The sequence below is a fragment of the Pseudonocardia sp. DxW genome, assembly GCF_058448985.1.
In genome coordinates this window covers 1-40788 of sequence record NZ_JBZFLK010000038.1, presented here as the reverse complement: position 1 = coordinate 40788, position 40788 = coordinate 1, and the positions used below count along the sequence as shown (strand labels likewise).

41 protein-coding genes and 1 pseudogene are annotated in these 40788 nt (G+C 70.0%); 22 read left to right on the top strand and 20 right to left on the bottom strand.

Annotated elements, in window-relative coordinates:
• Positions 1-145: 145 nt before the first annotated feature.
• From ACVJO7_RS32385 to ACVJO7_RS32340, 10 genes are all read right to left on the bottom strand, one after another.
• Positions 146-829, bottom strand: a complete 684-nt coding sequence (locus ACVJO7_RS32385; RefSeq protein ID WP_491676119.1) for a DUF305 domain-containing protein — start codon at positions 827-829, stop codon at positions 146-148.
• Between the two features lie 68 nt (positions 830-897).
• The gene (locus ACVJO7_RS32380; RefSeq protein ID WP_491676118.1) at positions 898-1344 is read right to left on the bottom strand and encodes a DUF6153 family protein; all 447 of its coding nucleotides are present in this window, start codon (positions 1342-1344) and stop codon (positions 898-900) included.
• A gap of 52 nt (positions 1345-1396) precedes the next feature.
• Entirely contained in the window at positions 1397-2833 is a 1437-nt protein-coding gene (locus ACVJO7_RS32375; protein ID WP_491676117.1) for an NADH-quinone oxidoreductase subunit N, read from the bottom strand.
• A gap of 4 nt (positions 2834-2837) precedes the next feature.
• Positions 2838-4343 (bottom strand): complex I subunit 4 family protein, encoded by a 1506-nt coding sequence (locus ACVJO7_RS32370; RefSeq protein ID WP_491676116.1) that lies wholly within the window; start codon positions 4341-4343, stop codon positions 2838-2840.
• A gap of 4 nt (positions 4344-4347) precedes the next feature.
• Complete coding sequence (locus ACVJO7_RS32365) at positions 4348-6168, bottom strand: proton-conducting transporter transmembrane domain-containing protein (protein ID WP_491676115.1); 1821 nt, start codon at positions 6166-6168, stop codon at positions 4348-4350.
• 3 nt (positions 6169-6171) lie between these two features.
• Positions 6172-6477: an NADH-quinone oxidoreductase subunit NuoK gene (locus ACVJO7_RS32360; protein WP_491676114.1), complete on the bottom strand. Its 306-nt coding sequence runs from the start codon at positions 6475-6477 to the stop codon at positions 6172-6174.
• On the bottom strand, positions 6474-7034 hold the full coding sequence (locus tag ACVJO7_RS32355; protein WP_491676113.1) for an NADH-quinone oxidoreductase subunit J: 561 nt from the start codon (positions 7032-7034) through the stop codon (positions 6474-6476). The genes ACVJO7_RS32360 and ACVJO7_RS32355 overlap by 4 nt, the downstream gene beginning before the upstream one ends.
• Positions 7035-7961 (bottom strand): complex I subunit 1 family protein, encoded by a 927-nt coding sequence (locus ACVJO7_RS32350; RefSeq protein ID WP_491676112.1) that lies wholly within the window; start codon positions 7959-7961, stop codon positions 7035-7037. It lies immediately after the preceding gene.
• Complete coding sequence (locus tag ACVJO7_RS32345; protein ID WP_491676111.1) at positions 7958-9322, bottom strand: hypothetical protein; 1365 nt, start codon at positions 9320-9322, stop codon at positions 7958-7960. Before ACVJO7_RS32345 ends, ACVJO7_RS32350 begins: the two co-directional genes overlap by 4 nt.
• Positions 9313-9663 carry an NADH-quinone oxidoreductase subunit A gene (locus ACVJO7_RS32340; RefSeq protein WP_491676110.1) on the bottom strand — a complete coding sequence of 117 codons (351 nt, stop codon included), beginning with the start codon at positions 9661-9663 and terminating at the stop codon, positions 9313-9315. The genes ACVJO7_RS32345 and ACVJO7_RS32340 overlap by 10 nt, the downstream gene beginning before the upstream one ends.
• A gap of 143 nt (positions 9664-9806) precedes the next feature.
• Between ACVJO7_RS32340 and ACVJO7_RS32335 the strand changes: the two genes are divergently transcribed.
• The 5 genes from ACVJO7_RS32335 (at position 9807) to ACVJO7_RS32315 (ending at position 14153) form a co-directional block, all read left to right on the top strand.
• Positions 9807-10109, top strand: coding sequence for a hypothetical protein (locus ACVJO7_RS32335; RefSeq protein WP_491676109.1), 303 nt, complete (start codon positions 9807-9809; stop codon positions 10107-10109).
• 97 nt (positions 10110-10206) lie between these two features.
• Positions 10207-10491 (top strand): metal-sensitive transcriptional regulator, encoded by a 285-nt coding sequence (locus tag ACVJO7_RS32330; RefSeq protein WP_491676108.1) that lies wholly within the window; start codon positions 10207-10209, stop codon positions 10489-10491.
• Positions 10492-10597: 106 nt separating this feature from the next.
• A complete protein-coding gene (locus ACVJO7_RS32325; RefSeq protein WP_491676107.1) occupies positions 10598-10810 on the top strand; it encodes a heavy-metal-associated domain-containing protein in 213 nt (70 codons plus the stop codon).
• A 98-nt stretch (positions 10811-10908) separates the two neighbouring features.
• Positions 10909-11868: a DUF8832 domain-containing protein gene (locus tag ACVJO7_RS32320; RefSeq protein WP_491676106.1), complete on the top strand. Its 960-nt coding sequence runs from the start codon at positions 10909-10911 to the stop codon at positions 11866-11868.
• Positions 11868-14153: a heavy metal translocating P-type ATPase gene (locus ACVJO7_RS32315; protein ID WP_491676105.1), complete on the top strand. Its 2286-nt coding sequence runs from the start codon at positions 11868-11870 to the stop codon at positions 14151-14153. The genes ACVJO7_RS32320 and ACVJO7_RS32315 overlap by 1 nt, the downstream gene beginning before the upstream one ends.
• A gap of 763 nt (positions 14154-14916) precedes the next feature.
• Here ACVJO7_RS32315 and ACVJO7_RS32310 read toward each other — a convergent pair.
• Complete coding sequence (locus ACVJO7_RS32310; RefSeq protein WP_491676104.1) at positions 14917-16209, bottom strand: MFS transporter; 1293 nt, start codon at positions 16207-16209, stop codon at positions 14917-14919.
• Between the two features lie 309 nt (positions 16210-16518).
• Positions 16519-18462: a heavy metal translocating P-type ATPase gene (locus ACVJO7_RS32305; protein WP_491676103.1), complete on the bottom strand. Its 1944-nt coding sequence runs from the start codon at positions 18460-18462 to the stop codon at positions 16519-16521.
• A 105-nt stretch (positions 18463-18567) separates the two neighbouring features.
• On the opposite strand from ACVJO7_RS32305, the gene ACVJO7_RS32300 reads away from it, so the two are divergent.
• Together ACVJO7_RS32300 and ACVJO7_RS32295 are read left to right on the top strand one after the other, a co-directional pair.
• Entirely contained in the window at positions 18568-18912 is a 345-nt protein-coding gene (locus tag ACVJO7_RS32300) for an ArsR/SmtB family transcription factor (protein WP_491676102.1), read from the top strand.
• 212 nt (positions 18913-19124) lie between these two features.
• Complete coding sequence (locus tag ACVJO7_RS32295) at positions 19125-19592, top strand: Fur family transcriptional regulator (RefSeq protein WP_491676101.1); 468 nt, start codon at positions 19125-19127, stop codon at positions 19590-19592.
• Between the two features lie 425 nt (positions 19593-20017).
• Here the strand turns inward: ACVJO7_RS32295 and rpmF are convergent.
• Positions 20018-20165, bottom strand: a pseudogene (gene rpmF, locus ACVJO7_RS32290) (50S ribosomal protein L32); the annotation flags it as partial.
• Between the two features lie 256 nt (positions 20166-20421).
• Here rpmF and ACVJO7_RS32285 point away from each other — a divergent pair.
• The 6 genes from ACVJO7_RS32285 to ACVJO7_RS32260 all read left to right on the top strand — a co-directional run bounded on the left by ACVJO7_RS32285 (position 20422) and on the right by ACVJO7_RS32260 (position 21931).
• Positions 20422-20709 (top strand): hypothetical protein, encoded by a 288-nt coding sequence (locus ACVJO7_RS32285; protein ID WP_491676100.1) that lies wholly within the window; start codon positions 20422-20424, stop codon positions 20707-20709.
• A 34-nt stretch (positions 20710-20743) separates the two neighbouring features.
• On the top strand, positions 20744-20911 hold the full coding sequence (gene rpmG / locus ACVJO7_RS32280) for a 50S ribosomal protein L33 (protein ID WP_210027700.1): 168 nt from the start codon (positions 20744-20746) through the stop codon (positions 20909-20911).
• Positions 20911-21153, top strand: a complete 243-nt coding sequence (rpsR, locus tag ACVJO7_RS32275; RefSeq protein WP_491676099.1) for a 30S ribosomal protein S18 — start codon at positions 20911-20913, stop codon at positions 21151-21153. The genes rpmG and rpsR overlap by 1 nt, the downstream gene beginning before the upstream one ends.
• A gap of 4 nt (positions 21154-21157) precedes the next feature.
• Positions 21158-21394 (top strand): 50S ribosomal protein L28, encoded by a 237-nt coding sequence (gene rpmB, locus ACVJO7_RS32270; protein WP_491676098.1) that lies wholly within the window; start codon positions 21158-21160, stop codon positions 21392-21394.
• A complete protein-coding gene (rpsN, locus tag ACVJO7_RS32265) occupies positions 21394-21699 on the top strand; it encodes a 30S ribosomal protein S14 (protein ID WP_491676097.1) in 306 nt (101 codons plus the stop codon). Before rpmB ends, rpsN begins: the two co-directional genes overlap by 1 nt.
• Before the next feature lie 115 nt (positions 21700-21814).
• Entirely contained in the window at positions 21815-21931 is a 117-nt protein-coding gene (locus tag ACVJO7_RS32260; RefSeq protein WP_491676096.1) for a ribosomal protein bL36, read from the top strand.
• A 248-nt stretch (positions 21932-22179) separates the two neighbouring features.
• On the opposite strand, the gene ACVJO7_RS32255 is transcribed toward ACVJO7_RS32260, so the two are convergent.
• Positions 22180-24243, bottom strand: a complete 2064-nt coding sequence (locus tag ACVJO7_RS32255; RefSeq protein WP_491676095.1) for a heavy metal translocating P-type ATPase — start codon at positions 24241-24243, stop codon at positions 22180-22182.
• On the opposite strand from ACVJO7_RS32255, the gene ACVJO7_RS32250 reads away from it, so the two are divergent.
• Positions 24238-24414 (top strand): hypothetical protein, encoded by a 177-nt coding sequence (locus ACVJO7_RS32250; RefSeq protein ID WP_491676094.1) that lies wholly within the window; start codon positions 24238-24240, stop codon positions 24412-24414. The two genes, ACVJO7_RS32255 and ACVJO7_RS32250, sit on opposite strands and share 6 nt — an antisense overlap.
• Here the strand turns inward: ACVJO7_RS32250 and ACVJO7_RS32245 are convergent.
• The gene (locus tag ACVJO7_RS32245; RefSeq protein WP_491676093.1) at positions 24402-24680 is read right to left on the bottom strand and encodes a DUF1490 family protein; all 279 of its coding nucleotides are present in this window, start codon (positions 24678-24680) and stop codon (positions 24402-24404) included. The two genes, ACVJO7_RS32250 and ACVJO7_RS32245, sit on opposite strands and share 13 nt — an antisense overlap.
• 170 nt (positions 24681-24850) lie before the next feature.
• Positions 24851-25825, bottom strand: coding sequence for a metal ABC transporter solute-binding protein, Zn/Mn family (locus ACVJO7_RS32240; protein ID WP_491676092.1), 975 nt, complete (start codon positions 25823-25825; stop codon positions 24851-24853).
• A 375-nt stretch (positions 25826-26200) separates the two neighbouring features.
• Between ACVJO7_RS32240 and ACVJO7_RS32235 the strand changes: the two genes are divergently transcribed.
• The 7 genes from ACVJO7_RS32235 (at position 26201) to ACVJO7_RS32205 (ending at position 36246) form a co-directional block, all read left to right on the top strand.
• On the top strand, positions 26201-26917 hold the full coding sequence (locus tag ACVJO7_RS32235) for a response regulator transcription factor (protein WP_491676091.1): 717 nt from the start codon (positions 26201-26203) through the stop codon (positions 26915-26917).
• Positions 26914-28224, top strand: coding sequence for a HAMP domain-containing sensor histidine kinase (locus ACVJO7_RS32230; protein WP_491676090.1), 1311 nt, complete (start codon positions 26914-26916; stop codon positions 28222-28224). Before ACVJO7_RS32235 ends, ACVJO7_RS32230 begins: the two co-directional genes overlap by 4 nt.
• A gap of 182 nt (positions 28225-28406) precedes the next feature.
• Positions 28407-28799: a hypothetical protein gene (locus ACVJO7_RS32225; protein WP_491676089.1), complete on the top strand. Its 393-nt coding sequence runs from the start codon at positions 28407-28409 to the stop codon at positions 28797-28799.
• A gap of 331 nt (positions 28800-29130) precedes the next feature.
• Positions 29131-33600, top strand: coding sequence for a Pls/PosA family non-ribosomal peptide synthetase (locus ACVJO7_RS32220; RefSeq protein WP_491676088.1), 4470 nt, complete (start codon positions 29131-29133; stop codon positions 33598-33600).
• 29 nt (positions 33601-33629) lie between these two features.
• Positions 33630-34628 carry a TauD/TfdA family dioxygenase gene (locus ACVJO7_RS32215; RefSeq protein WP_491676087.1) on the top strand — a complete coding sequence of 333 codons (999 nt, stop codon included), beginning with the start codon at positions 33630-33632 and terminating at the stop codon, positions 34626-34628.
• Between the two features lie 748 nt (positions 34629-35376).
• Positions 35377-35910 (top strand): hypothetical protein, encoded by a 534-nt coding sequence (locus ACVJO7_RS32210; protein ID WP_491676086.1) that lies wholly within the window; start codon positions 35377-35379, stop codon positions 35908-35910.
• Positions 35911-35985: 75 nt separating this feature from the next.
• Positions 35986-36246 carry a hypothetical protein gene (locus ACVJO7_RS32205; protein WP_491676085.1) on the top strand — a complete coding sequence of 87 codons (261 nt, stop codon included), beginning with the start codon at positions 35986-35988 and terminating at the stop codon, positions 36244-36246.
• A 239-nt stretch (positions 36247-36485) separates the two neighbouring features.
• Here ACVJO7_RS32205 and ACVJO7_RS32200 read toward each other — a convergent pair whose 3' ends face one another.
• The 3 genes from ACVJO7_RS32200 to ACVJO7_RS32190 form a co-directional block, all read right to left on the bottom strand.
• The gene (locus ACVJO7_RS32200) at positions 36486-37052 is read right to left on the bottom strand and encodes a thioesterase, FlK family (RefSeq protein ID WP_491676084.1); all 567 of its coding nucleotides are present in this window, start codon (positions 37050-37052) and stop codon (positions 36486-36488) included.
• Positions 37053-37250: 198 nt separating this feature from the next.
• Positions 37251-37457 carry a hypothetical protein gene (locus ACVJO7_RS32195; protein ID WP_491676083.1) on the bottom strand — a complete coding sequence of 69 codons (207 nt, stop codon included), beginning with the start codon at positions 37455-37457 and terminating at the stop codon, positions 37251-37253.
• A gap of 158 nt (positions 37458-37615) precedes the next feature.
• Complete coding sequence (locus ACVJO7_RS32190) at positions 37616-38749, bottom strand: type I restriction endonuclease (protein ID WP_491676082.1); 1134 nt, start codon at positions 38747-38749, stop codon at positions 37616-37618.
• Positions 38750-39074: 325 nt separating this feature from the next.
• Between ACVJO7_RS32190 and ACVJO7_RS32185 the strand changes: the two genes are divergently transcribed.
• Positions 39075-39890: a DNA/RNA non-specific endonuclease gene (locus ACVJO7_RS32185; RefSeq protein WP_491676081.1), complete on the top strand. Its 816-nt coding sequence runs from the start codon at positions 39075-39077 to the stop codon at positions 39888-39890.
• A 551-nt stretch (positions 39891-40441) separates the two neighbouring features.
• Here ACVJO7_RS32185 and ACVJO7_RS32180 read toward each other — a convergent pair.
• Positions 40442-40788: integrase core domain-containing protein (locus ACVJO7_RS32180; RefSeq protein ID WP_491676080.1), on the bottom strand; the 347-nt coding region annotated here is incomplete at its 5' end.

Sequence of the window (40788 nt, the reverse complement as noted above, 5' to 3'; positions counted from 1 at the left end):
GCCGACTCGCGCTCTTCGCCATCGGACAGCCTCCTTCGTCGATACGGGCGGGGGGTATGTTACGGACTACCGTACATACCCCCCGCCCGTATCGGCAGGGGTGAGAGCGACCTTTCGGTGCCGGCTCACCCTGACCGGGGGCCCGTCAGCCGAGGAGCTCGCGCATCTCGGTCATCTCGGATTCCTGGGCGTCGACGATCTGCTGGGCCAGTGCCTTCGCCTCGGGGTTGGTCCCGTTGGCGAGTTCGGTCTGGGCCATCTGCACCGCACCCTCGTGGTGGGCGATCATCATCTCGAGGAACATGCGGTCGAAGTCGGCGCCGTTGGCCTGCTCGAGCCGGCCCATCTGCTCGGGGGTCATCATCCCGGCCATGCCGCCCTGATCCATGCCGCCCTGTCCCATGCCGCCTTGGCCCATACCGTTCTGGTCGGGGCCGTGGCCCATCGACTCGTGGTCCATCCCGGGCATGGCGCCGGATGCGGGTGCGCCCCAGGCGGTGAGGAAGGCCTGCATCTTGGCGATCTCCGGGCCTTGGGCCTGCTCGATCTCGGTGGCGAGGCGGCGGACGTCGTCGCTGCCGGCGCGGTCGGTGGCCAGCGTCGACATCTCCACGGCCTGCTGGTGGTGCGGGATCATGCCCTGGGCGAAGGCGATGTCGGCCTGGTTGTGCTCGGCCGAGATCGCCGCGCTGGGAGCGGCGGCGGCGCTGGTGGTGGGTGCCGGGTTCGCGGGTGCGGCGCTGCCGGCGGGGTCCCCACCGCCGCAGGCGGACAGGACGAGGGCAGCAGTCAGTGTCGTGGCCGCGGCGGCCACGTTGTTGATCTTCATGTGTGGTTCTGGCTCTCCGTGTCGGTGTGATCGGGCCGGATCCGGCGCTCTGTCGCGCCGGGGGCCGATCAGGTCCGCATCACGCAGAGCTGGGCGAGTCTTCGGGGGACGGGCGGTGGCCGCTGGGCCGGCATGCCGTGGGCCAGCTGCCGGGCCGGGGTGACCGAGGCCGGGAGCGTCAGGCGCCCGAGGAACAGCCACGCCGCGAGCAGAGCGAGCCCGGCGGCGGCCAGCACCGCCAGGCACAGGTGCAGCAGGTGGGCGTCGTGCTCGCCGTGGTCGGCCGGCATCGGGCCGTGGTCGGCCGCGGCCGACACCGGAGCAGACGGCGGCGTGGAGGCCGCGTCGGCTCGGAGGTCGGTGTGTCCGACTACGGACGTAGCGACCGCAACCTGATGCCCGGTGTCCGTTGCGGGGGCGGCAGCCGGGGCGACGAGCGCGTGCATCCCGACGAGCCCGAGCAGGACAGGCAGGACCAGCAGCACCAGCTGCAGTCCGTGTTGCCTGTTGCCCATGTCGGCCACGGTACCGGCGTGGCTGCGCGGCCCGTGCAGCCGTGCGTGCCGTTCATGTCGGTGTCCCGACCACGGCCAGGACCGCACCTGCGCCCACGCCGAGCAGCAACGACAGCGTGGCGGTGCCGAGCGCGGTCCACCGCGCCCACGGGCGCGACCGGCTCCCCGATCCGGCGTGGTCCACGGCGCCGGCATGGTCGTTGTCGGGGGTGGTGAAGGCGGCTGCGATGACGCGCAGGTAGTAGAACAGCGAGGCGACGGTGTTGAGCACGGCGAGCACGACCAGCCAGGCCAGGCCACCGTCGACGGCTGCGGTGAACACGACGAGCTTGCCGAACAACACCGCGGTCGGCGGGGTGCCGACCAGCCCGAGCAGCGCGACGACGAGTGCGATCGCGAGCAACGGGTCGCGGCGCGCCAGCCCGCGGTGCCCGTCGATGCTGCGCTGGGCGGTGGCGGCGACCACGGCGAAGGCGGCGATGTTGGTGACGGCGTAGCCGGCGAGGTAGAACAGCAGCGCAGGCTGGGCCAGCGGTGCGCGGCCGGCGACGGCGACGGCCATCAGCAGGTAACCGACCTGGGACACGGTCGAGTAGCCGAGCAGGCGCAGCACCGAGGTCTGGGCGAAGGCGGCGAGGTTGGCCAGTGTCATGCTCGCCGCGGCGAGGATCGCGACCAGCAGCGGCCAGTCCACGACGTCGGCGGGGATGGCGGAGTCCAGGAGCCGGTAGGTGGCGACCAGGGCACCGATCTTCGGCAGCGTGGTGATCACGGCGGCGACCGCGGGCGGGGTGCCGTCGGCGACGTCGGGCACCCAGAAGTGGGCCGGGACCGCGCCGGCCTTGAACGCCAGACCGGCGAGCACGGCGACGAGCCCGACCGCTGCGGCGCCGCCCGGTCCCCGGGTGATCCCCTCGGCGACGCCCGCGTAGCCGGTTGCCCCGGCCACGCCGAACAGCAGGGTCACTCCGGCCAGGGTGGTGACTCCGGCGAGCGCGCCGGCGAGGTAGTACTTCAGCGCCGCCTCGGTCGCGGCGCCCTGCTTCGCCCAGCCGGCCAGGGCATACAGCGGGACGCTGGCGAGCAGGAACGCCGCGAACAGCAGGATCAGGTCGGCTGCCCCGCCGAGCAGCATCGAGCCCAGCGCGCCGAGCTGGACGAGCACCACGAACTCGGTCTCGCGGCGGTGCCCGGCGACGGTGTCGCCGCACAGCGCGATCAGGGCCAGTGTCGTGACGAGCACGATCGCCCGGGTCGTGTGCGTGGCGGTGTCGAGGACGTAGGTGCCGAACACCATCTCGGGCGGCCGGGTCGCGGCGACGGCGGTGGCCGCCAACCCGACCGCGGCGGCGAGTGCTGCCAGTAGCCGGATGGTCCACTGGCGCCGGCGTGGGGTCCAGGCGCCGAGCAGCAGCCCGGCGACCGCGCCGAGCAGCAGCGCGATCTCGGGGATCAGGGCGGTCGGGTCACTGCGGACCATCATGTCCATGTGCTCACCGGGCGACCAGGTCGTTGACGGTACGAGCGGCCGGCTCGATCACGTCGAGCAGCACCCGGGGCAGCAGGCCGAGGACGGTGGCGAGCACCAGCAGGGACCCGATCGCGAGCAGTTCCCCCGGCCCGAGGTCGGCGAACGGGCGCGGTGTGCCCGGCCCGTCCGGCACGCGGACCTCGCCGGGCAGCATCCGCCCCATGGCGAGAAGGAACAGTGCCGCGGTGAGCAGGATCCCGATCACCGCGACGACTGTCGCGACCGGGACGGCGCCCAGGGCTCCGGCGAAGATCTGGAACTCGGCGATGAACCCGGAGAACCCGGGCAGGCCGAGTGAGGCGAACGCGGCGACGGCGAACAGCCCGGCGAAGCGCGGTGTGCGGGTCGCGAGCCCGCCGTAGGCGGCCATGTCGTAGGTGTGGCCGCGCTCGTGCAGCGACCCGGCCAGCAGGAACAGCGCCGCGGTGATCAACCCGTGGCTGACCATCTGGTAGGTCGCGCCCGCGGTGGCCAGGGTGCGGGCCTGCTCGCTGCTGCCGGCGACCAGCCCGGCCGCGCCGAGCCCGAGCAGGACGTAGCCCATGTGGTTGACCGAGGTGTAGGCGATCATGCGTTTGAGGTCGGTCTGGGCGAGTGCGACCAGCGCGCCCCAGAGCACCGAGACCACCCCGAGGACCACGGCGACCAGGGCGAACTGGCGCCAGCTCGCGGGCAGCAGGGGCATCGCGATCCGGACGAAGCCGTAGGTGCCCATCTTCAGCAGGATCCCGGCCAGGATCGCCGACCCGGCCGCGGGCGCCTCGGTGTGCGCGGGCGGCAGCCAGGTGTGGAACGGAAACAGCGGAGTCTTGACCGCCAGCCCGATCCCGATCACCAGCAGGGTCAGCCCGGCGTACCCGCCGCCGCCGGCGAGCGGGTTCTGCGCGGCCAGGGCCGGGATGTCGAAGGTGACCTGCGGTCCGGCCAACGCGAGCAGGATGAACCCGAGCAGCAGCGCGAGTGACCCCAGGAAGGTGTAGAGAAAGAACGTCAACGCCGCCCGCCGCGCCGGCGCGCCGGTGCCCCACCCGGCGATCACGAAGTACATGAACACGATCGACAGGTCGAAGAACAGGAAGAACAGGATCAGGTCGAGCGCGACGAACAGGCCCGCACTGACCGCCTGCAACGCCAGGAACAGCAGCACGAAGCCCTTCGGGCGGGCGATGCCGCGCAGCGTGTAGACCGCCGTCGCAGTGAACAGCACCGCGGTCAGCGCCAGCAACGGCAGCGACAGGCCGTCGACGCCGAGGTGATACGAGATCCCGGCGCTGGGAACCCACGCGAGCCGATCCACCGAGCCGTAGCCGGTGGCGGGCAGGCCGGCCCAGACCACGGCGACGAGCCCGAGCTGCACCAGGCCGGTCGCGACCCAGGCACCGGCGAACACCCGTGTGCCGGCCCGGGCCGGCACCACCGACAGCGCGACCGCGACCAGGGCGGGCAGGAACACGATCAGCGACAGCAACGGGTCACCCCACAACGAGGACGAGGACGGCCAGGGCGGCGAGCAGGGCGAATCCCACCGATGCCTGCGCGTAGTACTGGTGCAGCTGCCCGGTCTGCGGGCGCCGGGCGGCCCGGCCGAGCGCGCGGGCGCCGTCGGCGATCCCGGCCACGGCGCGGTCGACGCCGCGTTCGCCGTGCGCGGTGACCAGCGTGGCCAGCCGGGCGGTGGCGCGGGCCGCGCCGGCGGGGATGCGGGCGAGCCCGTGGTCGTCGACCCGGGCCAGCGCCCCGGCCAGGACCAGTACCGGCCGGGCGAGACCGCGCTGGGCGAGCTCCTCCAGGTCGAGCCAGCGCACCAACAGCCCCGGGGCGAGGACCCGCTCGGCATAGCGTCGGGCCACCAGGACACCGATGGCGGCGAGTACGGCGGAGAGCACGAGCTCCCAGGCCTGCGGGGCCGGCTGCGGGCGCAGCGGTGCCGGCCCCAGCGCCAGCAGCCCGGCGGCCGCGGCGGCGACGGCGAGCACGACGGTCGTCGCCACGGCCGGGCGGGGCAGGCGGGTCGGTCCGGTGTCGGTGACCGGACGGGCGGTGGGGCGCCAGACCAACCACAGCGCACGTCCGGCGTAGAACGCCGCGGTCCACCCGGCGACCAGCCCGGTCCCATACAACACCGGCGAGATCGCCGGTGCCGCGGCCAGCACGGCGTCCTTCCCGACCCACAACCCGAACGGCGCCAGCCCGGCCAGCGCGAGCGCCCCGACGCTGAACGCGGCGCCGAGGACCCGATGCCGGCGCGCGGCGCCCCGCAGGCCACCGGTGAGGCTACGGCTGCCGAGTGTGGCCAGCCACAGGCCGGCGACCAGGAACAGCAGGCTCTTCGCCGCGGCGTGCGCCACGGTCTGCAGCGCCCCGGCCTGCGTCGCGGCGATCCCGGCGGCCAGCACGATGAACCCGATCTGCGAGCAGGTGGACGCAGCGAGCAGCTGCTTGAGGTCGTCCTGCACCGCGGCGACCAGGCCCAGCACCAGCGCTGTGGCCACACCCACCCACGCCACGAGTGGCGCCGCCCAGCCGGTCGCGTCCAGCGCCGGGGCGGTGCGCAGCAGCAGGTAGCCACCGGCGGCGACCATCGTCGCCGAGTGCAGCAACGCCGAGGTCGGGCTCGGTCCGTGCATCGCCCCGGACAGCCAGGAGCTGAACGGTAGCTGCGCGGACTTCCCGAGCGCGGCCAGCACGACGCCCGCGACCGCGAGGTGCAGCCAGCCGCCGTCCAGGCCCGGAAGATCGGCGAGTGCCATCGTGCCCGCCCCACCGGCCAGTACCGCGCCCGCGGCGACATACAGCCCCAGGTCGGCGGCGCGGGTGGTCAGGAAGGCGACCGTTCCGGCGCGGGTGGCCGTCCGGTCACCGAGCCGGTAGCCGATCAGCGCCCAGCTCATCGCGCCCATGACCTCCCAGGCCATCAACAGCACGGGCAGCGTCGTCGCGGTGACGGTGGCCAGCATCGCCCCCGCGAAGATCAGCATCAGGCCGTGGAACCGGCCGGTCCGCAGGTCCGGCTCGGCCGCAGCGACAACGAGCGCGGCGAGCAACACCGCAGCGACCAGCACGACCAGCACCGCCGACAACCCGTCCACCGCGAACCCGGCCCGCACACCGGCCAGCAACGCCACCTCTGATGCCGGGCGGGTGACCGCGGTGGCCGCGGCGACGGCGAGCGTGGCTGCGGCGGTTGTGACACCGGTCGCGGTCGCGCCGCGGGCCGGGCGCGCCACGAGCAGCACCGCCCCGACCACGGTCGGCAGGCCGACGAGCAGGGCGAGCAGCACGGCACCGGGCACCGCTCAGCCCTCCAGCTCGGCGGCCGAATCGGTCATGTCGACCCGCTTGGCCCGGTAGATCGCGGTGACCACGGCAAACCCCATCGCCATCTCGATCGCCATCGCCGTCACCACCGCCACCACGATCACCTGACCATCAGAGGCGGCCGGGGCGAGGAAATACCAGAACGCGGCCGCGGCCAGGATGATCCCGTTGATCATCAGCTCCAGGCCCATCATCAGCATCACGATCGACTGCTGGGTCAGCGCACCGAACAGCCCGATACACAACAGTGCGGCGGCCACCAGCAGGAACGCCTCGAGGATCATCGACCGACACCCCCACCCGCCGGGTCGTCGGCACGCTCGCCGTCGAGGTCGTCGCCGAGCCGGTCGTAGCGACCGCGCCCGGTGGACAGGACCACGGTGGCCAGGATGGTGGCGAACAGCGTCACGCCGAGGGTCATCATCGTCAGCATGTGGCCACCCATCAGGGCCTCGCCCAGCGCGACGGTCGGATCCGGCGCAGGCGCACCTCGGCGCTGCGGCCAGTCCACGACGAGGACCCCCGCGGCCAGTCCGGTGAACACCAGGCCCGAGATGACGGCCGCGCCGCGGGTGTTGTGGAACATCGACATCGGCATCAACCCGGCCGGGTTCATCATGAACATGACCATGAACACGGCCATGATCACCATCTCGATGATCATCATGAGGATGATAACGACACCGAGGTAGGCCAGCCCGGTCATCAGCACCATCGCGGCGACCGCGAGGAACGACACCAGCAGGCAGAACGTCGCGCGCGCCATCGAGTCGACGACGAACACCAGCACGCCGGAGGCGATGGCCAGCAGCGCCAGCAGGCCGAACACGGCGACGGTCATCTACAGCCCTCCTCTGGCGAGCACGACGAGCGCGACGACGAGCGCCTGCACGATCGTCAGCGGCACGAGCACGACCCAGGAGATCTCCGCCCAGCGGTCCATCCGGATCGTCGGGAACCGGTGGCGCAGCCAGACCAACAGCGCCAGCACGGCTGCGGTCTTGAGCCCTACCCATGCCCAGGCCGGTAGCCACGGCCCGTGGCCGCCGCCGAGGAACAGCGGGACCGCCATCGCCGCGGCGGCCACGAGCAACAGCCGGCGCCCGGCCGCGAACAGTAACCGGTCCACACCGGACAGTTCTGCGGCCGCGCCCCCTGCGGTGTCCCGGGCCACCGGGGCGTCGAACGGCCCCCAGAACGCCATCGCGGCCGCGCTGAGCAGGTAGACGACGAACGCCGCCGGCATCAGCACGACGAACCACAGGCCCGCCTGGGCGTCGACGATGTCGGTGATCCGCAGACTCCCCGCGGCCAGGGCCGCGGTGATGATCGCGAACATGTGCGGGAGCTCGTAGGACAGCCCCTGGGCCACGAACCGGTACCCGCCGACCAGTGACAACGCCCCGTTGGGGCCCCAGCCCACCAGCCACACCGCCGCCCAGGCCACGACCTCCATCGCGTTGAACCAGACGACGCCGACCGACAGGTCGGCGGGCGGGCGCTCGCCCAGCGGGACGACGGCGGCCGCCAGCATCGCGGCGACGATCAACGACACGATCCCCGCCCACCGCAGCAGCCCGTCGGCGGCCAGGGTGGTGCGCCGCTGCCCGATCACCAGCCGCGCCGTCGCGCGGACCGGCTCGACCACCGCAGCCCGAACCCCGGCCCGCCCACCGGCGGACCGGACGCCCACCGCGATGTCGAGGGCGGCGAGGAACCACACCGCCACGCCCATCGCCACCGGTAGCAGCAGGATCGCGGCGCTCATCGTTGCTCCGGACCGGGACCGGGACCGGGACCGGGACCGGGACCGGGAGTCGCGGTGGCGGCCACGACACCGTCGACGTCCGGGTCCAGCGCCGCGATCAGCAGCCGTGCCGCTGCGAACTCCGCGCCGGCCAGGCGTTCCCCGAGGTCGGCGGGGCTCGGGCGTTCCGGATCGTCGACCGGTGTCCCGGCCGCGCGCGCCTCGATCCGGACGAGGCGCTGCTCGAGCAGATCCGCGACGTCGGCACCGGCACCTGACGGGGTGCCACGCAGCATCACGCGCAGCAGCCTCGATCGGCGGATCGTGCGGACCAGACGCGCGAGATCAGCCACGGGTTCACCGCGGCGCAGGCGGTCGCGCAGCACGCGGGCGAGGGTCGCCGGGCCGCGCCAGCCGGCGATGGCCAGGATCCGCGCGAGCGCGTCCAGGTCGCGCACCGCGGCCGACACCCGGGCCCGGCCCGGTGGCCCGGACTCGCCCGCATCGAGCACACGGGCGGTCGCCGAGGTGATGACGTCGCCCTGCAGCGCGACGTCGACGACCAGACCGGCCGGCCACTCCGGCAGCACCGGCCCCAGCGGCAGGTGCAGGACATCGAGTGCCAGGCCGTCGCGGTCGTCCGCGACGTCGGCCATCGACAGCCCACCGGGCAGCGGCATGTCCATGTGGTGATGGTCGTGTCCTCCACCGTGCCCACCGGCGTTCTCATCGTGGTGCTCGCCGTGCCGACCGTTGTGTTCACCATGCGCGCCGTGCTCGGACTCGTCTGCTACGCCGGAGTTGTCGGGGGTGTGCTGATTGCCGGTGTGGTCGCCGTGGTGGTCGTGGTCGGTGTGCTCGCCGAGCCCGCCGTCGTGGGCGGGTTCGCCGTGACCGTCGCGCCGCTCGTCGTGGCCTTGGCCGGGCCCGCCCGCGGCCCTCCCGCCGTGCTGGTCGTGTCCACCGTCGTCGTGCCCGCTGTGTTCGTGCCCGTGTGCAGCACCAACTGCTGCCCGGTCGTCGGCGAGCCCGGCGGCCGCGGCCGCTTCGGCTCGTGCGTGTCGCGCGTCCGCGAGCCGCGGGGGGAGCGTCGCGAGTGTGTCCTCCAGGTCCGCGGCCGTGGCGTCGTCGGCCAGCTCGACGCGCACGCGTGGCGCGGGGATCTGCCGCCACAGAGAGTCGACGACCTCGCGTAGCTCGGGCCCCGCGCGTCCGGCCACGATCAGCACGTCGGTGTCGGCCGGAGCGGTCGCCCCCGGCCACCCCCGGAGCCGCACCGCCTCCTCGACGTCCAGGTGCAGGTCCGGGTGGCCGGGTACGCCGACGATCAGGACGTGCGGAACTCGCGCGGTGAAGCGGAGCAGGGCAGCGGTCAGGTCCATCGCAGCGCTCCTTCGCGCCACGCGTACAGCACGCCGGCGAGCAGGATGGCCAGGAACAGGAACATCTCCACGACCGCGGTCGTCCCCATCGTCGCGACCACGACCGTCCACGGGTACATGAAGATCATTTCCATGTCGAAGGCGAGGAAGATCATCGTCACCGTGTACCAGCGGACGTGAAAGCGCGAGACCGCGTGCTCGACCGGTGGCAGACCCCCCAGATGCGGCAGTCGGTCCCCGGTAGCCGGGCCGACCGTGACCAGTCGAGATGCCCCGACGGCTGTCGCCACGAGGGCCAGCACTATGCCGGTCAGGATGGCCAGCGGAACGAACTCCTCCACCTCGAACCCTCCTGATCAGCTGCAACGGGCGCATACCGTACCCCCGCAATGCATCTGGCGCGAGCGGAGCAACGCTGCTTGTTTCATACCCCCTGGGGGTGTTAGCACTATACCCCCAGAGGGTATCGACGCAAGGAGGAGCCATGGCTCGACTCGACACGCTCGATCCGTCGACCGCACGCGGGTCGGCCACGCGCATGCTCGCCCAGTTCGCCGAACGCGGGACGCCCGGTGACATGGTCTCGACCATGGCGCACTCGCCGGCGGTTCTGGGTGGTCACCTCGAGCTGAACCGGCACGCCAAGCGGATCACGCTCGCCCGGCGCACCGGCGAACTCATCTCGATCGCGATCCAGGCCCGGCCCGGGTGCAGGAGCTGCGCGGTTGCGGCTTCAGTGACCGGGATGTTGCCGACATCGTCGCAGTGGCGACCCTCAACGCGCTGACCGGGACGTTCAACCTGGTGAGCGGCCTCTCACGGTCAACCGTTGATGCCATTACCCCCTAGGGGTATATTGGTGAGGGTTCCGAGGAGGTAGAGCGATGCAACACGGATATGCCGACAACAAGGACGCGCACGTCAAGCGGATGCGCCGGATCGAGGGCCAGGTCCGCGGGATCAGCAAGATGATCGAGTCGGACAAGTACTGCATCGACATCCTGACCCAGGTATCGGCGGTCAACAAGGCGCTCGAGGCCGTCGCGCTGGGCCTGCTCGACGAGCACCTCAAGCACTGCGTCGCCGACGCCGCCGCCGAGGGCGGTGCGGTCGCCGACGAGAAGATCCAGGAGGCCAGCGCCGCGATCGCACGCCTGGTCCGTTCCTGACCCCAGGTCCCGGAGAGGACCGGAACCCGGAGCGGCGAGGCCCGTCTCCGGTGACCGAACCTGCCCGCGTCCGACGCGCGGGCTGTCACGAGGAGGTATCCCGATCATGAGCACTGCGACCTACACCGTGTCCGGTATGACCTGCGGTCACTGCGTCAGCTCGGTCACCGAGGAGATCAGCGAGATCGCCGGCGTGACCGACGTAGCGGTGGACCTGCCCACCGGCGCGGTCACCGTCACCAGTGACGGCGAGCTCTCCGCCGACGCGGTCCGCGCAGCCGTGCAGGAAGCCGGCTACGAGGTCACCTCGGGGGCCTGACGCCCCACCTCACCTGTCCCCACCCGGCACGGGTCACGATCTTCGGCATTGCGTGAGGGTCGTCCACCCGCATCGGGTCCTACCGAAGGACTTCCACGATGAAGACCGCAGCACGACTGTCCGCCTACGGCGCGGCCGTCGTCCTCTTCGGTGCCGGCGCGTTCGCGACCGGCATGACCGTCGACGCCCCCACCGATCACCTGCGCCCCACCGCCCAGAGCGGTCCAGCCGGTCCCGGTGCAGGACATGGAGCAGCACCGGCCCCGAACCCGGCGCCGCACGCGCAGCCCGCCGGGCTGGCGTCCACCGCCGACGGGCTCACCCTGACCCCGGTCGCGACGACCCTGCCGGCACAGACGCCGACCGAACTCGCGTTCCGCATCACCCGCGCCGACGGATCCCCCGTGACAGGCTTCGACGTCGCCCACGACAAGCGGATGCACCTGATCCTGGTCCGCAGCGACACCGCCGACTTCCAGCACCTGCACCCGGTGATGGACGCCGACGGCATCTGGCGCACCCCGGTCACCCTCGCGGGCGCCGGTACCTACCGGGCCTTCGCCGACTTCGCCCCCACCGGGGGCACCCCGGCCACGCTCGGCGCCGACGTGTTCGCCCCGGGCAACTTCATCCCGGTCGCGCCGGACCCCAACCGCACCGCCACCGCACCCGGCGGCTACGAGGTCACCCTCGACGGCGACCTGACCCCGGGACGGTCCGGCGAGGTCACGCTGAGCGTCACCCGGAACGGCAAGCCGGTCACCGACCTGCAGCCCTACCTCGGCGCCTACGGCCACCTGGTCGCACTGCGCAGCGGCGACCTGGGCTACCTGCACGTGCACCCGCAGGGCAGCCTCGGCGACGGCCGCACCGCCCCCGGCCCGCAGATCACGTTCGGTACCGAGGTCCCGAGCAGCGGGACCTACCGGCTGTTCCTCGACTTCCGCCACGACGGCGAGGTCCGCACCGCGGCGTTCACCGTCCCGACCACCGGCTCGGCACCCGTCGCCGCTCCCGCCACCGGGCACGGCGACGACCACCGCGAGGGAGGCCACTGATGACCACCACGACCACGCAGCCGGACGGGCACGGTACGACTCAGGAGATCGAACTCGCCATCGGCGGCATGACCTGCGCCTCGTGTGCCAACCGGGTCGAACGCAAGCTCAACAAGCTCGACGGCGTCACCGCCACCGTCAACTACGCCACCGAGAAGGCCCGCGTCACCGCGCCCGCGGGCGTCAGCACCGACGAGCTCGTCAGCACCGTCGAATCCGCCGGCTACTCGGCGACCCGACCGTCCGTCGACCAGGCCGGCGACCGGACCGAGGACGACGGGAGTCGTGCCGATGTCGAGCTGCGCACGCTACGCGAGCGGCTGATCGTCTCCGCCGTGCTCGCTGTGCCGGTGGTCGCCATGGCAATGGTCCCGGCGCTGCAGTTCACCAACTGGCAGTGGCTCTCGCTGGTGCTCACCGCACCGGTGTGGGCCTGGGCGGGCGCCCCGTTCCACCGGGCCACCTGGACCAACCTGCGCCACGGCGCGGCCACCATGGACACCCTCATCTCGATGGGCACGACCGCGGCCATGGCCTGGTCGGTCTATGCACTGTTCTTCGGCACCGCCGGGATCCCGGGGATGGTGCACCCGTTCGAGCTGACCGTGGCGCCCACCGACGGCGCCGGGAACATCTACCTCGAGGTCGTCGCCGGGGTCATCACCTTCATCCTCGCCGGCCGCTACTTCGAGCAGCGCTCCAAGCGGCGCGCCGGCGCCGCCCTGCGGGCCCTGCTCGAACTGGGCGCGAAGGACGTCGTGGTGCAGCGCGGCGGCGCCGAGACCCGGATCCCGGTCTCCGAACTCGTGGTCGGCGACCGGTTCGTCGTCAAGCCCGGCGAGAAGATCGCTACCGACGGCGCGGTCGTCGAGGGACGTTCCGCGGTCGATGCCTCCATGCTCACCGGCGAGTCCGTGCCGGTCGAGGTCACCGTCGGTGACACCGTCGTCGGGGCGACGGTGAACGCCGGCGGACGGCTGGTCGTCGAGGCCACCCGGATCGGGTCGGACACCCAGCTCGCCCAGATGGCGAAACTGGTCGAGAACGCCCAGAACGGCAAGGCCGCCGTCCAGCGCCTCGCCGACCGCATCTCCGGGGTGTTCGTCCCGATCGTCATCGTGATCGCCGCGGTGACCCTCGGGTTCTGGCTCGGCGCCGGCGTCGGCGCCACCGCTGCGTTCACCGCCGCCGTCGCCGTCCTGATCATCGCCTGCCCGTGCGCGCTGGGCCTGGCCACCCCGACCGCGCTGCTGGTCGGCACCGGCCGCGGCGCCCAGATGGGCATCCTGATCAAGGGCCCCGAGGTGCTCGAATCCACCCGCCGGGTCGACACCGTGGTGCTGGACAAGACCGGCACCGTCACCACCGGGACGATGAGCCTGGCCGGGATCCACACCGCCGACGGCGTCGACGAGACGACCGTGCTGCGCCTGGCGGGCGCGCTGGAGAAGGCCTCCGAACACCCCATCGCCGCCGCCATCGCCACCGGCGCCATCGAGCGCACCGGTGACCTACCCGGCGTCGAGGAGTTCACCAACCACGAAGGCCTCGGCGTCCAGGGGATCGTCGAGGGCCACGCCGTCCTCGTCGGCCGGCCCCGGCTGCTCGAGCAGTGGTCGGTCCCGCTGGACGGGGAGCTCGCCGACGCCGCCGCGGGCGAGGCCGCGAAGGGCCGCACCACCGTGGCCGTCGCCTGGGACGGCCAGGCCCGCGCCGTGCTCGTCGTCGCCGACACAATCAAGGCCACCTCCGCCGAGGCGATCGCCGAGTTCCGCAGGCTCGGGCTCACCCCGGTCCTGCTGACCGGCGACAACCAGGCGGTGGCCGACACCGTCGCCGCCGAGGTCGGCATCGAACCCGGCCCGGACACCGTCATCGCCGAGGTCATGCCCGCCGACAAACTGGCCGTGATCGAGCGGCTGCAGGGCGAGGGCAAGGTGGTCGCGATGGTCGGCGACGGCGTCAACGACGCCGCCGCCCTCGCCCAGGCCGACCTCGGCCTGGCCATGGGCACCGGCACCGACGTCGCCATCGAAGCCTCCGACATCACCCTGGTCCGCGGCGACCTGCGCGCCGCCGCGGACGCGGTCCGGCTCTCCCGCCGCACCCTGACCACGATCAAGGGCAACCTGTTCTGGGCCTTCGCCTACAACACCGCCGCGATCCCCCTTGCCGCCCTCGGCCTGCTCAACCCCATGATCGCCGGCGCGGCCATGGCGTTCAGCTCGGTCTTCGTCGTCGGCAACAGCCTGCGACTGCGCCGCTTCCGAGCACACGCGGTCTGACGGCCCGCACACAGCGCCGCTCTCCACCACGGAGGGCGCTGTTAACCCACTGTTAGCCCCGGTGCTTCATCGAGCTGGGGACTGTCAGCTGATCTGCGATCGAGCAGATTGATCTTCGTTTGTGCTCGGTTCGAGCGGGTGGGCATGGCGAGGTATCCGGCCCGCTGTTCTGCCGGTGGCTCCCGCCGCTCGTCGTGTCGGGGTAGGGGATCAACCAGCTGGGGACGGGCAGCAGGGCGAGGTGAGTGAACGCGGCGGCCAGCTCCCTGGCCCATGGCCAGCAGCAGTGTTGGATGCGCAGCCGGAGCCGGCGTTGTCCGCGGGTGAGCCGCGCTGCGACGTGGAGCAGCCGGGTTGCGGTGATCCTTTGACGCGTCGTTGTAGCTTGCACCTTGAAAGTGCGCTTCTACCCGGTGGAGTGCGACTTCAGAAATCCCAGTTTCCCCTGGTAGCGGGGCACTTTCTTCTACCCGGACCCGACACGCCGAACCGCTCATGAAGAGCCGGGGCTGGTGGCCGAATGACGCGGCAAGCATCGCTGATGCGCCGACGGTGGCGGCTCTGCTCTTGGGTCCACAACCGACGGCAGAATCACCTGGGGTGCGAGCCGGGGGAGGGAGGGCAGGGGCGGCTGGGGGCTGCCCGTTCTTCCTGTTCCGGTCCCGCGTCACCGCGCCGGTGCCGCCGGGCTCCGCTGCATCCGTTCACCAGCTCTGCGTGCTGCGGAATGAGCGCACCCTGGCCTGTCGGTGACGTGCTGGGTTTAGGCCGGCACCGGCCCGTGTGGGTGCCGGTCGTCGACGACGATCGGATGCGAATGCGTCCAACCCCGCGCCGTCCACCGTGCTCGAGCGAGATGAGCATGATCGACGCCGTCGTCGTGGCGGTGGACGATGTGGTCCGCTCCGGTCCGGGGCCACAGCATGATCGTCGCGCCGGTTGCGGCGACCGCCAGGACGGCAAGAATGATCCAGGTTCCGGTGAATCCGACGGCCACGGTGAGCCAGCCGGTCAGCGGATAGGTGATCAGCCAGCAGGCGTGGGAGAGCGAGAACTGGGCGCTGAAGAGCGCGGGTCGCTGGGCCGGGCCGGAGGATGCGCGAAGTAGGCGCCCGGTGTTGACCATGATCCATCCCGGCCCGAAGCCGACGAGCGTCCACGCGAGAACCGCAATCGGCCACGAGGGGTAGAGCCCGACGAGCACGGTCATGGCTGCGGCGGTGAGCGAGACTCCGGCGCCGGTCAGCATGACCGAGCGCGTGGATGTCAAGCGTGCCATCCAGGGGGAGGCGACGGCCGCGATGGCGGTGCCCGCACCGGAGACGGCAAGCAGTATCCCGACCTCGGAGTCGGAGCCACCGAGTAGGTCACGGACCACGTTGACGGTGGTGACCAAGGAAACGACCCCCACCGTGGCGACGACCGCGTTCAGCGCGAGGAGGCCGCGCAGCTGGGGCACCGCGCGGAACAACCGCACACCGAGGAACAGACGGGTACCGAATCCGCCTGGTGCTCGCTCGACGACCGGTGGCACGACGGTGACGACGACCAGCACGGCTGACACGGCGAACCCGACGGCCGTCCCGACGAACAGCGACGAATAGCTCAGCACCGCCAGTGCCGCGGCGGCCAGCAACGGGCTCAACACCGTCTCGAGGCTGCTGGCCAGTTGCGACGCCGACAAGGCCCGGGTGTAGCCCTGCTCGTCCGGGACGACATCGGGGAGCACGGACTGGAACACCGGGGTGAACGTCGCCGACGCGACCTGCAGGACCCCGATCAGCACGAACACGTGCCAGATCTCGGTCACCCACGGCAGGGCCAGGACCACACCAGATCGGACGAGGTCGGCGGCCACCATGAGCCGCCGCCGCGGTACCCGGTCGGCGACAGCACCGACCACCGGTCCGACGAGCACGTAGGCGACCATCTTGACCGTCAGCGCCGAACCCAGCACCAGTGCGGCCCGTTCGCCGGCCAGATCGTAGGCGAGCAGGCCGAGTGCGACCGTGGTCAGGCCGGTCCCCACGAGCGCGACGACCTGCGCGGCGAACAACCGCCGGAACCGTGTGTTCGCGAACAGCGATCGCATCATTTCCTCCGAGCCCGATGTGGTCCGTCAGGGACCATACGAGCCGGAACAGAACGCCCCAACGATTCACGTGCCAGAGTGATGCAGCAAGGAAGGATTCCCGACAGGCAAACGCTCACAGCTGCCACTGGGAGGCGCGCTGACTCGCGCGGAAAGTGCAGCTTGTCGCCCTCCTGGTGAATCGAGGAGGGATCGCGTGCGTTGTCGCCATGAATGCGCAGTAGGAAGGTCGAACATCACACAAACGGTGCGCCGCGAGCGGTACCAGTCGGACTAGCCGGTCTTGACACTTTCTCGTGCGGGGGGTGCTGCTGCGAGTGTCGCGGAGCGGTCGGGCTTGCGGTCGTGGTGGCGTGCACTGACAAGGAGTCGGAGCCCGTTGAGGCACACCAGCACGGTGGACAGCTCGTGTCCGGCGACTCCGATGACCAGTGGCAGTGTGGCGAACAGGTCCCATCCCACGAGCACGACGATCACCGTGGCTGCGAATGCGAGGTTGGCCCGGGCGATCCTCTTGGCGCGGCGGGCGAGTTCCACCAGGGGCGCTAGGGACCCGAGCGGGTCGCGGGTGAGTACGCCGTCGGCAGCTTCCAATGACAGCGCCCCCGCGCCGTCACCGACCACGAGTCCGACGTCCGAGGCGGCGAGAAGGGGTGCGTCGTTGATGCCGTCTCCCGCGGCGAGTACGCGCCGGCCGGTCGCCTGCCGTTCACGGACGATATCGACTTTGGCCGCGGGTAGCAGTCCGGCGTGCACTCGGTTCAGTCCGAGCCGCTCGGCGATGACGCGGGCGGGACGTTCGGCGTCGCCGGTGAGTACCTCCGGGTCGTCACCGATGGTGCGCCGGATCTCGGTGATGGCCGCGGCGGCGCCCGGGCGTGGCTCGTCGGACAGGCCGATCACACCAGCTGCGGTGTCGCTGACGAGGACGATGACCGCGGTCCGTCCGGCCTCTTGGTGTTCACGGACGTGTGCGGCCACGACGGGGTCGGGGGCGGCCAGTAGCTCGGGGCGGCCCACCACCACAGTTGCAGCCCCGACTCGCGCTCGTACGCCCTCGCCAGGGATCGCCTCGAAGCCGTCCGCGGTGGGTAGTTCGAGGCCGCGGCCGATGGCGTGCGTGCGAACCGCGCGACCGAGCACGTGTTCACTGCCGGCCTCAGCAGCTGCGGCGAGCGCCAGCACCTCGGGCTCATCGCGGCCTCCTAGCGCCGCCACGTCGACGACTTGGGGTCGGCCGTTGGTGATGGTTCCGGTCTTGTCCAGTACGACCGCATCGACTTCGGCCAGGGCTTCCAGCACGGTGACGTCCTTGACCAAGGTGCCGCGACGTCCGGACACCGCGATTGCGGCGAGCAACGGCGGCATCGTGGCCAGGACGATCGCACACGGGGAGGCGACGATCATGAAAACGATCGCCCGAAGCAGGGTCTCTTCGAACGGTGCCCCGAACAGCAGTGGTCCTGCCAGCAGTGCGACGGTCGCGGCGACGACGAGGACCGAGTAGCGCTGCTCCACCTTCTCGATGAACAGCTGGCGGACCGCTTTGGTCTCTGCGGCTCGTTCGACTTGCGCCGCGACGCCGGCGACCACGGTGTCGGCGGCGTCGCGGGTCACGTGCACGGTCAGTACGCCGGTGCCGTTGACGGTGCCCGCCAGCACGTCGTCGTCGGCACGCCGGTGTACTGGCACAGGCTCCCCGGTCAGAGCTGCCGTGTTGACTTCCGACACTCCGTTGAGGACCCGACCGTCACCGGGAATCCGCTCTCCCGGCCGGACCACCACGGTCTGCCCCGCGACGAGATCGCCGGCGGGGATCCGCCGTTCGGCGCCGTCGTCATCGACAAGCGTGGCGGTCTCCGGAGCGAGGTCGAGCAGAGCATCGATGCTCGCCCGGGTCCGGGCGGTCATCACCGACTCCAACGCCCCCGAGGTCGCAAAGATGACGATCAGTAGGCCGCCATCGAACCACTGACCGATCGATGCCGCCGCGACCGCGGCGACGACCATCAGGAGATCGACGTCAAGACTTTTCCGGCGCAGGGCGCGCAGGCCCTCGAGCGCGGGTTCCCAGCCTCCCAGGATGTAGCAGGCGAGGTAGGCGCCGATCACCACAGCGGAGGGAGCTCCGAGCAGGTCGGTCCCGAAGGCCACAACGAACGCGAGAAGAGATGCCCCGGCCCAGCGGACCTCGGGAAGGTGGAGAGCAGTACGCACGGCTCGCACACTACATGCGTAGGCATGCAGATACGTACTCAGCTGTCAGCGCAGTGAGATGCTGGCGTACCCGCTCAGGTACGCAGGTGTCGTAGACTGCGTGGTGTGCACACGTCGATCGTCGGCTTCTCGATGCCGTCGGAGGACGGCGTCCGCCGGGCGGCCGACGCCCTGCGCATGCTGTCCGACCCGACGCGTGTCAAGATCCTCTGGGCGCTCCTGCAGGGTGAGACCTCGGTCGCTTGCCTGGCCGAGATCGTCGGTGCCGCCCCCACCGCGGTCAGTCAGCACCTGTCCAAGCTGCGATTGGCCGGCTTGGTCGACAATCGGCGTGAGGGCACGTTCATCTACTACACGGTGATTGACGTCCGCGTTCGCCCGGTGTTGGAACACGCCCTCAGTATCGGTGAGGAGGCAGTGGAGTCCGTCGGCTCCAGTGCGGCTCTGTAACCGTTGGCGAATGCCTGTTCGGGTAGGCGAGCGGGATGAGGTCCCGCCCGCCCTTTTCGACGGCTGATGAGCTCGAGTGCTCTCGAGGCTCCGACGGGACCGATTGCCGATCGACGAGATGCGGTCGTGGACAACGCTGAAGGGACGAAAGTGAATACTGTGCCGGTATGCGAACGAGGTCCGGCATTCAAGATCCACTAGTATCAACAGGCGTGAACCGATTCGGAGTTGACGAGTCCGATCGCGGTCCCGTGGAAGCAGACCTGTTTCATGCGCGCGGTTTGCGCAGGACCGCGCATCGGCAGCACATCTTCGATGCGGTGTGTGAGCTGGATCTTTCCACGCCCGAGCAGATCCTGGCGCAGGTGCGCAAGCATGCGGCCGCAGTCAACATCTCCACGGTTTACCGGACCCTGGAGCTGTTCGCTCGGCTCGACATGGTGTGCCACCATCATCTCGGCCATGGAGCCCCGGTCTACTCGGTGCGTTCGCATGCCCACGTGCATCTGAGTTGCGAGGAGTGCGACATGATCCACGAGATGCCGCCGTCGGTCCTGGACGGCGTGGCCGCAGACCTCGCCCGGCACACCGGCTTCCGCCTCGATCCGGTGCATGTCGCGCTGCCCGGTCGGTGCGCCTCGTGCTCAGGGACGACAGCGCGTGGAAACGCTGTCGGATGAGGCGACTCCACTCCTTGGGAGTGCCCGCGCTGCAGGACCGGCCAACCGAAGCAGGTGAGATCGCGAGTTTCGGCATTTCGGCCGGACCCAGTAGCGCCCAAGGCACGTTCGACGTAGGAGATCCCGTCGGCGAGCACGTGTCCCCAGCTGGGGTTCGGCGGTTGCGGGCGAGGCCAGGAAGCCGAGTGAGGCGAGGGCGCGAGCGATCCCGAGCCGTCGCGGCCTTCGTGCAGCAGGAATGGTTCGGCCGCCACAGACAGTACGTGCATGGCGGGCGGAGCTCGAGGGCCCAGGACCACGCCGACGGCTGCTCTGGTGCAGTAAGGGCCCAGGGCGGCGGCGATGAGGCCTGCTAGCACCGGGACCGGGGTGCGGCGGCAGGGATGTCCGCGGCCCCGTCGACTACCGCGGCGGGTCAGCAGGCCGCGGCGGTAGGCCGGGACGAGCTTGCGTGGGACCAGGTGCCGGGCGGCCCTCCACGGTGATCGGCACGAGGTCGGGGGCCTGCGCCTTCGAGCTCGACCGGCGGTGCCGGGTGTTCGCGCGCGACATGCGTCGTTTCGGGACGGCCATCAGCTGTCTCCCTCTCGTTCGTCACGGGCGGCGAGGTCGCCGCCCACCGGCTCGGGGTCCGAGCACGGTCCGTCATGCGCCCAGTCGGAGGGGTCGGGCAGGGCGGACCAGGCGTCCTCCCCGGCGTCGATCTCGAAGGGGTCGGCCTCGTTACAGAGCACGACCAGGTCCTGGGCCCGGTCGCCCAGAGTGGGTGCCAGCTCGGCGCGGCCAGTGCCCGCCGCTGGTCGCTCACTGCTCCCAGGCCTGCTCCCCGGTGGCGTCGAGCCACTCGTCGATGTACCTGATCTGCAGACCACCGCCGGCACTCGCCGGCGAGTTCCAGCACGGTGCGCTCGTCGAGTTCGCGGTCGCGGTAGCGGCGTTGCACCTGGCCGCGGTCCAGGTCGTGCAGCTCGTGGTGCAGGACGACGACATCCGGGTCGAGCTCCCGCATCCGCGCGACCGTCCGTTCCACCGCGTCGGGCACGGTCCCGCACAGGACCACCAGTTCGGTCATGACTTCCTCCCGGAGTGGACGTGGACAACCTCGGGTGTAGCGTAAACGAAAATGATTCTCATCTGTAGGAGAGTGAGGGATGGCCAAGACGACCGACGTCCGGCCGATCGTGAAGCTGCGGTCGACGGCCGGCACCGGCACGACCTACGTCACGCGGAAGAACCGCCGCAACGACCCGGACCGGCTGGTGCTGCGCAAGTACGACGCGCGGATCCGCAGGCACGTCGAGTTCAAGGAGGAGCGCTGATGCCGCCCCGGAACAAGCCGCCGCGCACCACCCGCCGCAAGCCGAACCCGATCGCCGCACGCAAGATCGTCCACGTGGACTGGAAGGACGCCGCGCTGCTGCGCACGTTCATCTCCGACCGCGGCAAGATCCGTGCCCGCAGGGTCACCGGCCTGACCGGTCAGCAGCAGCGGCAGGTGGCCGTCGCGATCCGCAACGCGCGGGAGATGGCCCTGCTGCCCTACCCGAACGCGGGGCGGTGAGCAGGTGTCCCGACGTTGCGATCTGACCGGCCGCGAGCCGTCGTTCGGGAACCGGGTGTCGCACTCGCACCGGCGCACGAGCCGGCGCTGGGACCCGAACGTGCAGTCGAAGCGCTACTGGTTCGCCGAGGAGGGTCGCTGGGTACGGCTGACGCTCTCGGCGAAGGGGATCAAGACCGTGGACCGGATCGGCGTCGCTGCCGCGGTCGCGCGGGTCCGCACGAGGGGAGTACGTGTTTGATGGCCACCACGGGACAGATCGCCAAGAACGAGCGCCGGAAGGCGATCGTGGCTCGGTACGCCGAGCGGCGGGCCGAGCTGAAGGCCGTCGTCGCGCGGTCGTCGGCCACCGCGCAGGAGAAGGCCGCCGCGGCGGCAGAGCTGCGTCGCCAGCCGCGCGACGCGAGCCCGACCCGGGTCCGTAACCGCGACTCGGTCGACGGGCGCCCGCGCGGGCACCTGCGCAAGTTCGGGGTCTCCCGGGTCCGGCTGCGGGAGCTGGCGCACGACGGCGCCCTGCCGGGGGTGCGCAAGTCCAGCTGGTGACTCACCCGCCGACGTCCAGCGGTCCCGCGCCCCGGGCCTCCGGTTCGGGGCCGGGAACCGGTGGAGAGAACACGCTGTCGCGCTCCGGCGTGGCCGCCACCTCGAGGAGATGAACATGAAGGTGCGCACATCGCTTCGTTCCCTGAAGAACAAGCCGGGAGCACAGGTGATCCGTCGTCACGGAAAGGTCTACGTGATCAACAAGAAGAATCCGCGGAACAAGGCCCGGTAGGGGTGACCAGGTCGAGCCGCGCGGCAGCCACCTCGACCGAGTGCATGGCCTGCTGTGACGAAGCCACGACACGACTGTGCGCGGAGTTCGGCTGCAGCGTGACGCGCGCGACGGTGTCGGACGCGGTCCTGCAGAGCTACCGGGCCCTGCGGCGAGGTAGCGCTCCGGATGGTGCCTTACCGGAGCTGGTCGAGAGGCTCGCGCGGGTCCATCTCACACCCGATCCACTGGCGTCCTGACGGTGGCCCTCACTGATCCGGGTGGGCTTCGAGCAGGGGTCCTTCGGTGAGTGATGTCGACATGCTCGTGGGGATCCGGTAGCGGATCAGTCGTGAGCTGTTCCCGACCACGGCGACACTGGACGCGTTGTGCAGGATCGCCGCCACCACGGGCGACATCGCTCCGACGGCGGAGACCAGCAGCCCGGCGGCGTTCACGGCGATGGACATGCCGTAGTTCTGCCGGATCAGGGTGATCGAGCGCCGGCCGAGGTCACGCAGGTCGAGCAGGGCGTTCAGGTCGTCGGCGGCCAGCGCGACATCGGCGGTCTCGACCGCCACGTCGGTCCCGGCGGCGCCCATGGCGATCCCGATGTCGGCCAGTGCGAGTGCCGGGGCGTCGTTGGTGCCGTCGCCGACCATGGCGACCGTGTGGCCCTCGGCCTGCAACGCCCGCACGACGTCCTGCTTGTCCTCGGGCATCACCTGCGCGCGGTACTCGTCGATGCCCAGCTGTCCGGCCACTGCCTGCGCGGTGCGTGGGTGGTCGCCGGTCAGCATGACGATCCGCCGCACACCGTCGGCACGGAGCTTGACCAGCACGTCGCCGACCTCGGGGCGGATCGTGTCGCGCAGCGACACCAGACCGACGAGCTCGCCGTCGACCGCGAGCAGCAGCGGGGTCTCGCTGGCTCGCTGCAGCTTGCGGACCCAGTCGGCGGCCCTGCGGCTGACCTTCACACCTTGCGCGCGCAGTAGCTCCCGGGAGCCGATGAGCAGTACGCGGCCATCGGCCTGCACCCGCATGCCTTGTCCGAGCAGCACCTCGCACTGCTCGTGCGGCGGAATCTCGATCCGCCGCTCCTCGGTGGAGCGGATGACCGCCTGCGCCAGCGGATGTCGGGAGTGGATCTCCGACGACGCCGAGTAGGCCAGCACCTGCTCGGGTGTCCAGTCGTCGTGGAACGCGATGACGTTCGTGACGACCGGGCGCCCCTGGGTCAGGGTGCCGGTCTTGTCGAACACGATCGCGTCGACCCGTCCGGCGGCCTCCAGGTGGGCACCGCCCTTGATCAGAATGCCGCGGCGGGCGCCGTTGCCGATCGCGGCGCTGATCGCGGTCGGTGTCGACAGGCCGACCGCGCACGGGCAGGCGACGAGCAGCATCGTCATCGCGCGGCGGACGTCCCGGGTGGCCAGCAGGGTGAGACCTGCGAGGAGGAACGACGCCGGCACGAACCGGCGGGAGAAGTTCTCCCCGACGGTCTGGATCGGCGCGCGGTCGCCCTGGGCCTGCTCGACCCGCTCGAGGATGCGACCGATGGCGGTGTCCTGGCCGACCGCGGTCGCCCGGACGACGATCCGCCCGCGCAGCAGCACCGAGCCGGCGTGCAGGGTCGTGCCGGGCGCGACCGAGACCGGCAGCTGCTCGCCGGTGATCGCCGCCTGGTCGATGACGCCCTCGCCCCCGACGACCTCGCCGTCGACCGGTAGCACGATCCGTTCGTGCACCACGACCTCGTCGCCGAGCACCAGGTCGTCGATGTCGACCTCGATCTCGCTGCCGTCAGCCAGGCGAATCCAGGTCCGTGTCGTTGTGCCGGTCAGCAGGTCGGAGATCGCCCGGCGGGAGCGGCGCAGTGTCAGGTCCTGCAGGTACTCGCCGATGTTGAGCAGCCACAGCACGGTGAGTGCGACGACGTTCTCCCGCAGCACCAGGCTGGCCACCGTCGCGGCGGAGACCAGCGCGTCGGTACCCGCGCCGCGGCCACCGGTCAGCGAGCGCAGCGCGCCACGCAGGAACGGGTACCCGGTGAAGATCGTGACACCGGTGGCGACGGTACGGCTGGTCGGTCCGAGCATCGGTGGACGGCGCAGGCCGTAGCGGCGGAACCCGAGCGCGGCCAGCGCGACCCCGCCCACCACGAGACGGGCGAACTCCCCGTGTTGGGGGTCGGCCGAACGCGGGGTGCGGGCCACGGTCGCCTCCGGATCGGCGCCGAGGCCCTTGCTGATCGCCTCGCGCAACTCGATCCCGTCGCATCCGTCGCGGTACCAGACGACGACGCTGCCGGTGCGCGGGTAGGCGTGCACCTGCCGGACACCGGCGACGTGGTCGACGACGTCCTCGACGGCGACGGCCAGCGCGACCTGATCGCGGAGCGCGGGAACGGCGAAACGGACACGCCCGGCCGCGTCGCTGACGACAGTGAGATCCGGGCCCGCGAGGTCGCTACTCAGGATGGTCGACCTCAGTGTTCGTGACCGTGCCCGTCACCGGCGCCCGGTGCGGGGGTCTGCTCGCCGATCCGGCCGCGGGCCTCGCTCACGATGTCCGCAGTCGTCAGACGGGCCTTCTCGGCGCCGGTTTCAGCGGCGCGAGCCCCGCGCAGGCCCCACGTCGTCGCGGTCACCGCGGCCTCGCGAACTGCACCGGAGCGGACCACCCGCTTCACGCCGTCGTACGCCACGGCCCCGGCCAAGCCGCTGGCCACCAGGCTCGCGGCCTTCCCGGCCACTGCTGCGAACACGAGCACCGCCTCTCGTTCGTTCCCACCTGCAGCGTCGACATCGCCTGAGGTAGGCGGTCCCAGACTACGCCGAGCAGGACTCCGACTCCGATCGAGGCTGCGGACTCCACAGTGCCCGGCGTAGTCGTGGAGCCGAGCCAGGTTGCAGCAGCCAACGCCGGGAGCTTCGGTCAGCGGTTGAGGGCATCGACGAGCGCGTCGAGATTGTCGTTCATCCACTGCCCATAGTCGTTGGTTCCCTCGGGGAGGGTCTCCGACATCTCGATCACCGGCACGCCGGCCTGCTCAGCGGCAGCACGGACCTGGTCGGTCGTCGCGGACTGCGTCTGGCTGTTGACGATCAGCGCGTCGACCGGCGGAGGAGTGCGGAACAGATCCAGCATCTGGGCGGTGACGGCCGCCGGCGGATCGGTGGCCCCCTCGACCGCAGCCGAGAACTCCGGCGGCGTCACATCCTGCACTCCCGCAGCGTTGAGCAGATGGTCCGACACCGGCTCGGTGACGGCCACCCGGGCTTGCGGATGAGTCCGACCGATCTCGGTCGCCTTGGAGGTCAACGTCGCGATCTCGTCGCCCACGGCGTCGGCGTTGCTCCGGAAATCCTGGGCCGCCGCCGGGTCGATCTCGGCGAGCCGGTCGGCCAGGCGCTGCGCGACCTTCTGCACGGTTGCCGGGTGATACCAGACGTGCTCGTTGAACGAGCCGTGCCCGGGCTCGGCTCCCTCGTCAGCGTGCGCAGCATGCTCCTCGGGACTTTCCCCCTCGTGGCCGCGCTCAGCTGCTTCGCCGGCGCCCTCGAGCCCGGAGGCTTCGACTGCGTCGACGACCGGCGCCCGATTGCCGGACGCGTCGATCAGGCCGGTCATGAACGCGTCGTAACCACCACCGTTCATGACGATGACCTGGGCGTCACCGAGGGTAGTTGCGTCCTGCGGGGTCGCCTCGTAGCCGTGCGGGTCCGAGTTCGCCCCCTCGACGATCGACTCGACCTGGACATGGTCGCCGCCAACGGCTCGCGCGACGGAGCCCCAGGCGTCGGTGGATACGACGATCTGAAGCCGTGCAGCGTCCGGACCGACGGGCTCCTCGCCCTGCTCGGCCCCGCAGGCGGACAGTCCGAGACTCAGCGCGGCTAAACCCGCCACGAGTGCGGTCGGACGGAACCGGTGTGGGGACACAGAGAAGCTCCCATCAACATATCGACATGCATATCGACTATCATTGTCGACTCACCTTACAGCGGGAGAGCCCGTTACCGGTGTGATCTTTGCGTGCTGGACGAGTGCCGCTGACTGGTCACGCCGTAGGCGGTCATTCACGCCGCGATCGGGTCGGCTCTGCCCGATGACACGTGCCGGGCGCGACGCGCGTGGCACATGACGGTGACACTGACAGGATCGAGGCCGACAACATCGGTGTGTTTGTCATCGTCCCGGGAAGTCGGCGGCCAGACCCGGTCGACATTCGGCCCGCAGCCGGCCGACGGGCGCCGGGGCGTGATTGCCCGGACGGAGGGAACGATGACCGCGACTCGTGTGCTGATCGTCGAGGATGACGGCACGATCGGGGACGTGCTGCGGACGAGCCTGGTCGACGACGGCCACGACACACGATGGGTGCAGGATGCCTCCGGGGCGTTGTCGGCGATCACGGAGACGGCCTTCGACCTGGTACTGCTCGATCTCGGGTTGCCCGACCTGGACGGGGTCGACGTCTGTCGGCGTATCCGGGCCGCGCTGCCGGCGACCATCCTCGTGATTCTCACAGCTCGCACCGCGGAGATGGACGTCGTGCTGGGGCTGGATGCCGGGGCCGACGATTACCTGACCAAGCCGGTCCGGCTCGCCGAGCTGCTGGCTCGGGTTCGAGCGCACCTGCGACGGTCGGTGCTCGGCGAGGCCGGCTCGGTGCTCGAGATCGGAGATCTGCGCCTCGATGCGGTCAGTCGTCGGGCCTTCGTCGCAGGGCAGGAGGTCGTGCTGCGCACGAAGGAGTTCGACCTCCTGTTCCGGCTGGCCCGTGAGCCCGGTGCCGCGGTGAGCAGGGAGCGGTTGATGGCCGATGTGTGGGACGAGCACTGGTTCGGGCCGACAAAGACACTCGATGTGCACGTCGGGACGCTGCGTAGGCGCCTGGCGGACTTCGCATCGCACCGCGTACCGGTCATCACGACCCTGCGCGGGCACGGGTTTCGCCTTGACCTGCCGCCCTCCGACGCTGCGGGGGCCGAGCAGTGAGGTCGCGGATCGTCGGTCTGGCGCTGATCGCGGCGGCGTTCTCGGTGGTGCTGTTCGGTGTGCCACTGGCGGTCGGTCTCGCCCAGTTCGCGGTCTCCGAGGAACAGGCTTCGCTGCAACGCCTCGCCGGGTTCGCGGCCCGTACGGTGCAGGAAGACATGTCCCATGATCGTGTTCCGGCCAACTTGCCCGACGGGCCGGGGGGCGCCGCCGTTGCGCTGTACGACGACGATGGCGAGCGGTTGCTCGGGGTCGGGCCGTCGGAGGGAGATGCTCCCGTCGAGTACGTGCTGAGCGGCTACAGCGGCCAACGGCCGTCAGGGGACCTGATCGCGGCCACTCCGGTCAGCGACACCCACGACATCATCGGCGTGGTGCGGGCCGCTGTGCCGGTCTCGTCGGTGTACGGGCAGCTGGTACCGATCTGGCTGGGGATGGCCGCGTTGGGCGGGCTCGTGCTCCTCTCGGCATGGCTACTCGCCCGGCGCCTGGCCTACCGACTGGCCCGTCCGCTGGATCGACTCGTCGCCGATGCCGATCGGCTCGGTGACGGGGACTTCGGGATCGTCCCCCAGTCGACGGGCATTGCCGAGACCGATCGAGCCAGCGCCGCGCTGAGCCGCACCGCGCAGCGGCTCGACGATCTGCTCGCCCGGGAGCGGGCCTTCTCCGCCGAGGCATCACATCAGCTTCGGACCCCGCTCGCCGGGCTACGGTTACGGCTGGAGTCCGTGGTCGAGCGGCCGGAGCGACTCACGCCCAGCACCGTCGAGGACGGCCTGGCCTCCATCGACCGCCTCGAGCGCACCATCGACGAGCTGCTGGCCCTGGCACGCGAACGTCAGACGGCCTCAGCGGAGCCGGCGGACATAGCTTCACTTTTCGACGAATGCGCTGAGGAATGGGGGACCCGGCTCGACCGCGACGGTCGGGGCCTACTCCTTCATCGTCCGCAGGAGCTACCGAATCCCGACGCCTCGTCGGCCGCGGTCCGACAGATCCTCGCAGTGCTGCTGGACAACGCGTGCATGCACGGCACGGGTACGGTCTCGGTGTCGGCTCGCGAAGCCGGTGAGGACGCCATCGCGATCGACGTCGCCGACGAGGGGCAGGGCATCGCACCGACCGCGATGCGTGGCGCGGACAGTTCCACCGGGATGGGACTTCCACTGGCTCAACGGCTCGCGGAGAGCGAAGGTGGCCGCCTCACGGTCGGGGCGCCCGGTTCGGTGGTGACCCTCCTGCTCTCCGTTCCCGCCATGGTGGAGTCGGGCGAAGCGGTCATCGCGCCTCCTGTCCCGGGCTGACCGGCGGGGGCGTGTCCGGTGGCGCGCCGCACCTCCTGCCTGGGTCGTACTCCGACTACGACCGCCACCGCGACATTTTTTACCGTCGCCTTACCTTCGGTTGCAGAACTGTTCCTCGAGCCCTCCCTAGATTCGAGGTCGACAGCAGCGAATCCCGCGCTGACCGACCCTCGGAGGGCGGAATGACCACCTCGGCCACGACGGTTCATCAGCAGCTGTACAACGCCTTGGTCGACGACCCCATTCTCAGGATGCTCGGCTTCGACCACCGCAGCATCGGTTCAGAGCGAACATCCGACGGTCCAGAACTCCTTCTGTCCTGGTCCAGCGAATGGTATGGCTCGGCCGAGAGCTTTCTCGGGACGGTGACGATCGAGCCTGTGGGCGTCGACGAGCAGACCCGAATCGCAGTCCTCGACCGGGTCGAGCGAGCCCTCACGGAACTCCCACGCGGTGGATCAGTCGCGCGTGTCCGACGACCTGGTCGGCACGCCCCCACCACGTTCCAGGTGCTCGCACGACCGAAGATCTCGAACCTGGAGCCGAGCGGCGCTGACACGCGCGTTGGACGCTGACCGCGACCGGCCCAGAGGTCGCGGTGCGAGGGCACTCGCGCCAGGGGCGAAGCAGAGGCAAGTGGGGGCTGCGCGAGTGCGCCCGCATGTACTCAACAGCGCAACGGAGTGCGCACAGATGGTGCACATTCTACGTCCACCTGGCGTACACAAATATGCAAGTCGGTATCGTTTACCTTCCTCTTGCCTTCCGCGAGATCAGTTTACCGACATCTTGCCTGGTCCCGGATACAAATGGCACGTGCGTGACAGCAGGCGCGAGCGAGTTCGGTGGCGCCGCGCGTCCGAGCATCGCTGCGCACAGTAGAGCGACGCAGCCGGGGGGAGCGCGGTGATCAACTGGGGGCAGCTCGTCCAGACACCGGATGCTGATGTCCGAACCGGTGAACGAGGTGGTGAGGACGACTCGTCCGGAGCGGGTGCCCCGAACGTCGCCGGCCCTGCGTTGGGGCGGATTCTGATCGATCGTGGCGAGCCCCAGGGCAGGCGTGCGCGTCCGACGGACCGGCTCGAGCACTTGTTCGAGACACAGTGCGAGTGGTTGATCCGATTCGGCTGCGCCGACCGCGTGGCCGTGGACGCCCCCGGTGGAGTCCTCTCCTACGTGGAGCTCGACGGGGAGTCGAATCGCCTGGCCCGGTACCTGCGGCTGCACGACATCGGTCGGGGAGACCGAGTTGTGCTCCTCCTCGAATCGACGGACCTCTGTGTCGCGATGCTCGCGATGGCCAAGGTCGGTGCGGCCTACGTTCCGCTGGACGTGTGTCTCACTGCCGAGCACGTGGCGGCGATCGTTGCCGACGCGGGTTCGCGCCTGGTGTTGACGACCTCGCCGGTCGCAGCCGGCATGCCTGAACTCGACGCGCAGACCATGTCGACCGTTGTCTCGCTCGACTCCGCCGGACCCTTCATCGCCGAACAGAGTTCGCGGCAGCTGCTAGCGGTCGAACGCGGGGTACCGGGTGGACCGGTCGCCTACATCTCCTACGGCCTCGACTCAGATGGGTGTCCTCGCGGCCTCGCGATCGACCACGCCAGCGTATGCAACTTCGTCCGCGTGGCAGCTGAGATCTACGGCATCGGCCCCGGGGACCGGGTCTTCCAGGGCCAGTCTGCAGGGTCGGACCTGCTGGTGGAGGAGACCTGGCTGCCCTGGGTCACCGGAGCGACAGTGGTCACTCCGCCGGTTGGGCTGCCGCTGCAGGGCGCCGCCTTGTGGCGCTTCCTCGGCGAGCGATGTGTGACCGTGATGCGAGGCGACGCAGCGACACTTGCTGCACTCGACGAACGGCTGCTCAGTCTGCGACTGGTGTTGTCGCCTGCGTCGTGCCCACCGGAGGTGATCCGGCGGTGGCGCCGTCCCGGACGTCGGCTGATCGGCACCTACGGTCCGCCCGAGGCAACGGTCACCACCACGTGGGCCGAGCTGGAGCCAGAACGAGGGTGCTGTCTCGGAGTCCCGTTGCCGACCTACAGCGTGGTCGTGCTGGATGTCGAGGAACCCCACTCGGCACTTCCGCACGGTGAGATCGGTGAGATCGGGATCGCCGGGATCGGGCTGGCCCGCGGTTATGTCAACCGCGACGACCTGGCACGGGAGGCTTTCCTCGCCGACATGCTCGACGTGCCCGGCAACCCGTCGAAACGCATCTTCCGCACGGGCGACCTGGGCCGCATCACGCCCGACGAGCGTATCGAGTACCGGGGTCGGCTCCAGGCAGACGCCACCACGCGTGGCCGTCGTCTCGAGCCGGCGGCTGCGACCCCCGAGGCCGACGACGTGGTGGCCTCCACCGTGCAGCCGGCGTCAGGCCACGCCCCACCGTCGCCGTCCAGCTTGGCAGCGGTCGCCACCACCGGTCCCGAAGCCCGCCTGGCGGAGGTACTTGCCGGGGTGCTGGACCGCGAACAAGTCTCCGTCGACGCGGACTTCTTCGACGACCTGGGCGCCGACTCCTTGCTGATGACCAAGTTCTGCGCCCGGGCCCGCACTCTGCCGGACCTACCGTCGATATCGATCCAGCAGATCTACGAACACCCGACGCTGCGCCGCCTCGCCACCGCTCTCGCCCTGCCGGCCGAAGCACCGGCGCCGCCGTCGCCGATCCTGATCCAGGAACGCTTTGCCGAGCTCCTGGCTGCGGTACTCGACCGTGAGGAGGTGTCGCCGGAGGCGAACTTCTTCGCTCTCGGCGCAGATTCGTTGACCATGGCCAAGTTCTGCGCCCGGGTGCGCAAGGACCCCGAGTTGCCGACGCTGTCGATCCAACAGGTCTACAGCCACCCGTGCCTGGCCGACCTGGCGGCGGCCGTGGCCCCCGCGACGGGGAGAGCTGCACCGGCGGCCGAGGACCTGGCGGTGCAGCTGGGCGAGGTCCTCGCGACGGTGCTGGAGCGGGAGGTGTCGGCGGACGCGAACTTCTTCGACGACCTGGGCGCCGACTCCCTGATGCTGGCGAAGTTCTGCGCCCGGGTACGTAAGGACCCCCGGCTGCCGACGTTGTCGATGGAGAACGTCTACGCCACCCCGACGCTCGCCGGCCTGGCCGACTCCCTCGCTCCGGCCGGTGCAGGCGCGCTCGCTGCGGCGCCACTGGATGAGCCCGCCGTCGTCCTCGACCGGCCCGAGTCGGTTCGCCGCATCGGCACCCTGGGCTATGTCCTGTGCGGTGCAGTTCAGGTCGCTTTCGTCCTGGGCTGGTCCTATCTCATGGCGCTGGTGCTGTTCTGGGGTTACGAGTGGTTCGTCGCGTCGCCGACGCTGCTCGATCTCTACGAGCGGGCGGTCGTGGTCGGCGCCGCCAGCTTCGCGTTCCTGTGTCTGTTCCCGATCGTGGTCAAGTGGGTGCTGATCGGTCGGTGGCGGCCCCGCTCGATCCGAATCTGGAGCCTGGGCTATGTCCGGTTCTGGATCGTCAAGACGCTGGTGCGGATGAACCCGCTGGTCTTGTTCCGCGGCTCACCGCTCTACGCGCTGTATCTCCGGTCGCTCGGCGCCCGAATCGGCCGCGACGTGGCGCTGTTCGCCCAGTCCATGCCGGTGTGCACCGACCTGCTGTCTATCGGTGACCGCACGGTGATCCGCAAAGATGCGCTGCTCTCCTGCTACCGCGCCCGCGATGGTCTGATTGAGATCGGATCGGTCACCCTGGGCGCCGATGCGTTCGTCGGCGAAGCCACGGTCCTCGAGCTCGGCTCACGCATCGACGACGGCGGCCAACTCGGCCACACCTCCGCACTACTGAGTGGACAGGTGATACCCGCCGGCGAGCGCTGGCACGGATCACCGGCCCGCCCCGCCGGCGTGAACTACTCCACCGTCCCGCCCGCCAGGTGCGGACCGACCCGGAAGATCCTCTACACGCTGGTGCAGCTGACCCTCGTCCTGGGTGTCGCCGTGCCGCTGGCACTGGGCGGTATCGCGCTGCTGTTGCGCGAGATCCCACAGCTGACGGCGCTGCTGTTCCCCGGACCGGAGGCGTTCGTCCACTGGTACTTCTACGCCGAGATTCTCGCTCTGAGTTTCGTGCTGTTCTTCGGCGTCCTGCTGCTTGCGTTCCTGGTGATGATCACCGTTCCGCGCCTGATGGCGTCCGCCGTCCGCCCGGACCGGGTCTACCCGCTCTACGGGGTCCACTACTTCCTGCACCAGACCGTCGCGTTGCTGACCAACAGCATCACGTTCACGATGCTGCTCGGGGACAGCTCCGCGATCCCGCACTACCTACGGGCCGTGGGCTACAAGCTCCGGCCACTGGTACAGACCGGCAACAACTTCGGGATGCTGATCAAGCACGAGTCGCCCTATCTCACCAGGATCGGCACCGGCACCGTCGTCGCCGACGACCTCTCGATCGTCAACGCGGAGTACTCGCACACGTCCTTTCGCTTGTCGCAGACCACGATCGGTACAAGCAGCTTCTTCGGTAACCGGATCGCCTACCCGTCACAGGGCAGGGTCGGGAACAACTGCCTGCTCGGCACCAAGGTCATGATCCCGATCGACGGACCGGTCCGCGAAGGTGTCGGCCTGCTCGGCTCACCGAGCTTCGAAATCCCGCGCACGGTTGCCCGCGACGCACAACTCGAGCTCGGCGAGCAGGGGCTGCGGCGCGCGCTACGGGGCAAGAATCGGCACAACGCCGTCACGATCGCGCTGCACCTGATCGTGCGCTGGCTCTACTTCTTCGGGATCGCGATCCTGGTCCCCGGGATCGCGATCTGGGAGGTCACGCTCGGCGCAGCCGAAATCCTGGTCGCGCAGGTACTGATCACCGTGCTCACCGTCGGGTGGTTCACCGCGGTCGACCGGTCGGTGCGGCGACTGCTCCTGCGGGCGCCGAAGGGGTGCTCGATCTACGAACCGATCTTCTGGGGGCACGAACGGTTCTGGAAGGTCCCCGCTCCGAGCTACCTCGTGTTGTTCAACGGCACCCCGTTCAAAGGTCTCCTGTTGCGGATGCTCGGAACGCGGGTCGGCGCACGCCTGTTCGACGACGGCGCCTCGCTCGTCGAACGGCCGTTCATGAGCTTCGGCGACGACTGCACGCTCAACGAGCGCAGCATCGTCCAGAACCACTCGCAGGAAGACGGTGCCTTCAAATCCGACTACACCGTCATCGGGTCGCGCGTCACGCTCGGCGTCGGGGCCTTCGTGCACTACGGCATCACCATCGGCGATGACACCGTGATCGAGGCCGATTCGTTCCTCATGAAGGGCGAGGAGGTCCCCGCGAGCGAGACCTGGGGCGGAAACCCGGCCCGCGAGCTGCCCACCAGATCCATCCCGGCGTCGGCATGAGAGCCGACCACTCAGCGCGGGGAGTCGACATGTCCTTCTCCGGCCGATCTACCCAGGCCCAGGCAGAACAGCTCCCGGTCGAACGCCGCCCCGGCCGACCTCCGCTCCTGCTGGTCGACCCGGACGACCCCTTGCGCTGGGCGTTCGAGAACCGAGACGCCCTGCGTAGGGCGGTGGTGGAACATGGCGCGGTGCTGGTCCGCGGTCTGGGGCTCTACGACCCGATCCTGGCCGGCGACGTGGTACGGATGCTCGCCGACGACCTGATGACCGAGCGCGAGGTATTCGCACCGCGAGTGCCCTACACCGACCGCGTGTACTCGGCGACCCGGTGGCCCCGCGGCATCCCGATGTGCCCACACCACGAGCTGTCGTACAGCGACTGGTTCCCCGCTGCGATGATGTTCGTCTGCCTGTCCCCGCCCGTCCTCGGCGGCGCCACGGTCCTCGTCGACTCATCGGCCGTGCTCGCAGCGCTGCCCGCGAGCCTGGTCAAGCGATGCGAGCGCGACGGTTGGACCCTGGTGCGGACCTACAACGGCGACGTCGGTCCATCCTGGTCGGACGCCTTCGGCATCGGTGATCGACACGGTGTCGAGGAGTACTGCCGAGCACACTCCATCGACGTCGAGTGGCGTCGAGGCGGGCAGCTCCGTACCCGGCAACGCCGCCCGGCCGTCATCCGACACCCGATCACCGGCGTGCGCTGCTGGTTCAACGAGATCGCGTACTACAGCGAGTGGGTCTTCGGACCCGACGCAGGCACCGAGTTGCGCGACATCCTCGGCCCCGACGGGCTCCCGGCCACCACCTGCTTCGGGGACGGCACCCCCATCGGCTGGGACCTTGTGAGCCAGATCAAGCAGGCCTACACCGCCAACGCGGTCCGCGAGCCCTGGCAGAGCGGTGACCTACTCGTGCTCGACAACATCCGCACCGCCCATGGCCGCGACCCCTACGAGGGCCCGCGTGAAGTGCTCGTCGCCCTGGCCGACCCGGCACCGGCCCACGAGCTCGATTCAGGATGAGTCTCGAGTGCGCGGTGATCGAACAGCGCACACGCTCGCCCGGCGGTGCGCCTCGGTGCCTCTGCGCAGTCGATCCTCGCGCAACCGGTGCGGGGCCGGACGGAACGAGCCGGTCAAGCCGTGATCACTCTGACACTGAGCAGAGTGGTGTACGACCGCGCTGACCGGCGTGGTGTCGACGTGTAGGGCTGCCACCGCGTGATCCTTGGGGGCCGGAACACCTTCTTGGCAAGGGGCACCGGCGGGGTACCGGACCACAGCGGCCCCGCCAGGAGCAGTAGCCAGGTATCGGACCGGGCGAGCCGTGGTGGCCCGGCGGTGATCGATCCTGGTTGCGGTCCACGAGCCGGTCCACGAACTGCTGCACACTTGTGCCGCTGGTGCTCGATCGCACGCCTCGGCTGTCGTCAGCGACCAGGTATTCCAACCTTGTGGGTGCGAAAATTCGGACTACGGATCAGAACGTCGGTTGTCCAGTGCTCAACCCGCTCATGGCCGCGCGGCCGGGAACCTCGTCGGAACGCCTGTGGCGTGGCCTGTCGGCCCGGTGGCTTGCACGGCCGGTCTCACGGTCAAGGGCGCTGCGCTGGCGCTACGCGTCGCCTGCGGCGACAGCCCTTCGGGCTGCCCGTGGACCGTGAGCCTCGCCGGCCGTGCCGGGACGCCCTTGCGGGCAGCGGGGGAACAGCGCCCCGCCACCCGCAAGCGGGTACCCGGGCCGACAGGCCCACGTTCATCGGAGGCCAGCATGGGCAGCAGGAACCAGACCAGCACGAGCACCGGGCGGGCGATGGCTCAGGAGGCCGCCCGGGGCGGGTTCTCCTCGGTCGGCAACATCGCCGTTCGGGTCGCCGGGATGGTGCCGACCAGGGTGGATATGCGGTTCGCAGGCACGCCGCAGCAGCAGCTCGGGATCTCGCTCGGCACGATCCTGGCCTACATGTCCACCCACCTCACGGCACAGGTGATCGCGGACAAGTGGGCCGCGGCCGCGCCGATGGCCCGCGGTCTGTCGCAGGTGCTGCCGGTCGGGCGGCACGGCGCGATGGCGTCCGGCCCGTGGCTGCTTTCGGCGATGGTCCGCTTCGCCGGGATGCCGAAGGTGAACGCTGATGTGCTGACCGCGCAGCCGGGGCGGGAGTTGCCGACGATGCTGCGGATTCAGGTCGGCCCGGTCACGTGGGAGCTGGCGGACGCGGCCGCGTACTCGTCGATGCTGTCCGCGTGGCGGATCGCCGCCGACCTGCTGGCCGCGCCCTGTGGAGAAGCCCCGTTGGTGTGAGCCGCAGCGATGGGGATGTGGATTACTCGGCCCGGCCGCTGGCGCGGCCGGGCCGCCGCACGTCAGGCTCGGGTCATGCAGTGGCGGGTTGGGGTGTTGCGGTCCGGGGTCGAGAACGTGGTCTGGACCGATCACGGCACAGGGGTGGACTGGCAGAGCGCCCGCGACGCCGCGGTCGACGCGCTGTATGAGCGCGCGGTGTTGGAGGGGCGTCAGGAGTTCCGGATCCAGGTGGGGGAGCAGGAGGGCTACTCGTGGCCGGGGCTGACTGAGGACGGCGAGCTGGACTTGTCGATCATCCGCGACATCCTGCCCCGGCAGTACTACACACACTGACCATCGACATGGCCGAGACGCCCGTGTCGCGGCGCGCTCAAGGCCGCGCCGGCCGTGCGTTGGATATATGGACGCCTGCGGAGCCTGTTCCGCTCCAGCGCGACGACCGATTTGGCTCCGCGAGGCGCCCGTCGCCACCGGCGATGGTTTCGATCTCGGGCCTGCTCGCTGGTGAACGGGCAGTGCCGCTATCTGCACAACTCGATCTGGTCGCGGTGGGTGGCGGGTGGTGGGGACTGTCAAGTATTCGGTGCAGTGGGTTGACCGGCGGTGGTGAGGTCGGGCATCGGCACGACCGCTTTGATGACCTGGGCGCGGGCGATCGGCGCGCCATGGCAGGTGGCGAGAACCGAGGTGAAGGCGGTGCGTCCGGTGCGGCGGTCGAGTTCGCCGCGGAACTCGATCCGGGCTCCGACCGGTGCGGCGGTGGTCAGGGTGGTTGCGGTGGAGATGGTGATCGCGTGTTCGGCCTCGGTGAGCTGTGGCAGTAGCGCGAGCAGTGCGGCGGTCTCGAAGCCGACGGCGAGCGCGCCGGCGTGCGCGCCACCGGCCCCGCCGTCGGCCAGGGCGCCGACCAGGAAGGTGAGGCCGTCGGCCGGCGTGGCGGGGTTGAGCAGTTGCGCGCCGAGTGCGGCCTGTAGTGGGACGGACAGGACCAGGGCGGTACGTGCGGCCAGCGCCTGTCCGTGGAGCAGCGGAGCGGTCACGAACGGCGAGTCTGCCTCGGTCGGATGGCCGACGGTGTGCCGCACGGTGAACTCGGTCGAAGCGAAGCGCCTCGCAGGGGCGAACGACAGCCCCGTCATCATCTCCGGGTATACCGAGCTCGTCGGGGCTGCCGGACCTCCTCGGCCGCGGTCATGCGTTTCGGTCCGCCCTGTCGCCGGGCTCCAGTTGGGGCCTGCAGCAAGATCCGGGCGTCGTCAGACGGGTACGGACGGTCGCCGATGGAGCTGTGCCGTGCGGGACGGCGAGTGTGTGTGGCCGTCCCGCACGGCGGGCTGTCAGTCGGCGAGTTTGGTGATGGCCTGTGCCCAGAGGAAGTACTTGTTGGTGCCCAGGTCGCGGACGGTCTTGATGTTGAAGGCGTCCTTGAGGTGCTGGGCGTCTCCTTCGGAGACGCCTTGGAGGGCGTCGACGGGGGCGTCGGCCAGTTCGGCGATGCTCTTGTCCTCGTAGGCCTTGTCGACCTTGCTCGCGATGTCGCCCATTGTGCCTCCTGCGATTCGGTGCGGCCGGTCCGGCCGCGTCAATTGTGTGGCCATCAGCCTGGCAGTGACGGGGTCTGGTGACCGGCGGGACGCGCGGGTGTCCGGCAAACGCGGTTGATCGATCGGCGGAGGGTCGGCCAAGCACGGCGGCGGTGGCGCTACGAGGCTGCGCTGCCGTCTCGGCTGAGGTAGTCCGCGACGGTCTTGCGGAGGGTGTCGGCGTGGGTGTAGATGTCGCGGGCCGAGTTGATCGGGAGCCGGGTCTCGGTCTTGTTCTCGTCGAACACACCGAGGTACTTCTGGGCGCGGTTGAACCAGAGACGGGCGACCGGCTTGCGGTTGTTGTCGTCAAGCAGGATCCCGAAGTAGGTCTGGGTGTCGCGGGCGGCGACCCGATCGACGGCGACCTCGCTGCAGACGATCGCGCGCACGATCTGGAAGCCCTCGATCTCCTCGTCGGTGGTGACGACGAGCTTGGTCGACTTCGTGTCCTCGATGTCACCGGAGACGGTGTCGTCGGACACGGTCACGGTGGTGGTGCGCTCCGGGGCCGGGGCGGTCGTGACAGTGTCGGCTCCGTCGCCGAGGGCTGTCTTGAGGCGCTCGTTGACCTGCTCGTTGAGGAACTGGGTCGCGGCTTTCGGGACGAGGGTCTCGAACTGCTCGCGGACCTTCGAGGTCACGTTCTTCTCGTAGACTCGGGAGGCGAAGAACTTGATCCACTCGCTGCTGGGGTTGCGGAACTCGGTGGCCAGGGCGCGTTTGATCTGTCCGATGTACTTGAGCTCGCCGGCGGCGTTGAGGACCGAGTCGAGGTCGAAGGACTCTCTGGTCAGCTTCGCGAGCTCGGGCAGCAGGGTCGCGTCGATCGCGGCGAGGTCGAGGACGAGGAAGGGCTTCTCGTCCATCTTGTTGGGGGCGTCGAGGTCGGTGTAGAACTCGTAGCTCTCGCCGTTGGTGAGGATCGCGACGCGGGCGTTGGTGACTGCGAAGTAGCGGAACAGCTGCGAGGAGTGCTCGATCTTCAGCGGCTCGGTGACCTTCTTGGCCTCGACCAGGATCTGTACCTGGCCGCCGTGGACGAGGGCGTAGTCGATCTTCTCGCCCTTCTTGACGCCGACGTCGGCGGTGAACTCGGGGATGACCTCGGAGGGGTTGAACACGTCGTAGCCCAGGACTGTGCCGATGAAGGGCATCACGAACGCGTTCTTGGTCGCCTCTTCGGTTTCGATGGCGGCCTTGTGCTGGTGAACCTTGGTCGCCAGCTCGTAGACGCGATCGTTGATGCTCACAGGACGTCCCCTCTACCGGTGCGAGGCCCTGGTGAAGGCGAGGGCCTGTCGCACAGCGCATCGGTGATATGGGCTGCGTCCGTTACGACACGGTCTGTTCATCATCAGGATTGGGTACGGCCCGGGCATGTCGGGTGCCGTCGGCGGGGCAGATGGCTGTCAGCACTGGCAGGTGATGATGACGTAGGCGTCTCCGCAGAGATCTCTGAGATGGTCGAGGGTCCGCACGCTCTTCGTAGGAGATCGGGGCGCTCCCGGAGTTCTGGGTGCGGAGACGTCGGCGAATGTCATGCCGCGTTCACCCGGCGCCCCTACGGTCGCCGCCATGAACGCTCCCTCATCGGCCGGCTACGTGCCGGACTTCCTCGGGGTCCCGGCACCGATGCCCATCGCGCCCGGTGTGACGACCGTGCCGCTGGACTACACCCACTTCTCCACGCTGCATCGCCCGGACCGTCGCCTCGCCGCGGCCACCGCCGTGGCGATCGATGGCGCGAGTCTGCGCGATGTGGAGCGCTCCGATGGCTGGCGGTTCGACGACCGGCTCCCGGCTGAGCAGCAGGCCGGCGAGGAGATCTACGCCGACAACGACCTGGACCGCGGCCACTTGGTCCGGCGCCGAGACCCAGTGTGGGGCGAGCAGACCGAAGCCGAGCGGGCCGAGTCGGAGACGTTCTTCTACACCAACGCCGCGCCGCAGGCGTCGTCGTTTAACCAGGACCGCGAGCTCTGGCTCGGGCTCGAGGACTATCTGCTTGACAACGCCGGGGACCACGACCGCAAGCTCGTCGTGTTCACCGGCCCGGTCCTCGCCGACGACGACCCGCCCTACCGCGGGGTGAAGCTGCCCCGGCAGTTCTGGAAGATCGGCGCCTTCACCGTCGGTGGCGCGTTGGGCACCACCGGCTATCTGCTCGACCAGACCCCGCAGCTCGGTGACCTGCGGCAGGAGGGCGAGCCGCCGCCGCTCGGGGAGTTCCGGACGTTCCAGGTCCCGGCCGCCCGGATCGCCGAGCTGACCGGCCTCGACCTCGGTCCGCTGGCGACGGCCGACCGCATGCCCGTCTCCCGGCCCGCGCCGGCTGCGCTCGTCGACCGCGCCGTCCGCCTGACGGCCTACGCCGACATCCGAGGTCTGTAGCGCCACAATCTACGGTCGCCAGGCTCGTGCCCGAGTTGCTTCCCGCCATCCAGCGCAGCCAGCTCACCCATGTCGGCCCAGGCTGTCCGGCTTGGTCCGGGTGGAGCGGACGCCCCGGGAAGGGTGGCCGACTGGCGAGTCGGCCCGGGCCACCGGGACAGGTGCGTGGTCGTGGTGGACTCGTTCACCGCCTCTCACGGCGTGACTGAAGTGGGGGAGACCTCTCAGCCCTGTGTACCCCCGGCCCGCCGCCTTGGATGCCCACGGGTATCCCCACGCTTACGACAAGCGACATCGGTCCATCGTGGAGCACGGGTGTTGATCGATCGATGGCGTGACCAGCAGCGTTAACCATGTCTGCTCACCGTCGACCATCTGCGGTGATGGGACTCAGGACCCGTCAGGTTGCCGGTTCGAGCCCGGCCCGCCGCACTCCGCTCCAGCTCAGAGCGTTGCGCCAGCGCCGCAGCAGCTCGTATCGTGATCGAATCCAACGGAAACCCAACGATAACCAGGTGGGTGACTCACCCTGGGTCTGATGGAGGCCCGGCTCATGGGATTTCGACCGTCTCACGGTCGTCCCGTTGAGCAGCGTAGAACGCCTTCTCGTGCTCGGCTGGTGGCCGGTCGTGGAGGTAGCCGTGCAGCCGGGTGGTGTTGTGCCAGTGCACCCAGCCCAGTGTGGCGAGTTCGACGTCCGCGACGGTCTTCCACGGTCCGTCCTTGGCGGGCCCGCGGATCAGTTCGGCCTTGTAGTAGCCGTTCACGGTCTCGGCCAGTGCGTTGTCGAACGAGTCCCCGACTGTCCGCGTACGGGCTCTGATGTCGCTGTAGGTACGAGCTGATCTGTCGTTGGTCCGGCGCGTCGGATTCAAGATCGGCTCAGGGAGGGACCACC

Coding starts and splice junctions, on each gene's coding strand:
- ACVJO7_RS32225 (WP_491676089.1), top strand. CDS start 28,407: ATGACCACCTCGGCCACGACGGTTCATCAGCAGCTGTACAACGCCTTG.
- ACVJO7_RS32375 (WP_491676117.1), bottom strand. CDS start 2,833: ATGGACATGATGGTCCGCAGTGACCCGACCGCCCTGATCCCCGAGATC.
- ACVJO7_RS32320 (WP_491676106.1), top strand. CDS start 10,909: ATGAAGACCGCAGCACGACTGTCCGCCTACGGCGCGGCCGTCGTCCTC.
- ACVJO7_RS32385 (WP_491676119.1), bottom strand. CDS start 829: ATGAAGATCAACAACGTGGCCGCCGCGGCCACGACACTGACTGCTGCC.
- ACVJO7_RS32235 (WP_491676091.1), top strand. CDS start 26,201: ATGACCGCGACTCGTGTGCTGATCGTCGAGGATGACGGCACGATCGGG.
- ACVJO7_RS32200 (WP_491676084.1), bottom strand. CDS start 37,052: ATGACGGGGCTGTCGTTCGCCCCTGCGAGGCGCTTCGCTTCGACCGAG.
- ACVJO7_RS32380 (WP_491676118.1), bottom strand. CDS start 1,344: ATGGGCAACAGGCAACACGGACTGCAGCTGGTGCTGCTGGTCCTGCCT.
- ACVJO7_RS32315 (WP_491676105.1), top strand. CDS start 11,868: ATGACCACCACGACCACGCAGCCGGACGGGCACGGTACGACTCAGGAG.
- ACVJO7_RS32360 (WP_491676114.1), bottom strand. CDS start 6,477: ATGATCCTCGAGGCGTTCCTGCTGGTGGCCGCCGCACTGTTGTGTATC.
- ACVJO7_RS32185 (WP_491676081.1), top strand. CDS start 39,075: ATGAACGCTCCCTCATCGGCCGGCTACGTGCCGGACTTCCTCGGGGTC.
- ACVJO7_RS32355 (WP_491676113.1), bottom strand. CDS start 7,034: ATGACCGTCGCCGTGTTCGGCCTGCTGGCGCTGCTGGCCATCGCCTCC.
- ACVJO7_RS32215 (WP_491676087.1), top strand. CDS start 33,630: ATGTCCTTCTCCGGCCGATCTACCCAGGCCCAGGCAGAACAGCTCCCG.
- rpsN (WP_491676097.1), top strand. CDS start 21,394: ATGGCCACCACGGGACAGATCGCCAAGAACGAGCGCCGGAAGGCGATC.
- ACVJO7_RS32350 (WP_491676112.1), bottom strand. CDS start 7,961: ATGAGCGCCGCGATCCTGCTGCTACCGGTGGCGATGGGCGTGGCGGTG.
- rpmG (WP_210027700.1), top strand. CDS start 20,744: ATGGCCAAGACGACCGACGTCCGGCCGATCGTGAAGCTGCGGTCGACG.
- ACVJO7_RS32195 (WP_491676083.1), bottom strand. CDS start 37,457: ATGGGCGACATCGCGAGCAAGGTCGACAAGGCCTACGAGGACAAGAGC.
- ACVJO7_RS32260 (WP_491676096.1), top strand. CDS start 21,815: ATGAAGGTGCGCACATCGCTTCGTTCCCTGAAGAACAAGCCGGGAGCA.
- ACVJO7_RS32325 (WP_491676107.1), top strand. CDS start 10,598: ATGAGCACTGCGACCTACACCGTGTCCGGTATGACCTGCGGTCACTGC.
- rpsR (WP_491676099.1), top strand. CDS start 20,911: ATGCCGCCCCGGAACAAGCCGCCGCGCACCACCCGCCGCAAGCCGAAC.
- ACVJO7_RS32335 (WP_491676109.1), top strand. CDS start 9,807: ATGGCTCGACTCGACACGCTCGATCCGTCGACCGCACGCGGGTCGGCC.
- ACVJO7_RS32330 (WP_491676108.1), top strand. CDS start 10,207: ATGCAACACGGATATGCCGACAACAAGGACGCGCACGTCAAGCGGATG.
- ACVJO7_RS32210 (WP_491676086.1), top strand. CDS start 35,377: ATGGGCAGCAGGAACCAGACCAGCACGAGCACCGGGCGGGCGATGGCT.
- ACVJO7_RS32205 (WP_491676085.1), top strand. CDS start 35,986: ATGCAGTGGCGGGTTGGGGTGTTGCGGTCCGGGGTCGAGAACGTGGTC.
- ACVJO7_RS32345 (WP_491676111.1), bottom strand. CDS start 9,322: ATGGACCTGACCGCTGCCCTGCTCCGCTTCACCGCGCGAGTTCCGCAC.